The sequence below is a fragment of the Kitasatospora sp. GAS204B genome (genome assembly GCF_029892155.1).
In the GTDB taxonomy this organism is placed as follows: Bacteria; Actinomycetota; Actinomycetes; order Streptomycetales; family Streptomycetaceae; genus Kitasatospora.
The window spans coordinates 111,119-167,034 of record NZ_JARZAG010000011.1 but is presented as its reverse complement, the minus strand read 5'-3'; the positions used below and the strand labels follow the sequence as shown (position 1 = coordinate 167,034).

The following is a 55,916-nucleotide window of genomic DNA, read 5'->3' as shown; positions in this document are numbered from 1 at the left end:
TCAAACACCAGAGACAGCACGGTGATTCAGGGACCGGATGCCAACAGAGCTCCCGGGCAGCACACCGGGCACACGGTCCCGCACGGGCCGCAGGCGCGGCGGGGCCGGGCGGTGGGAGGCGCCCCGCCGACGCGGCCATTCACGGAGCGCTCCCGATGGGCGCAATCCTGTCTCGGTCGATGCGCCGCCACCGCGCGGACGACCCGGCTCGAGAGCTTCTTCTCCTGACTGGCGCTCTTACGCGTGCTTGGTGTCCGCAGCCGCGCACACGCGGTCGCGGTCGCGATCGAGTGAAGCGGGCGGCGACACGCCGCCCGATGTCCGTCGGCCCTGCCGGGATCGTCGGCTCCAGGCCCGCGCCGACGAGCCTGATCCGTCAACATCCCTGCTATCAGGAGATCTTGTGCCCTACAGAACGGTGATCGGCGTGCACCTGGTCCTGATCGAGGGGGGCGGGGTGCTGCTGGGGCTGCGCCGCAGTGCCGCCTACGCCGACAAGACGTGGCACACGCCCGCCGGCCATCTCGGGTGCACACCCTGCACGACCTGGACGCCGACGACGGTGCGGGCCGGCTCCAGCTCTTCTTCCGGCCCGCCCGGTACACCGGCGAGATCACCAACACCGAGCCGGAGAAGTGCCATCAGCTCCGGTGGTGGCCGCTCGATACCCTCCCTGAGCCGGTGGTCGGTTATACCGTGCAGGCGCTGGACGCTATCGCCGCCGGAGTGGCGCTGTCGGTGCGGGGATTCTCGGCGCGAGCAGGGAGCGTGTGGACCCCGCGCCCGTGGACGTCGAGCAGCTGGCGGATCGGGGATCGGCCGGTGGCGGGTCCTCGAGGTGCGCTCGCACGACCGCACCGGGGCGCCGTCGGTCTGGGAGATCGAGGACCTGACCGGGCAGCGGTGGTTCGCCAAGCGGCACTGGAACGACCTGCTGTACCAGCGCGAGACGAGGGCATACGACGAGTTCGTGCCCGCACTCGGGCAGCGGCGGGCACCCTGGATCGCCGACCGCGATCCGGACGCCCGGCTGATCGTCACTCGCGGTCTCAAGGGCGAGCCGCTGAGCAAGGTCCAGTTGACCGGCGGGCAGGAGCTGGAGGCGTTCCGGCAAGCCGGTGTCCTGGCGGCTCGCCTGCACGCCCTCATCGCGGCGCCGGCACCCGGACCGGCGCCCAGCACGCCGCTGCGGCCGCAGCAACGGGCGAAGGCTCTCGACATGGCGATGGACCTGGGCCACGGCGACTTCGGCCCCCGCAACTGGATCGTCCACCAGCGCGGTGAACTGCGCCTTCAGCTCATCGACTTCGAGCGCACGACCGGCGGAGGAGCCGGTGCGCCACGACCTGATGCGGATCGTCTACCAGGTCACCGCGCGCAGGCCCGCGCTGGCGGAGGCGTTCTTCGACGGCTACGGCCGCGCCGCCTCACCGAGGCGGAGGAGGCGGCCTGCCGGGTGTACGCGGCGCTCGACTGCCCGTCCGCGCTGAAGTGGGCCGCCGACCACCGTGATTCCGAGATCCACGGGTACGCCCGTCGCGCGCTCGACCTGCTGCGCGCATCCGTGCGGCCGTATCCGACATCGAGGAGCAGCGTGTGACCACCATGACCGGATCGTCACCGTCCACTACGGGCCGCGCAGTTGGAACCCGGAACCGATCTGGACGCTGCCCGGCGTTCATCACAGGCAAGTCGACTGTCGGGCAATGATGTGTCGGCTGCCCCGAACTCCGCTTCGCGGCCCGCCCGACAGGGACGCGGGGCATGGCATCGAACTCGTCTCGTGAGTCGTCGTTCAGCACCGTGTGCGTATCAGGTGACGGATGCGCAGCGATGGGTGGGCCCGGCCGGTCAGTCGATGCCTTCGATGATGCGGAAGTCGCGCTCGACGCCGTCGGGGAGGGCCACCAGCGCCTTCTGGTATGCCTCGCTCTCGTAGGCCGCGACGGCCTGTTCAAAGCTGTCGAACTCGATCAGAACGACGCGTTGCGTGATTCCGGCCTCGTGGGCGACGACTCGACCGCCACGGGACAGGAGGCGCCCGCCCCCAGCCCGGACAGCCGGACCGGCCAGCTCTTCGTAGGCGGTCAGCCTCTCAGGGTCGGAAATGGCGGGGTATGCACTGACCCAGTAGCCCTTGGCCATGGAAACCTCCTGTGTTCGGCCGGACACGTCCGACTTCGAATTGACACTCAGCTCGATCGATCCCGGCGACGGGTACTGCGGTCAGTGGAATCGTCATATGCGCAGGTTAGGGCTTGATGTGCGGTCGAGGGAAAGACCGTTACGGGCTAGGCTCAGAACGGATCGTTATCAATCGGCAGGGAGGGCACGTGGCGCCGGATACGGTGAGCCTGCGGTACTTCCTGGTGCTGGCGCAGGAGTTGAACTTCACCCGCGCGGCCACACGGATCGGTATCGCACAGCCCGCACTCAGCGCCCGGATGCGCCGACTGGAGGCGGAACTCGGCACGGCCCTGCTGGTCCGCAACACGCGTAGCGTCGTATTGACCACGGCCGGTGCGGCTTTGGCGGAGTCCGCGCCGCCCGCGCTGGCGGCGCTGGACCGGGCATGGGACACCACCCGGAGCGCGGCGGCCGGTGAACTGGGCACGCTGCGCATCGGATACAGCCTCAGCACCGGGGCCGAGACGGCACCGGCCCTGGTGGACAGGCTGATTCGCGGCAACAGCGGACTCGAGGTCGGCGCGGTCCCGATGGCGACACCGGAGATCTCCCCCGCGGTCGCCGACGGCCGCATCGATGCCGGGATCACCCGCGGTGAACAGCCAGGCCGTGGCGTGCGCCGGTTCCTGCTGCGGCGTGCGCGCATCGGGGTCCAGCTGGCGCAGCACCATCCGCTGGCCGAACACCAGGAGATCGAGATCGCCGACGCGGCCGCGTATCCGCTGCGACTCCCGGACCGTGCGGCCAACCCCGTGATCCACGATCAGCTGTCCGCACTGTTCCGAGACACCCGACCGCACCCCCGATTCCACACGCCCGCAGTCTCTTTCGACATGTCTCAGCGCGACCTGCGCGACGGGGTCACCCTCGCCCCGGCCGGAGAAGCCGCGGCCACGGCACAACCGGCCGGTCTCACCTGGCGACCACTGCGAGGCGCGCCCGGCCTGACGATCCACCTGGTCCTCCCACGCGAGCAGTCGCCGCTACACCGCCGCATCCGTGCCGTCGCCAAAACCCTGGCGCACGAGCTGCACTGGCTGCCGGACTGACGCGCAGGAGGTCAAGCGAGACGGACGCCTGCGGTGGCGAGGCCGAAGACCTTGCGCCCGGCGGACTTCGCGGTGATGACGACGGCGGTCTTGCTGAATGTCCGACACGACCTCGCTACGCCGGCGGATCAGCATCCGATGATGGCCCCGGGTCCGGTCCGAGTCGTACACCGCGGCGACGTCCTCGCCCAGCCCGAGCTCTCGGCGGACACCCCGCCTTCACCGACGCCGAACCGGACAAGCACGGGTACCGGCGGGAACGCCAGCCGTCAACGGCGTCCATGACGTCGGTCAAGGCTTGACGCCAACCACTGTTCCCTTGCTCCCCGAGGCCGGGGACCCCCACGGGTTCACGCAAACTGAAGGTGCTCAGCGGGAACCCGAGGATGTGCTGTCGTGCTTTCGTGGGGGCGGCCTTCGAGTTCAGGGGAACTTGGGGGGCGAGCTGGGGCTGAACTGCCCCTGGGCAACCTTCTTGGGAGCGGTGCTGGCATCGTGAGAGTCATGAGACCAGCAGGAACGACACCGGAGCCGGATGCCCCAACGCAGAGCGGCCTCATGGCTCTAGGCGAGGTGGCTTGCCGCTATCGGGCGGACGAGATCCGCCCGGAGGACCTGCCGATGATCGCTGCTGAGGCACTCGCGGCCGGGCTGGACACCCCGACGCTGTGTGAGCTGGCCGGTTGGCCGCGCAACGCGGATGCCCACGACATCCGCGACACGTTCGAGCGAGCACTCTCCGAGGCCGGGATCGGATTGCCCGATCCGGGGCTGGCCCGGCGCCACGCCTTGCGCCGGCTGGCGGCGAGGCTCGTCGATGGAGAAGTCGCTCCCGCCGACCTGGCGACGGACGAATGGTGGGAGACGGAGGTCGAGACCACCGAGGTGCGATCATTCGTGCGGCTGATTCCGCAGTGCGTGTGCTGCCTTGAGTACACCTTGGGACTTGACCAGCGGACGTGGGCTGAGGAGCTGCGGATCGCCGCGCTCGCCCTCACATCGTCTGCTCCGATCGGCCCCGGCTGCTGACTGCCGTGACGACACGCTCACCTTCGCCGCCGCTCCAACGTTGCGGCCTGGCCGCGCATCGCGGCGCTGATCCAGTGGCTGCTGGCCCGGGTGGTCCTGTTCGCCGTGTTTGGCCAGCGGGTGCGCCGGTGCGCCAGCCAGTCCAGCCGCTCCTTCAGGGTCAGGTCGTCAAGAGGGCGAACGCGGCCCGCGATGGTCAGCCGCCGGTTGCCGATGTCGACGTCATCGAGCATGAGGGTGCCGATCTGGGCAACTCGGGCGGCATGGACCGCGGCGAAGGCGAGGATGAGTCGTGTCGCTGGGGTCGTGGCCGCCGCGACGGCTTGGTCGACCTGTTCGGGGACGAGTGGCTGCAGCACGGCGTACTCGTACGGCCCGACCTTGATCCGGCTGGTGGGGTTGCGAAATATGAGTGCCCGTTCCGCTTGGCTCAGCCGAACAGCGAACGCAAGGCGACGAGTTGGCTGTGGCGGGGGCGCCCGTGCAGTGCCTTGAGATAAGTGAGGACGTCGTCGCGGGTCACTTCCCACAGATGGTCGTAGCGACTGGACCACTCCAGCGTCGGTACGCGACCGTGGAAGCACCCCAGCGGGAGCCCGCCGGCAGGTCGAGTCGGTCCTACATGTCCACTCCCTCCAGCTAATATGAGTGAGCCTCATGTTAGTGACCCGCCGCCAAACACGGACGCGGGACGGCCGCAGGCTGCGATCAGCACACGGACGGGCTGTCGCAGTCGAACCTCACCGCGTGCGCGGTCGGATTGAATCCGGGTGTGCTCCATGGAGTGCCGTGCCCGGGAGTCCCCTTGCCCGCGACTGCCAGCTGCTGTCGACAGTCGGTGGCGGAGACGAAGGTCGCGAAGATGTGCGCCGTCTTGTCCGTCAGGTTGGTGCCATCAGTGCTGCCCTCGTCGGGCAGTTTGATGCACTTGCCCGCAGGTGGGTTGCGCAGGTCGAGACTGTGGCCGGACTTGGTGTTGAAGAGGAAATCGCCATGGGCGATCTCCCCAGGGGCTGCGGAGGCCGGTGTCACTACCGCTGTAGCGGCGAGCAGGGCCGCGACGGGCAGAGCAAACAGGACACTTGTCCGACGGGTCACAGGGCCCCTCCCATGTCAGGTGTGCGTGATCTCGATCTGCGTGTGGCAGCTCGGCCTTGGGTCGATGTCACTGGTGTGCAGCACCTCGCGATTGCCGATGAAGGCGCTGGCCGCGAACTTGTGCACGTCCGAGCAGGCGCCCAAGTCGAAGGTGGCGGTGGCTCCTGAGGTGATGTGGCGCTGGGTGATCAGGCGGATCACCGGATCGCTGTACCGGCCGACTGCCAGGTCCACTTCGTCGAGGCCGAATCCCGAGTGGTTGACGACGTCCACCCGGTAGGTCGACCCGGCCGGTGAGGCCGAGGCGAATGGTGCGGTCGCCAAGCCTGCCGCGACGACGAGTACGGCTGCGCAGGCCGCCGTCACGGGACCCCTCATCGCCTTGCCTCCGCCTTGCTCACCTGCACGGCGGCGCTGTCCCTGATGGTGACGATGTCGTCACAGCCGACCGGGTCGGCGTCGACATCGCCGGTGGTGAAGACGCGTACGCCACCCACGAGGCCGCTGACCGCGTACTGCTTCACGTCGGAGCACGGGCCCAGGTCGAAGGAGACCACGCTGGACGCCGGGACGTTGAACTGGTGGAGGATCTGCGTGACGGGCGTGCTGTTCCGGGTGTAGGCCAGCGCGACCTCGTCGAAGGCCCGGCTGGAGAAGTTGTCCACCTCCACCTGGTAGTTCGCCGCCTGCCGCACCGTGGCGCTCGACGCCGTCGACGCTCTGGTGCCGGCCGCATGCCCGGCCACTGGTGCCGCGGTCGAGGCCAGCAGGCAGGCCGCTGCCGTGACCGCTACACGACCGAAGGATGAGAGACGCATATCGATACCCCCTTTGTCCCCCAGATGCATGTCTGCCGCATATGGGTTGGTAGCACTAGGAGAGCACGCATCACAGACAGTTAGGGCCTTTCACCGAAGCAATTCACCCGGTTGAGCGTCCCAGGACTCGCTGAAAGTCGACGAAGTAGCCCTCGAACTGCGGGAATCCGATTACCGGCTGGCAAGCTGTCCTGGTCGGGATGCCGCCAGGCATCCCTCGGCCGCGGGGAGGTCCTGTCGTGGGTGTCGATGTCGATGGAAGGCCGTTGGAGCACGACCCTGCCCCGATGGCTCGGCGCGCGCCTCCCTTCGACCCCGAACTGGGTGCCGCGCTGGCCATCATGGGCGAGGAGGCGAGGGAGCCGGTCACCGCGCAGAACCTCGCGGCCAGGCAGGAGCGGGATGCTGCGGCCCGGCCCAGGCCGACAGTTGGGGAGCTCCGGGCCGACGGCCGGTTCGACGTTGAGGAGCTGCGAGCGCCGGGGCTTCGGGACGGCAGGGAGGTCAGGCTTGTCAGCGCACGCCCCGCCGGGATCGCCGGGCCGCTGCCGCTCCTGTACTACATGCACGGCGGCGGGATGATCATGGGCAACGCATGGTCCGTACTGCCGCGGTTGCTTCGCGAATGGGCTCTCCCGGAGCAACTCGCCGTCATCTCCGTCGAGTACCGGCTGGCGCCGCAGGCGCCGTACCTCGGCCCCGTGGAGGACTGTTATGCCGGACTCGTCTGGGCGGCCGAGCACGCGGCCGAGCTGGGGCTCGACGCGGACCGCGTCGTCATCGGGGGGAAGAGCGCCGGCGGTGGACTCGCCGCAGCGCTCGCCCTGTTGACCCGCGACCGCGGCGGGCCGGTGCCGATCGGTCAGTTGCTCCTGAGCCCGATGCTCGACGACCGTGACGACACCTTCTCCAGCCACCAGATGGCCGGCCGCGACACCTGGGACCGAAGCTCCAACGCGACCGCGTGGCGGGCGCTGCTGGGCGACCGGTACGGCGCTGCCGACCTGCCGCCCTACGCGGCGCCTGCGCGCGCGACGGATCTGTCCGAGCTGCCGGCGGCCTACCTCGAGGTCGGCTCGGCCGAGACCTTCAGGGACGAGGCCGTGGCCTATGCCAACGCGATCTGGCAGGCCGGCGGCGAGGCCGAACTGCACGTCTGGCCCGGCGCCTTCCACGGGTTCGACACGCTCGCGCCGCGGGCAGCCCTCAGCCAGGATGCCCGCGACGCGCGTTCCCGCTGGCTCCGGCGGATCCTCGGACGGTGAACCCCGTTCGGTCGCCCGTTGCGGGCCCCGGCCACGGCCCCGGCCATGGCGGAGGCCGGGGCCGGGGCCGTGGCCGGCAAGGAGGTCAGGCGGGAGCGGCAGCGGTCAGCAAGGCGGCGCTTTCCGCCTTCCTGACCAGCTCGATCGCCGGGCCGAACGCCTCCATCGCCGGACGCTGCACGGTGAACGAGGTGAAGCCGTAGCGCTCGCGGTGGCGCAGGATCTGCTCCGCGATCTCCTCCACCGTGCCGATCAGGACGAACGGGGTCTCCAGTGCCTGCTCCGGCGTCAGGAACGGCTCCTCGGCGGCCATCGCCTCGGCCTCGGCCCAACGGTCGTCGGTGACCCGGACGTCCAGGACGAAGACGTTGCGCTCGATCTCCGGCAGCCGGTCACCGGCCACCGAACGGAAGAACTCCAGCCGCTCGTCGGCCTGTTCGGCGGGGATGATGCCGAGCGTCCCGACCGGGCTGCCGGGGACCTGGACCCAGCCGCTGAAGCTGACGGTGTCGGCCCGTTCGGCGGCCATCCGCAGCAGCCGGTCGCTGGTACCGCCGAGCAGCAGCGGCGGTCGGACCAGGTCGGTCTCCTGGGCGAAGAGCCGGTCCAGCTCGTCCAGGGTCGCCTCCAGCCGGTCCATCCGCTGCCGGAAGGGCTCGAAGGGGATGCCGGCGCCGTCGAACTCCGACTTCACCACCCCCGAACCGACACCGAGTTCGACCCGCCCCTCGGTCATCCGGGAGAGCGTGGCCACCTCCCGGGCGAGGATCGACGGGTTCCAGAAACCGCAGTTGAGGACGTAGGTGCCCAGTCGCAGCCGCTGCCCGGCATGGGCGGCGGCCAGCAGGGCGAGGAACGGCGAGCTGCGGTTGGGGCCGAGGTGGTCGACCGTCACCGCCGAGTCGTAGCCGTACGACTCGGCGGTGCGGACCGTCTCGGCGAGAGCGGCCGACGTGCGGTGGCTGGCCAGCGAGAAGCCGAATCTGAAGCTGCGCATATGGCTGATTGCTCCTGATGCTTCGACCGACTGCCACTAGGGCGTCGGTGATCCCCCGGAAAGGTCGCGTCAACGGGCCGGCGAACGAACCGGGGCCCCGGCAGTGCGGGTCGGGCGGAAGCTTCGGCTCCGGTCGTGGCGAGATGACGGCGACTCTTGGAATCTAGGGTGTGTGACCACGTTCGTCAACACTCGCCCAACCTGGACAACTGTTCAACTCCCGCCCGTATTACCACTATTGACACTTTGACGGCGAACACGGAACCGATGCCCGGATCCCGGCCGACTAGGGTACGACGATGCGTAGCCTCGACCTGCACCCGATCTTCCGGAACAACCGCGACATCGAACTGGCCATGCGTCAGTTCCTCTTCGCTGCCGCCCAGTCAGGTGACCCGGTCGCCGAGATCATCCCCGGGAAGGGCTCGGGACAGCTGATGCGGCGGGTGTTGGCGTTCCTGGACCAGAAGCACATCCGCAAGCTGTACCTGCGGCACGAGTTGGACCCGAAGAACCCGGGCCGGGTGCTGGTGCACTTCCAGGAGGTGTGAGGCTCCTGGAAGGACATGAGGTGTACTCATGATGAGGATTCGCGCGGCACCCGCCGATGCGGCACAGTGGTAGGCGATGGGTGGGCACGGGCGGCGGTACGTGCGGTGCGGACGGGAGCGGGACGGCGATGAACGAGCTGAGCCTCGAGGCGGCGGAACCCGAGCTGCGGCGCAAGCCGGTGCAGCAACGCAGCCAGGAGCGGCTGGAGCGAATCCTTGACGCCTGCGCGGAGTTGCTCGACGAGGTTGGCACGGGCGCGCTGACCACCAAGGAGATCGCTGCCCGCGCCCAGGTGCCGATCGGCACCCTCTATCAGTTCTTCACCGGCAAGCAGAGCCTGCTGGCCGCGCTCGCCCGGCGCAACCTGCGACGCTATCTGGACCGGCTGACCCGGCGGTTGGCGGCCGAGTCGCCGCAGGACATCGGCGGCTTCGTGGACTTGGCGGTCGAGGAGTTCGTCGCGATGAAGCGCGCGGTGCCGGGGTTCGGCGCGCTCGACTTCGGGCTCACCGGGCCCACCCCACCGGCGCTGGACGACGTGGAGCACCTGCTCGACGGCACCCTCGACAACAACAGTGCGGTGGCCCGGTTGCTGCACCAGCTCACCTCCGAGCAGCTGTCCGGCGATGGCAGCCGGCCAGGACCGCTGGCCCTGCGGGTGGCCCTGGAGTGCGCGGATGCGGTGCTCAAACTCGCCTTCCAGAGCGACCGGGACGGTGACCCCACGCTGATCGCCGAGTGCAAGGTGCTGCTCCGCCGCTACCTGGCCGGCTGAACACGAGTTCGCCACACGTACGCTGAGGCGACTGCCGGACCCCCGGAAGGGTCAATTCCCCTGCCAGGGCCCTGCCGGCTGGTCCATTCGGTATTCAGGGGAATTCACAGCTGATTATCGTCCTGCGCATGCAAGGTGACGACGACGGTCCGCAGCAGGCACCGGGCCATCAGCACACCCCTGGGCTGCCGGAACCCGGGCACCACGAGCCCGGGCACCACGATCATGCCGGGTCGCCCGACCCACCGCACCACGACCCACCGCACCACGACCCGCCCTGGCCGCCCTGGCCGCCGGAGCCACCACACCCACCGCATCCCCCGCACCCGTGCCCGCCGACGCCTCCCCCGCCGCCGCACCTGTGCCCACCACCGCCACCACCGTGTCCGCCACCACCTTCTCCACCACCTCCGCCGCCACCACCACCTCCGCCTCCGCCTCCTCCACCCCCACCACGGCCCACGCCGCCGCCTCCCCCACCTCCTCCCCCGCCCCCGCCCCCGCACAAGCCCGCCACCCCCAAAGCGGCCGCTCCCCTCATCCACCACGCACCGCCACCGCCCCCGCCACCCCCACCCCCGCCGCCCGCCCGGCACGCCCCCGTCCTGCCGGCCCCGCCGCCACCCAGCCAGCTGCACGCCGTCACCGCCGTGCCGACCCGCCCGCCCGACGACAGCCTCGCGCTGCCGGGCGACCCGCAGAGCGCCTTCGCGCTCGTCGCGATCACCGTCCCGGCCGTCCTCGCGGCTGCCGCCACTTTCATCAACCACACCATGGGGAGACGTCGTTGAGCCTGGGAATCGTCATCGCCGTCATGCTCGGCGCCGCCGTGGCCGTGGGCATCCTGGCCGCCTTCGGCCGCACCAGCCGTTCCCGCGAGGGCGCCTTCTCCGGAGGCGCGCTCAGCTTCCTGGGCTCGGCCTCGCTCTCCTCCTTCATCCTGGTCGCCGCGTTCCTGATCGCCGGCTCCTGGTCCAACCTGAACACCGCACGGGGACACACCTGGGACGAGGCCCGCTCGCTGAACGCCGCCTACACCGATGCCGATGCCAGCACCCGGCCGCTGCTGCGCTCCTACGTCACCGACGTGATCGGACCGGACTTCACGGCGATGACGCACGGCGGTTCCGATGCCGGCACCTGGGCCGGCCTGGACGCGGCCCGGCAGCACGTCGAGGCGGAGCCCGACTCACCGCAACGAACCACCGAGCTGAGCGATCTGGACGACATCTACACCAAGCGGCAGATCCGGCTGGCGGACACCTCGCTGTCGCTGCCCTCCCCGCTCTACCCCGCGCTGATCGGCACCGGGATGCTGGTGCTGCTCTTCGCGCCGATCGCGGGACTCACCTTCCAGCGGCGTGAGGCGATCGCGCTGGGCCTGGTCGGCGCGGTGGTCGGCTTCGGTGTCTACCTGGTTCTGCACATGACACACCCGTACACCGGACCGATGCACGTCACCCCGGCGGCCTATCAGCAGAGCCTGCAACGCTTCAGCCAGCTCTCCCGGCAACCCAGCTGACGGTACGTCGAACAGCACGTCACGCGGTGATCCGGCAGGGCCCGCACGGCCCAGGCGGAGCACCGCGTGCGCGCGTCCGGCGTCCTGCCCGGTCGACAACCACCGAGCCGATCCGACGAGCATGCGGTCGGATGATCGACAATGTCCGCCATGAGGTTGATCTCGGCGCTGGCCGGCGTCCTGCTGCTCCCGCTCACCATCGCCAGCATCCTGCGCACCCTGGTGGTGCCGCGCGGGCTCTACTCCTCGCTGGTCCAGCGGCTCTGGCGCACCGTGCGCGCCCTGCTGCACGCCTGCGCGGCACCCTTCGGCACCTACCGCGCGCACGACCGGGCTCAGGCCTGGCTGGCGCCACTGGTCCTGGTGGGCATGCTGTTCTGCTGGCTGCTCTCCCTGCTGGCCTCCTTCACCCTGCTGCTGTACGCCGACTCCGGTCTCTCCTGGAGCGTCTCGCTGCGCGAGGCCGGCTCCAGCCTCTTCACCCTCGGCTTCGCCAGCGGCGACCGCCTGCGGCTCTCCGCGCTGGACTTCCTGGCGGCGGTCAGCGGCCCGGTGGTGATCGCGCTGCAGATCGCCTACCTGCCCACGCTGTACGGCTCGTACAACCGCCGCGAGGTCGAGGTGACGCTGCTGCAGTCGCGGGCGGGCGAGCCGGCCTGGGGCCCGGAGCTGCTGGCCCGGCAGTCCCTGGTGGACACCGAGACGGCGCTGCCGCAGCTCTACCGGGACTGGGAGCGGCTGGCCGCCGAGCTGGGCGAGAGCCACTCCAACTACCCGGTGCTGATCTCCTTCCGCTCACCGCAGCCGTACCGCAGCTGGATCGTCGGACTGATCGCCGTGATGGACGCCGCCGCGATCCAACTCGCCGTCAGTCCCCGCAACGCGCCGCCGGAGGCCCGGCTGGTGCTGCGCGCCGGGTTCACCGCGCTGCGCGACATCGCCCGGGTGGTGCGGATCGACTACGACCCGGATCCGGAGCCGAACAGCCCGCTCCGGCTCACCTACGCCGAGTTCGACGCGGCGGTCAGCATGATCACCGCGGCCGGCTTCGCCACCGAACGGCCGACGGTACTCGCCTGGCCGCACTTCCAGGGCTGGCGGGTCAACTACGAGTCCATCGCCTATCAACTGGCACGGCGCTCGGACGCGGTGCCCGCGCTGTGGACCGGCCCGCGCGACTTCCCCGCCAGCCCGATCCCGCCACGCCGTCCGGCCGACCGCAGGCCGGGGGTGCAGGCCTGACCGTCGGCCCGCGCCACCCACCCGTTGACAGTCCGTCCGGCTGAGCCGACATTCGCCAACTGACTGTCATATAACCTGCTTGCCATTTCTCGACTAGCATTCTCAACTCGCATTTTCGAGCGAATCAAGGGCGCGCGCAAACAGCTCACGCGCCCCTTTGAGTAGTTGATCCGCCGTACCGGCGCAGAGCCGGAGAAACGCTTCCCCATGGATCAGCTCTTTTCCCGATCTCCTTCTCCCGGGTGGCGGCCATGCGATGGAATCTGAACCACGCAACGGATTCCATCGCGTCAGACGGATCTCACCCTGCTGCCGCGACCGTGACGAATGGAGAGAGCCGATGTCGATCGACACCGGGCCGGCACCGACCGAACCGCAGCAGGTCCAACAGAGCGCTCAGCTCAGCCTGAGCACGACGGCGGCGCGCAACCTCGCCACCACCACCAAATCCGAGCCCCAGATGCAGGGCATCAGCTCGCGCTGGCTGCTGCGCGCGCTGCCCTGGGTGCAGGTCTCCGGCGGCACCTACCGGGTGAACCGCCGGCTGAGTTACGCGGTCGGGCGCGGCCGGGTGAGCTTTGTGAAGACCGGCGCCGAGGTCCGGGTCGTGCCGCCGTCGCTGCGCGAGGTCCCGGTGCTGCGCGACGTGGCGGACGAGGCGCTGCTCGGCGAGCTGGCCAGGCGCTTCACCCAGCGCGAGGTGGTCGCCGGCGAGGTGCTGGTCGAGGCCGGGCAGCCGATCGACGAGATCTACCTGATCGCCCACGGCAAGATCAACAAGATCGGCCTCGGCAAGTACGGCGAGTCCGCCGTCCTCGGCCACCTGGCCGACGGCGACCACCTGGGCGACGAGGTGGTCGGCCGCTCCGACGCCCTGTGGGAGTACACCGTCAAGGCGACCACCGCCGCCACCGTGCTCACCCTGCCCTGGGGGGCCTTCCAGGAGCTGGCGGCCCGCTCCGCCGAACTGCGGGAGCTGATCGACCAGTACCTGGCCGACGCCGATCAGGCGCAGAACCAGCACGGCGAGGCCGCCATCGAGTTGGCGGCCGGCCACGAGGGCGAGCACGAGCTGCCCGGCACCTTCGTGGACTACGAGCTGGCGCCGCGCGAGTACGAGCTGAGCGTCGCGCAGACCGTGCTGCGGGTGCACAGCCGGGTCGCCGACCTCTTCAACGACCCGATGAACCAGGTCGAGCAGCAGTTGAAGCTAACCATCGAGGCGCTGCGCGAGCGCCAGGAGTTCGAGGTGGTCAACAACCCCGACTTCGGCCTGCTGGCGAACGCCGACTACGACCAGCGGATCCAGACCCACTCCGGCCCGCCCACCCCGGACGATCTGGACGAGCTGCTCAGCCTGCGCCGCGAGACCTCGCACATCTTCGCCCACCCGCGCGCCATCGCCGCGTTCGGGCGCGAGTGCAGCAAGCGGGGCATCTACTTCGGCTCGGTCGACGTCGGTGGCCACCACATCCCGGCCTGGCGCGGCGTGCCGATCTTCCCGTGCGGCAAGATTCCGGTGGTCGGCGGGCACACCTCCTCGATCATCGCGATGCGCGCCGGCGAGTCCAACCAGGGGGTGATCGGCTTGAACCAGATCGGCATCCCGGACGAGTACGAGCCCGGACTGAACGTGCGCTTCATGGGCATCAACGAGAAGGCGGTGGTCTCCTACCTGGTCAGCGCCTACTACTCCGCCGCCATCCTGGTGCCCGACGCGCTCGGCGTGCTGGAGAACGTCGAGGTCGCTCGCGCCCGTGGCTGACGCCCCGGCCGCCCCGCATCGAAGGAGACCTGACATGGCGTCAGCACCACCGCCACCTGCTTCACCGCCGCGGTTCAGCGCGGGCCCGACCGGCCTCGGGACGGCGGCGGCCCGGCTGCCGGCCCGCCCCGGGGTCGACCGCGTGGTCGAGGGCCTCGCCACGAGCACCCCGGCCGCAGGTGGTCAGGCCTTGGCGAGCCGGGTCGCGGACGCGGTGGCCACGGCGATCGAGGCGGCGGCAGGCCGGACCTGCGGCGCGCGGATCCCCACCGGGCCCACCGGCCTGGGCGCGTCCGGTCTGGGCGCGTCCGGTCTGGGCGCGCGCGGCCTCGCTGCCTCCGCACTCCCCCGGCAGCCCTGCGGGCCGGTACTCTGACGGACCGTCAGGCGGGCCGCAGATCGGCCGATGGCCCGCTCCCCGAAACCCCGGGCCTCGTTCAGCTGTCCTCGCCGTCAGCTGAACGAGGCCCGGACCAGTCCGTCGCCCCAGCCGCCGACTCCCGCGGGCCGGCGATCCGACGATCCGATCAGCTCATCACCCGGATCAGCGTGAACCCGTCGTACCCCTTGCTGCCCACCGTCTGCACCGCCGTGGCCTCCAGCCGTGGCTCGGCCGCGACCAGCTCGTGCATCGCGCGGATCCCGACCACGGACGCATCCGTGCTGCCGGCGTCGGCCACCGCCCCGCCGCGCACCACGTTGTCCACGATGATCAGCGTGCCGGGCCGGGCGAGCCGCAGCGCCCAGCCGACGTACTCCGGGTTGCTGGGCTTGTCCGCGTCGATGAAGACCAGGTCGAACGGCTCGGCGCCGTCGTCCACCAGCTCCGCCAGGCTGTCGACGGCCCGCCCGGTCCGCACCTCGGCCACCTTCTCCAGTCCGGCCTCGTGCAGGTTGGCCCGGGCGACGGCGGCATGGGCCGGCGAGAGCTCCAACGAGATCAGCCGGCCGTCGGCGGGCAGCGCCCGGCCCAGCCAGATCGCGCTGTAGCCGCCGAGCGAGCCGATCTCCAGGATCCGCCGGGCGCCCGCGGTCAGGGCCAGCAGGTGGAGCAGCTTGCCCTGGGTGGGCGAGACGGCGATCTGCGGCAACCCGGCCTTCTCACTGGTCGCCAGTGCGGCGGTCAGCGCCGCGTCCGCACCGACCAGCACCCCGTCCAGGTACCGGTCCACCGCACTCCACTGCTGCTGCTCGGTCATCAGTCTCTCCGCACTCTCGCCGCACGTACCGGCGACGATCCTACGTGCGGTCGGCGGCGCCGGCTGACAGGCCGTCAGCCGACGTCCCCGGTGGTTCGCCGGCTCACTCCGCCACGGTGACCTGCTGCCCCTGCTCCTCGTCCGCGTGGCCGACGAGGGCGCGTGCCGCCCGGCGCTTGATCACCAGGCCCATGACACCGCCGCCCACCAGCGCGAGCACCAGGGCGAGGTAGGAGAAGTTCTTCAGGTACTGCTCCACCACCTTGCCCACGTAGTAGACGGCGACCGTGGTCCCGCCCGCCCAGCAGATGCCGCCGAGCACGTTGGCGATCAGGAACTTCCAGTACGGCATCCGCATGCAGCCGGCCAGCGGCCCGGCGAAGATCCGCAACAGCGCGATGAAGCGGCCGAAGAAGACGGCCCACATGCCCCACTTGTGGAACGCCCGCTCGGCGGTGGCCAGGTGGTCCGGACCGAAGTGGCGGGGGAACTTCCGGCCGAGCCGCTCGAACAGCGGCTGGCCACCCTTGCGTCCGATCGAGTAGCCGATCGAGTCGCCGATCACCGCACCGGCCACCGCGCAGACCGCGACCAGCGCCGGGTCGACCGTGCCCTTGGCGGCCAGCAGGCCGGCCGAGACCAGCGCGATCTCACCGGGCAGCGGGATGCCGAGGCTCTCGAGGCCGATGATCAGGGCGACCAGTGCGTAGACCGCGTTCGGCGGCGCGCTCTGGATCCACTCTTGGATGTGCAAGGCCGGTTCCTCCAGAACGCGGTTCGAATCGGTCGACAGGGCAGCCTAGCCTGCCGCCCTCAACCCGAACGCTTTACCAGTGCTTTAAGTTCCGTCGCTCGCTTCAGCCCTGCCGACGCGGCCGGCCGGGGTGCGCCGGACGCCGCCGCAACAGATCCAGCGGCCCGAACGAACGCACCAGCCGGGCCCGCCGGTCCGGCAGGTCGAGGGCGAGCACGCGCAGGAACCAGGTGCGCCGGGCTCCCAGCGGAACGGTGCGCGGGTCGGCGAGCAGCGAGCGCGAGCCGATGGTCCAGGGCATCCGCGGCGGCTGGTAGCCGCCGGGGCGCTTGGCGGCCGCCTCGGCGAGCCGGTTGAACCAGTGCGGCACCGCGTCGAAGACGAAGGTCGCGCGCGGCAGCCGGGCGGCACAGGCGGCGACCAGCGCACGGACCTCGGTCGGCTGGAGGTACATCAGCAGGCCCTCGGCGGTGATCAGCAGGTCGTCGCCGGGATCGACCTCGTCCAGCCAGGCGTGATCGGTGACCGAGCCGGCCAGCAGGCGGTGGCGCGGGGCGGCCGGCAGCAGCCGCTCACGCAGGGCGACGGCCTCGGGCAGGTCGACGCCCAGCCACCGGGCACGGCCGTTGTCGGTCCGCCAGTACTGGGTCTCCAGGCCTTCACCGAGACAGACCACGGTGCCGCGCGGGCTGCGGGTCAGGAAGTCGGTGACCTCGCGGTCGAAAACGCCGGCGCGCAGCGCCTGGAGCCGGGCGACGGTCGGCTGGGCGGGGCCGAAGCGGTCGACGAACGGGAAGTCGATCCGGTCGACCAGGGCGACGGCCTGGGGATCGCGCAGCACGGTGTCCGGACGCCGGGCCTCGGCGGCGCGGTGGTAGAGGGTCCAGAGCGCCGTCTCGGGCAGGGCGCTCGGGGCGAGCTCGGGCTGGCCATCGGGTGCGGGCAACGCGGTCGGCTCCTCGGCTGGATGATGGTCCGACAGGTGGATGCTCCGACATTCTGACATCGGGTCAGCCGCCCCTGTCGCGCAGCATCACCCCCGGCTCACCCGATGCTGAACGCCCCCGCCGGTGGCGGCGGTGAAGGACGGGCCGCCGCGTCGGTCACCGGGACGGCCGGGCCGACCAGCCGGCGCAGCTCCGCTCCGTCGACCAGGCGGGCCGGGAACGGGTCACCGGCCAGCCGCCGGGCCAGCGGCTCGACCGGGAGCGGGGCGGGCGAGCCGATCAGCAGCAGATTGCCGTAACGCCGACCGCGCAGCACGGACGGTTCGGCGATCAGGCAACTGTGCGGGAAGACCTCCCGGACAGTGGCGGCCTGGGCTCGGGCGAAGTCGAGTGGTGCGCTGTCGGCGAGGTTGGCGGCGTACGTGCCGTCGGGGCGCAGCGCGGCGGCGACGTGCCGGACGAACTCGGTGCTGGTCAGGTGGGCGGGGGTGCGCGAGCCCTGGAAGACGTCGGCGATCACCAGGTCCAGCGAGCCGGGCGCGGTGCCGGCCAGCACGTCACGGGCGTCGCCGACGGTCACCGTGATCTCCGGCTCCGGCCACGGCAGTACCTCGCGGACCAGCTCGACCAGCGGGCCGTCCGCCTCCGCCACCTGCTGGCGCGAGCCGGGCCTGCTGGCGGCGAGGTAGCGCGGCAGCGTGAGCGCGCCGCCGCCGAGGTGCAGCACGGCCAGCGCGCGGCCCTCGGGGGCCAGGGTGTCGGCCAGGTGGCCGAGCCGCTGGGTGTACTCGAATTCGAGGTGGCCCGGCTCGGCGAGGTCGACATAGGACTGCGGGGTGCCGTCCAGGGTGAGCAGCCAGCCGCCCTCGTCATCGAGGTCGGGCATCAGCTTGGCCGTGCCGAAGGCGGTCTCACGCTGCACCGGCACCCGCTCGCCCGGGGTCTGGTCGGTGTGGCGATCGCCATCGTCTCTCGGCATGACGGCAGCATAGGGTGCCGGCGCCGTGCGGCGGCTACCGGCCGGTATCGTCGGGGCTGCTGAGTCGGTGGTCCTGTGGCAGCAGGTCAATGCAGAGATTGGGTGCGGCAGACGTGGAGTTCCGAGAAGACATCCTGGGTGCCCCGTACGAGGCGGCCGAACTGCCGCTGGCCGCCGACGAGGAGGGCGCGGTCAGCGCGACCCTGGTCCGGCGCCTGGTGCCCGGCTCCCAGCGGGCCGTGCTCTACCTGCACGGCTACACCGACTACTTCTTCCAGACTCATTTGGCAGAACATTTCGCAGCCCTCGGCTTCTCCTTCTACGCGCTGGACCTGCGCAAGTACGGCCGCTCGCTGCGACCCCACCAGTCGCCGAACTTCATCCGCGACCTGGCCGCCTACGACGAAGAGCTCGACCAAGCGGTCCGGATCATCCGCGAGCAGGACGGCCACAGTCAGCTACTCGTGAACGGGCATTCCACTGGAGGGCTGGTAGCCGCCCTCTGGGCTTCCCGGCGAGCCGGGCGCGGGGTGGTGGACGGGCTCTTCCTGAACAGTCCTTTCCTTTCGATGCCCACAAGTCCAGCCATGCGTACGCTCGGTGCTCCGGCCGTGGGCGCACTCGGCCGGCTGGCGGCCACCAGCAAGCTGCCCGCGCCACTCAACCCGCATTACGTCCACAGCTTGCACCGTGACCACAAGGGCAGTTGGGACTTCGACCTCACCCTCAAGCCCGCCGAAGGGTTCCCGCTCTATGCCGGCTGGCTCGCCGCCATCAACCGCGGCCACCAGGAGGTTCGGCGCGGCCTACAGATCGATGCCCCCGTCCTGCTGATGGCCTCCACCGCCTCCACCATCACGAACAAGTGGCACCCGGATCTGCTCCGCACCGACGCCGTACTCCGCGCCGACGACATCGCGGCACTCGCACCGCGCCTCGGACGCCGTGTCACCACCGTGCGGATCGAGGGCGGAATGCACGACCTCGTCTTGTCGGGTGAGGCTGCTCGCACCGAGGTCTTCGCCGAACTGGACCGCTGGATCGGCGCGTACCTTCCGGCGCTGCCAGCGTGAGTCCCGCTCATTGATCAAGGTCCGCTGGGCCTCCAGCGGACCTCGCATCCTCGCAGTGGTGCCGGTGAGCCCACCGATAAGCCCACCAGGATGTGCCTCAGCGCTCGGTGCCGTCATGGACCCGCAGCAGCACCTGCTGGACCGCGCCGGCGTCGGCTGGTCCAGCTACCAGCAGGAAGAACTTCTCGTCGTACCACGTGCACGTGGTCCGGCCATCGTGCTGGTCCTGGTAGCACGCGGTGGCGCCGGCGATCCGCAGTTGCGGGTGGGTGACCGTGGTGCCCTGCGAGGAGGGGGCGTTGGCGGCGAGCCACGAGCCTGCCCGGTCATGCTCGTTGGGGGCTGTCATCACCACCCAGATTCCGGGAGTGCCCGGGGCGTCGCCATAAACACTCTGGCGAAGGCCGGTCAGCCCGGCGGAGGGGAGCCTGGTCCTGCTCGGCCATGCCTGCGAGTCGGGGGGCGAATCCACCTGGTGCTTCTGCTCGACCGTCTTCGGCAGGAAGATGTCCGCCGGGTCATGCCCGGTGCCACGCGCGCTCCCGTTGCTCTTGTTCGCCAAGAACAGCAAACCGAGCAGCACCCCCAGCACCACCACGATCAGCACGCCGGTCAGCCCGCTTCCCGACCGCGCCCGGCCGGTTCTCCCCGTGGCCATCACAAGCCTCCAACCCCTCACTTGGACAGCTTGTCCCCGGAGGACGCAAGCCTCCCCGCCCGCGCTACCAGCAGCTTCTGCGCCCTGGACCTCCAGCCGCCCGTGACCACCATCAACTCTATCGGAGGACACCAGCTCCTCACGCAGAGCCGCAAGGCAGATGACCGCTACTTCGTGGGTCAAGGCCCAAAGGGACCATCACGAAGAGTAGTGCGTCGGAAGCTCGCCGTAGGGTGGCGTCATGGCTTGACAGCTACAAAGGAGGACGTCATGGCAGGCAAGGCCAGCATCGTTTTCGCGCACGGACTCTGGGCCGACGGGTCGTGCTTCAGCAAGCTCATCCCCACGCTCCAGGCCGAGGGCCACCGGGTCTACAGCTCGCAGCACGGCCTGGACTCACTCGAAGGCGACGTCGCGTGCGTCACCCGGGCCATCAACCACGTGCCCGGCCCGGTCGTGCTCGTCGGCCACTCCTACGGCGGGACGCTGATCACCAAGGCGGGCGTGCACGACCGAGTGGGCGCCCTGGTCTACATCGCCGCGCTCGCGCCCGACGAGGACGAGACCTCGCAGAGCCAGCAGGAGAAGTTCCCCAGCACGCCCGTCTTCAAGCACCTCGATGTCGCCGACGGCCGCCTCTGGCTGCTTGAGTCGGGCATCGGCGACTTCTGCGGCGATCTTCCCGCGACCGAGCAGCAGTTGGTCCTGGCGACGGGCGCAGTGCCGGTCGCCGACCTGTTCGCCCAGCAGGTCCCCGGCACCGCTTGGCGTACGAAGCCGAGCTGGTACATCGTCGCGAACCACGACCGCACCGTGAACCCGGAGCTGGAGCGAGCCGTCGCCGAGCGCATGGGCGCGAAGACCTACAGCGTGGACAGCAGCCACGTGCCCATGCTGTCGCACCCCGACTTCGTCCTCGACGTCATCCGCGACGCCGCGAAGGCTCTGATCTGACCCTCTGAAGACGACTCCTAGTCGCCGGACTCGACCCGCACCTCCCGCGCCGCCGCCTCCGGCGCCGCGAAGGCCAGCACGCGCTCCGCCGCCAGCTCGGCCGCCTGCCGGGCCGGGCGGCTCAGCGGGGTGAAGAGGCGCAGGTCGACGGCCGCCCGGGCGCCCGGCTCGGGTGCCGGCGACCTGGCCACCTGCCAGGAGCCGGCCACGAAGCCGTCCACCAGGAGGGTGCCGAGCACGATGCCGTTCTGGGTCATCACCCGGGGGCGGTACTCCTCGGGCAGCACCCGGGTGCGGTCGGCGTGCGAGAGCAGCAGGTTGTCGAAGGGCGCCACCAGTCGCACGGGGGCTGCGGCGTCGGCGCCGGGGCGGGGCGCGTCGGGCAGGTCGTAGAGGGTGCGGCCCGCCTCGTCGCGGAACTCGGCCAGCCGGGGGCGCAGCCGGCTGAAGACGGCGGCCAGCCGGGTCAGGCCCGACCACTTCTGCGCGTCGGCGACGGTGGCCGGGCCGAAGGCGGCGAGGTACCGGAGCACCAGGCGCTCCTGGCTCCGCTCCTGCTCGCCCGGGTCGGCCAGGTCGGCCTGCGGGCGGCCCAGCCAGTGCTCGGCGGTGGTGTGCGCGGGGGCACCGCCGGTGCGCCACAGGCCACGTGGCGGGACCTGGACCAGCGCGAGCCGGGCGCGCAGCAGTTGGGCGAGCGCGGCCGGATCGCGGTCGGGATGCTCGGCGCCGAGCAGTGCGCCCAACTCCTGGAAGGTGCGCGGCGACTCCTCGACCAGTCGCCGGCCGCGCTCGGTCAGTGCCGCGAGGTCCAGACCGGCCAGGCGCTTGCCGAAGGCGCCGCGCAGGCCCAGGTCCAGGACGGGCTGCAGCAGCGGGCGCAGGTTCAGACAGTCCTCGGCGGTGACCAGGTGGATGGTGCCGCGCTGCAGCCCGAGCCGGACCGCCGTACGTCCTTCGAGCAGCGCGCCGAGCTGCTCCGGGGCGAAGTCGGGCAGCCGGGACCAGAGGCCGTAGTACGGCGGGTCGGCGGCCTGGGCCTGTAGACCGACCAGCTGGGTGATCAGCTGACGTGGAGTCAGTTCGCTTGGTGCGAGCAGGTGCTGACGGGCCAGCAGGGCGCGGTTCAGGGCCTGGCGGCCCAGCACGGCGGTCACCGTCGGCGGCTGTCGAGCACCGAGCGCAGCAGCCCGATCCGGTTGGAGGTGATCGAGGCGACGCCCGTCTCCCGCATCCGGCGCATGGTGCGGCGCAGGTCCACCGTCCAGGTGCTGACCGTCAGGCCCGCGGCGGCCGCCCGCTCCACCAGCGCCCGGTCCACCAGCCCGAAGGGCGGGTTGAGGTAGTGCGGCCGCAGGTCCGCCAGCAGTGCGGCGACCGGCAGGCCCGGCTGCTTCCAGGTGAGCGCGAGCGGCACCTCGGGGGCCAGGGCGCGCACCGCGAGCAGCGCGGTCGCGGGCCCGCAGAAGAGCACCCGGCCCTCGGCGCCCTGCTCGGTGACGGCCCGCCAGGCGGCCTCGGCCGGCCCGGGATCGTCCAGGTCGATCATCAGCCTGGCCGCCGGGTACTCGGCCAGCAGCCCGATCGCCTCGGCCAGGGTGGGGACCCGGTGTCCGTCCGCGAAGCGCTGGGCGGCCAGCCTGTCGGCGGTGAGCGCACGCAGCGGGCGGTCCAGCTCCCACAGGCGCTTGAGGGTGGGGTCGTGCAGCAGCATCGGGACGCCGTCCCGGGTCAGTTGGACGTCGACCTCGACCGCGTCGGCCCCGGCGGCCAGCGCGGCGGCCACCGAGGGCAGGGTGTTCTCCCGGAAGCGGTAGGGGTCGCCGCGGTGCGCGACGGCCAGCGGCCGGTCCGGGAGGTCGGCCACCGGGGTCGCGGCGTCCACCGTGGCCTGGGTGGTGGGCAGGGCGGCTCGGGGCACGGCTCTCCTCAAGTGCGGCTGCTGTTTCTGGCGTGCGTCGCTTCCGGCGCTCGCGACCTTACGGGGTCGACCGCCTCGTACGGGTCAACTACCTTCGATCATCACATTGGTCGATTTGATGACCGCAGTGGCCCGGGCCCCCGGCACCAGGCCCAGCTCCTCCGCCGACTCCCGGCTGATCAGCGACACCACCCGGAACGGCCCGGCCTGGATCTCCACCTGCGCGGCCACGTCCCCCAGCACCACGTGCGTGACGATCCCCGGGAACCGGTTGCGCGCCGAGGAGGTACGGCCTTCCGCCTCCGCCACTCCGGGCTTGGCCAGCTCGCGCGCGAACGACGCCAACTGCTGGCCGGCGATGATGCGGTGGCCGTGCTCGTCCCGCTCGGCGGCCAGCCGGCCGGCGTCGACCCAGCGCCGCATGGTGTCCGCACTCACGCCGAGCATGGCCGCGGCCTCGCCGATGCGGTAGTGGTGGACCGGACGAGCGGGCTGTCCCATGGCACTCCCCGGGGGTTTCGTGGCGCATCACGGTGATGATCGCGGGCAGCCCCCATCCTGCCGCATCGGCACCGGCCGCCGGTACACCGACCGGGCCACCCGCCGCAGGCCACCCCCACGGGCCGGGCGATGCCCGCCTCGCCGGGCCGCCGGTCAGCGCTGGCGGCCCGGCGAGGCGGGGCGCCGCGGGGCGGTGCGCTGCCGACCGGGGAGCGCGTGCCGGCGCGGGGCGCGGGTGGCGGCGGCCGTGCGGTGCCCGGTGGGCCAGGCGGCGACGGGGTTGCCGGCCCAGCGGGTGCCGTCGGGCATCTCCTCGCCACGCATCACCAGCGAGGAGGCGCCGACCGCCGCGCCGACCCCGACGGCGGAGCCGGGCAGCACGATGGAGTGCGGACCCAGCGTGGCCCCGGCGCCGAGGCGGACCTGGTCCAGGCGCATCACCCGGTCATGGAAGAGGTGCGTCTGCAGCACGCAGCCGCGGTTGACGCTCGCCCCGTCCTCGACGGCGACCAGGTCGGTCTCCGGCAGCCAGTGGGTCTCGCACCAGACGCCGCGCCCGATCCGCGCGCCGAGCGAGCGCAGCCAGACGTTCAGGAACGGCGTACCGACCAGGGTCTGGCCCAGCCACGGCATCGCGAGTTCCTCGACGAAGGTGTCGTACAGCTCGTTGCGCCAGACGAAGGAGGACCAGAGCGGGTGCTCACCGGTCTTGAACCGGCCCACCAGCAGCCACTTGGCCGCCGTGGTGACCAGGCAGGCGGCGATGCCGGCGCCGATCAGCACCGGGCCGACCAGCGCGGCGCCCAGGATCAGGCCGTCGCTGTCGACCAGTTCCTGCATCGCGACCACGGCGAGGTCGCCGAGCAGCACGGCGAACAGCACCGGCACCACCCGGCACAGCTCCACCGCCGCGCGGGCCAGCACCAGCCGCAGGGGCGGGTCGTAGGTGCGGCTGGGGTCGCCGGTCTCGGCCACCCGGGGCAGCGCGAGGCCGGGGCGGCCCAGCCAGGAGGAGCCGGGCTCGGCCTGCGGCGGAGCGTCGGAGAGCACCCCGACCAGCGCGTCGTCGGGCAGGTCGCGGCTGGGGCCGACGATCCCGGAGTTGCCGACGAAAGCCCGCCGGCCGACCTGGGAGGCGCCCAGCCGCAGCCAGCCGCCGCGCACCTCGAAGGGCGCGATCAGCGTGTCGTCGGCGAGGAAGGCACCGTCGTCCACCCGCATCAGCCCGGGCAGGGTGAGCACGGTGGACGCCTCCACCCGGCGGCCGACGCTGGCCCCGAGCAGCCGCAGCCAGACCGGGGTGAACAGGCTCGCGTAGAGCGGGAAGAGCGTGCCGCGCGCGGTGGCCATCAGCCGGCTGACCACCCAGGTGCACCAGGCCGCCTTGCCGTGCGCGGGATGGAACCCGGGCTTGATCGGGCGGCTCAGCAGCCGGACCAGCAGCACCAGCAGACCCGCGTAGCAGACCATCGAGAAGAGGGCGGCCAGCGGCGAGACGGTCAACAGCTGGACCAGCACAGCGCTCAACGAGCGGTCCTGGTCGACCAGTTGGAAGACCACCAGGAGGGCGGGGGCGGCGGCGAGCACCGGTAGCAGGCTGAGCAGCGGCAGCGCCAGCGCGTAGGCGAGGTGCCAGCCGCGCGAGCGGCCGTGCGCGGGGACCGGCCAACCCTCGCCGGCCCGGGCCACGCCCGGACCGTCCAGCGGGCGGGCCGGGGAGCCGTGCCAGCGCTCGCCGGCCGGCAGCTCGCCGAACAGGCAGGAGCCGGGCGCCAGGTCCGCGCCGTCACCCAGCCGGGCGCCGGGCATCAGCATCGCCCGGGTGCCGACCCGGGCGCCGGCGCCGACCTCGACCCGGCCCAGCTCCAGCTGATCGCCGTCCAGCCACCAGCCGGCCACGTCGGCCTCGGGCTCGACCGAGCAGCCGGGGCCGAACCGGCCCAGACCGCTGACCGGCGGCATGGTGTGCAGGTCGGCACCGCGGCCGACCCGGCAGCCGAGCGCGCGGGCGTAGTGCCTGGCCCACGGGGTACCGATCAGCGCGGCCAGGTTGAACACGGCGACGGCCCGCTCGGCGGTCCACAGCCGCAGGTGCACCGAGCCGCCGCGCGGGTAGCTGCCAGGCTTCAGTCCGACGGTGAGCATCCGGGCCGCGGCCGAGCCGAGGACCAGCCGGCCCGGGGCGCTGGACAGCACCAACCAGCCGGTGATGATCAACCACCAGGGGGCGTGCGGGGCCCAGGGCACCCGGTGGGTCAGGTTGTCCAGCGCGGCCAGCGCCAGCACCCAGCGCAGGCCGCTGATGGTGTAGGCGACGGTGAGCACCAGCAACTGGACCAGGCCGGCCCGGCGCGGCGTCGGCCGCATCGGGCGGACCAGGCCGGTGGCGGCCTGCGGCGCCGCGACGTGCGCGGCGGGGTCGGCGTGCGGTGCCGGACCGCCGGTCAGCTCGTCCAGCCGGGCGGCCAGCCCGAGCAGCGTCGGGTGACCGTAGATGTCGGTGACCGAGACCCCGGGGCAGCGTTCGCGCAGCACCGAGACCAGCTTGGCGGCGGCCAGGCTGGTGCCGCCGAGCGCGAAGAAGTCGCTCTGCCCGGTGACCGGCAGACCTAGCAGCTCGCGCCAGCGCGCGGCCAGCCAGCCGGCGGTACCGTCCAGGTCCACCGCCGCGCCCCGGTCGGCCGCCGCGCCGGCCAGCGGCCAGGGCAGCGCGTTGCGGTCGACCTTGCCGGAGGTGCGGGTGGGCAGGTCCTCCAGCAGGGCGAGCACCGGGACCAGCGACTGGGGCAGCCGCTCCAGCAGCAGCGCGCGGGCGGCCTCGGTGTCGAGGCCGAGCTCCCGGCGCTCGGGGACCAGGTAGCCGACCAGCACCTCGCCACCCCCGGCCGTCTTGCGCACGGCCGCGGCAGCAGCCCGCACGCCGGGCAGCGCCTGCAACGCGGCGTCGATCTCGCCGAGTTCGACCCGGCGACCCGCCAGCTTGACCTGCTCGTCGGCGCGGCCGACGAAGACCAGGCCCGCGGGCTCGGCCCGGACCAGGTCGCCGCTGCGGTAGACCCGGGGGCTGCGCAGCCAGTCGTGCGGGCGGAACTTCTCGGCGTCCTTCGCGGGGTCCAGGTAGCGGGCGGTGCCGACGCCGCCGATCAGCAGCTCGCCGGTCTCGTTCCAGGCGACCGGCTTGCCCTGACCGTCGACGACGGCGATCTCCCAGCCGGCCAGCGGCGCCCCGATCCGCACCGGCTGACCGGGCGTCAGCAGCGCGGCACAGGCGACCACGGTGGTCTCGGTGGGGCCGTAGGTGTTCCAGAACTCGCGCTGCCCGGTGGCCAGTCGGTCGACCAGCTCGGCCGGGCAGGCCTCACCGCCGACGATCAGCAGGCGCACCCGCTCCAGGCACTCCACCGGCCAGAGCGCGAGCAGCGTGGGCACCGTGGAGACCACGGTGATCTGCCGCTCGACCAGCCAGGGGCCCAGGTCGGTGCCGGCCTTGACCAGTGAGCGCGGCGCGGGGACCAGGCAGGCGGCGTGGCGCCAGGCGAGCCACATCTCCTCGCATGAGGCGTCGAACGCGACCGAGAGGCCGGCCAGGACCCGGTCGCCGGGGCGCAGCCCGTTGCCGCGCAGGAAGAGCCCGGCTTCGGCGTCGACGAACGCGGCGGCCGACCGGTGGCTGACCGCGACGCCCTTGGGGCGGCCGGTGGTGCCGGAGGTGAAGATGATCCAGGCGTCGTCCTGCGGGCCGGGCCGGGCCGGGCGACGGCCGGGTGCCACGACGGCACTGAACGCCACGGCCAGGCCGGCGCCGACCACCGCGCAGACCCCGGCGTCGGTCCAGATCAGCTCGGCACGCTCGTCCGGGTCGTCGAAGTCGACCGGGACGTAGGCGGCGCCGACCCGCAGCACGGCGAGGATCGCGAGGTACAGGTCGGCGGTGCCGGAGGGGACCCGCACGCCGACCCGGTCGCCGCGCCCGATCCCGGCGGCGGCCAGGCGCCGGGCCAGCTCGTCCACGGCCGCCAGCAACGTTCGGTAGTCGAAAACCTGTCCGTCGGCATCCAGCGCCGGCGCCTGCGGACAGGCGTGCGCGGCGGCCTCCAGGATGTCCACCAGAGTGCGGACGGGAGCCGCGGGCGCGACCGGCCACAGCGCGCCGGCCTGCCACCCCGGCTGCTCGCCCCCGAGCTGCTCGCCCCCGAATCGGCGCAGGTGAGCGCCTCGATCTTCTACTGCTTCCATGAACCTTGCTCTCGCCGGGACATTTGCGGGTCGGGTGCAGACGGAGCGAGCCCCGACCGCCTAGGTGGGGACGCGGCGCAGCGGCGAACGGTTGGTCGATCGGCATAACACGACCCATCCGGCCCATTGATCCCGAAACCGAGGGTAGATGGTCACTCAGCGCAACTCCGACAACCAAGCCGATTGTTCATAAAACCCTCATGAAACGGACAGTGAAGATCACATGATCCGCAACGGATGTTCAGGTGCCGGACGGATCCTGAACGGCGGCCCGGGAAAGCCTGGGAGTGCGGGGCCCCGGCCAGCCGAGAACCGAGCGCCGTTCAGCCGAGGTCGAGCCCGCCGAACAGGTCGCGCCGCACCGCGTCCGAGGCCGTCAGCACCGCCCCGCTGAGCACGGCGCCGCCGCCGGCCGTGCCGGCCCGGACCTCGGTGCGCAGCGGTGACAGCCGCGCGAGCCGGGCCGCCACCCGCTCGGCCAGCGCGGCCCCGCCGGCCCGGCCGACCTCGCCGCCCAGCACCACGCAGCCCGGGTCGAGGATCACGCTGACCGCCGAGACGCCGAGCACGACCCGGTCGGCCAGCTCGTCCAGGAACGGCTCGCCGGCCGGCCCGGCCGCGACCGCGGCGAGCACCGCCGCCTCGGCGGGCGGCCCACCGCCCGTGCCGTCACCCACCGGCAGGCCGTGCGCGCGGGCCAGCGCGCAGACCGCCGGGCTGCCGGCCAGGCTGTGGAAGCCCCCGTCGCAGCTGCGCATGCCGGGCAGCGAGCCGGTGCCGGGCACCGGCAGGAACCCGATCTCGCCGGTGCCGCCGGAGGAGCCCCGGCGCAGCCGGCCGTCCAGCACCACCGCGGCACCGGTGCCGTGCCCCAGCCAGAGCAGCACGAAGGTGTCGCGATCGGTGGCGGCGCCCAACCGGTGCTCTGCGATGCCCGCCAGGTTGGCCTCGTTCTCCAGCAGCAACCGCCCGCTCAGTCCGGCGCGCAGGGTGGCGACCAGCTCGGCGTGCCAGTGGTGCAGGCGCGAGGTGGTGCTCAGCGCCCCGCTGGCCGGGTCGACCAGGCCCGGCGCGCCGACCGCCACCGTGTGCAGCTCGCGGGCGCCGGCCTCGCGCGCGGTGGCCAGCAGGGTCCGCAGCACCTGGTCGGCGAAGCCGGGGGGCGGACCGGCCGGGTCGGCGGGGTCGACCGGCAGCGCGGCGCCGGCCAGCGTCCGCCCGGTGAGGTCGGCGACAGTGAGCGTGACGCCGACCGTGCGCACGTCGATGCCGGCCAGGTGGGCGCGGTCGGCGCGCAGCCCGTAGAGGCGGGCGTTGGGCCCACGGCGCTGCTCGCCGCGCTCCCCCACGATGGCCACCAGGCCGCCGCGTTGCAGGCGTTCCAGCAGGTCGGCGACGGTGGGGCGGGAGAGTCCGGTGAGGGCGCGCAGCTCGGTGGCGGTCAGCGGTCCGTGGCCGAGCAGCAGGTCGAGGGCCAGCCGGTCGTTGATCGCACGGGCGGTGCTGGGAGTGGCCGTGCGCGCGGTGGTCATGGCCGAACATCCTTCCAGATCGGCGGTCCGGGCTCGGTCGCGCCAGGCACTCAGTCTATCTATCAGGGTCCCTTCCTGATAATTTATCGCCTCGCAGGGGCCAGACGCCCGACGATCAGTCACCCGACAGGGAGGACTTCCGCCATGCCGTCACCCGCTCACCCACCGCGCCGCGAGGGGCTCGGCCGGTCCCGGCTGAGCATCGCGCTGGTCTTCGCCGTCCACGGCGCGGTCACCGGCAGCTTCGCCACCCGGATCCCGGCCCTGCAGGAGCGGCTGCACCTGAGCCCGGGCCAGCTCGGCCTGGCCCTGGTGATGCCCGCCCTCGGCGCCTCGCTCGCGATGCCGCTGGCCGGGCGGATCACCCACCGGCTGGGCGCCCGCGCGGCGATCCGGCTGCTGCTGGCACTCTGGTGCCTCTCGCTCGCGCTGCCCGCCCTCGCTCCCGGGCTGCCCTGGCTCTGCCTGGCGCTGCTGGTCTACGGCGGCACCTCGGGGATGGCGGACGTGGCGATGAACGCCGAGGGGGTCGAGGTCGAGCGCCGGATGGGCAAGTCGATCATGTCCGGCCTGCACGGGATGTGGAGCCTGGGTGGACTGCTCGCCTCGACCTTCGGCGCGCTGGCGGCCCGTCAGCAGCTGGACCCCCGGCTGCACCTGGCGCTCGCGGCCGGGGTGCTGCTGCTGCTCGGCCAGCTGGCCTGCGCCGGACTGCTGGACGTGCGCCCGGAACCGGAGGCCGAGGCGCCGCCCCGGTTCGCGCTGCCGCCCCGCTCGGCGCTGGCGATCGGGCTGGTCGGCTTCTGCGCGGTCTTCGCCGAGGGCGCGGGCGTCGACTGGTCGAGCGTCTACCTGCGCGACCTCACCGGCGCGGCGGCCGGCACCGCGGCGGTGGCGTACTCGGCGTTCGCCGGCACCATGGCGGTGGCCCGCTTGGCGGGCGACCTGGCGGTGCGGCGGCTCGGGCCGGTGCGCGGGGTGCGGCTCGGCGGGGCGGTCGCCGCGGGCGGCGGAGTGCTGGTGGTGATCGCGACCAGCCCGGCGGTGGCGATCCCCGGCTTCGCGCTGCTCGGCATCGGGGTCGCGGTGGTGGTACCGCTGGCCTTCGCCGCCGCCGGGCACGCCGGGCCGAACCCGAGCCAGGCGATCGCGGGCGTCGCGACCGTCACCTACACCTCCGGGCTGATCGCACCGGCGATCGTCGGAACGATCGCCCAGGGCAGCTCGCTGCGGGTGTCGTTCGCGGTGGTGACGGCGCTGGCGGCGGCGCTCACGGTGACGGCGGGCGCGCTGCGCACGGCGCGGGGCGGGCGCGGCGAGGTGGCCGAGCCGCCCGCCGAGGTCGGCCTGCCGGGCTGACTACACTCCCCCGCATGAAGCTGAGCGGCGTGCTGCGCGCACCTTGGGCCCGGGCGGCGCTGCTGCTGGTGATCCTGCTGGCGGCCGCCGCCTCGGTGCTGTTCTGGGATCCGCGGCAGCTGGCGCTGTCGGTGCCCGGGGTGTGGCGGGCGCCCGCGTTCACCCTGCTCTTCGCGCTGGGCACGCTGGCCTTCCTGCCCAAACCCGCGCTGAGCGTGGCGGCCGGCGTGCTGTTCGGCGCCCGCTGGGGCGTGCCGGTCGCGGTGCTGGGCACCACGGCCGGCGCCGCGCTGGCCTTCGGCCTGGGGCGCGGCCTCGGCCGGCGGGCGCTGCGGCCACTGCTGCGCGGCCGGGCGCTGCTGGCGCTGGACCGCGGGCTGACCGAGCACGGTTTCCGCACGGTGCTGCTGATGCGGCTGGTGCCGGGCGTCCCGTTCCAGGCGGTGAACCTGAGCGCGGCCCTGTCCGGCGTCCGCTGGGGGCCGTTCCTGGCGGGCAGCGCGCTGGGCGTGCTGCCCGGCACGGCGGCCTACGTGGTCGCGGGCGCCTCGGCGGGCTCGCCGGGTTCGCCCGCGTTCCTGGTGTCGGGAGCGGTGATCGTGCTGCTCGGCGCGGTCAGCCTGGCGGGCGCCTGGCGAGCCCGAGCCCGTGGTGCGGCGGCCGCGCCGGCCGCCTGACGCGCCGCTACTGCCCGCCGGCGACCCGCAGGATCGCGCCCGAGGTGTAGGAGGCGTCCGGGGAGAGCAGCCAGGCGACCGCGCCGGCGATCTCCTCGGGGCGCCCGGCCCGGCGCAGCGGGACGCTGGGGCCGACCCGGGCGGGGCGTCCTGGCTCGCCCGACAGCTGGTGGATCTCGGTCTCGATGGTGCCGGGCGAGACGGCGTTGACCCGGATCCCGGCCGGACCGAGCTCCTTGGCCAGGCCAATGGTCAGCGCGTCGGTGGCCGCCTTGGTGGCCGCGTAGTGCACGTACTCACCCGGGCTGCCCAGGGTGGCCGCCGCCGAGGAGACGTTGACGATCGCCGGCCCCCTACTGGCGGACCCTCTCAGTCGCGGGCGGCCCGGCGGGCGCAGAGCAGGTAGCCGACCAGGTTGACGTCCACCACCCGGCGCAGGTCCTCGGTGCGCAGCTCGGCGAGCGGCCCGCGCGGGCTGGTCACACCGGCGTTGTTGACCAGGCCGGTGGCCGCCCCGAGTTGCTCGGCGGCCCGGTCGAAGAACCGTTCCACCTCCGCCTCGACGGCGGTGTCGAGCCGGATCGCGACCGCCGCACCACCCGCCGCCCGGAGCTCCTCGGCGAGCTTCTCGGCCGCCTCGGTGTCCCGGCGGTAGCCGATCGCGAGGTCGTGACCGTCGGCGCCCAGCCGCCGGCAGACGGCTGCGCCGATCCCCCGGCCGCCGCCGGTGACCAGGGTGACGGGTCGTGACATGCGGTCCTCCGTAAGCGTTCCGGCCCGGCTTTGTGCTGCCGCCGAGAGCCTAACGTCCGGAAGAATCGACTCGCGGCGCCGTCCCCTGCTGCGCCAGGATGGCGCACATGACCGACGCGACCGAGCGCACCGACCCGCCATACGCCGCCGACGAGGCCACCATGCTCGCCGCCTGGCTCGACTTCCACCGCAAGACGCTGGCGGTGAAGACGGCGGGCCTGACCGAGGAGCAGCTCAAGCGGCGCTCGGTGCCGCCTTCGACGCTGAGCCTGCTCGGGCTGGTCCGCCATCTCGCCGAGGTGGAGTCCTACTGGTACCAGGTCATCCTGCTCGGCGGCGAGGACACCGCGGTCTACGGCACCGCCGAGGACCCGGACTTCGACTTCAACGGGGCGGACCAGGCCGACCCGGCCGAGGCCTTCGCCACCTGGCGCCGGCAGATCGAACTCGCCGAGCAGGCGGTGTGCGGGCTGCCACTGGAGACCGTCGGCAAGCGGCGGCGCGGTGGCGAAGAGGTGACGCTGCGTTGGATCCAGGTCCATCTGATCGAGGAGTACGCGCGGCACAACGGGCATGCGGACCTGCTGCGTGAATGCGTCGACGGGGTCACCGGAGAGTAGCCGCGAGGGTCACCGACGGCGTCACCGAGATGTGACCAGTCGTCAACTCGACAGCCTCGAACGGCCGGTCGAGGACGAGGTCGGAATGATCCCGGGCGCACCGTGCAACCACCCGCCGACCTGCGGCGTCCCCTCTCGGTGAGGACGGCTTGTGCCACTGGCACACGCCACAACCCGAACGGCGTGCCAGGGCGGGCGCCGAAGCGGTGATCAGTGCGATACTCGGACAGCTCCGGTGAGTGGACGACGCGTCAGCAGGCCGGAGCCAGACGGGGACAGGACAGGGAGGCGCGGCATGGGAGCACTTCGCGACGAGCACCACAACGGGTGGCTGATGCCGTCCGGGAGCTACCCAGCCGCGGTGTACGAGGAAGAGCCGTGGGCGACCGCGGACACGGTTCCGATGCTGCCGAACCCGGCGAAGATCGTTTCGGTGAAGCCCACCGGATTCGAATCCGCCCGCACGGTCGGCGAGCACATCCGCGCCGGTACTCCGGTGGTCATGGACGTGACCGAGATGGACGACGGCGAGGCCAAGCGGATGGTCGACTTCGCGTCGGGCCTGGTCTTCGGCACCCGCGGCGGGATCGAGCGGATCGCCCGGCGGGTGTTCCTGCTGACGCCGCCGGAGGTCGAGGTGATGGTGATCGACCGGCCGTTGGACGACAGCGGGTTCTACAACCAGAGCTGAGCACGCGGACCTGAGCGAGCAGAGCTGAACTGAGCGAGCAGCGCCGACCCGAGCGGTCGGCGGTGAGGCGAGCCGGTGGCGGCCCCAAGCGGGCCACCACCGGCTTTTTCCTTGCCCCGAAGCGCGGCCGCGCGCACACGACTTGTCTCAGCTGAGACATGGATGTCTCAAATGAGCTACCCTGGTCTCATGGCCATCGATCGCGACGCGGTACTCAAGGCAGCCGTCACCGTCCTCTCCCGGCAGCCGACCGCGCATCTGGACGAGATCGCGCGCGTCGCCGGCATCAGCCGGGCCTCGCTGCACCGGATCTTCCCGGGGCGCGACGCGCTGATCCGCGAGGTGGGCCTGCTCGGGCTGCGCCGCTACAACAGCGCGCTGGACACCGCCGCGATCGAGACCGGTGACACGGCGGCGGCGCTGCGCCGGCTGGTCGAGGTGCTGGTCCCGGACGCGGCGCTCTGCGCCTTCCTGGCCGGGGAGAACCAGCTCTTCGACGACCCCGAGCTCTGCGCGCTCTGGGAGGAGCAGGACGCCCGGGTCCGGGCCTTCTTCCTGCGCGGGCAGCAGGAGGGAGCCTTCAGGATCGAGCTGCCGGCCGGCTGGCTCAGCGAGGCCTTCTTCGACCTGCTGGCCGGCGTCGGCTGGGCCGTGCAGGACGGCCGGCTCGCCCCGCGCGACAGCGCGTTCGCCCTCACCGAACTCTTCCTCGGCGGAGCCCTGCGAAGGAGCACCTCGTGACCGCCGTCCTGCACACCCCCAGCACCCCCAGCACCGCCTGCACCGCCCGCACCGCCCCGCACGCGCCCGCCGCCGACCCCCGCCGCTGGTCCGGCCTGGCGGTACTGGTGCTGGCCGTCACGCTGGTGGTGGTCGACGCGACCGTGCTGGTGCTGGCGATCCCCTCGATCACTGAGACGCTCGCGCCCAGCTCGACCTCGCTGCTCTGGATCGGCGACAGCTACTCCTTCGTGCTGGCCGGCCTGCTGGTCAGCATGGGAGCGCTGAGCGACCGGATCGGGCGCAAGCGGCTGCTGCTGATCGGTGCGAGCGCGTTCGGCGCGGCCTCCCTGCTGGCCGCCTACGCGCCGAGCGCCGCCTGGCTGATCGCCGCCCGCGCGCTGCTCGGCGTCGCCGGGGCGACCATCATGCCCTCCACCCTGTCGTTGATCCGCGCGCTCTTCCCGGACGCGCGGGAGCGGGCCAGGGCGATCGGCATCTGGGGCGCGGCGGCCACCGCGGGCGCCGCCGCCGGTCCGCTGGTCGGCGGGCTGCTGCTGGAGCACTTCTGGTGGGGCTCGGTCTTCCTGCTCAACCTCCCGCTGGTCGCCCTGCTGCTGGTGCTCGGCGGCTGGCTGCTGCCGGAGTCCCGGAACCCCGAGCCGGGGCGATTCGACCTGCCCAGCGTGTTCTGCTCGATGGCCGGCCTGATCGCCGCGGTCTACGCGATCAAGGAGGCGGCCGCACACGGGGTGGCGCGCTGGGACGTGCCGCTGGCCGCCGTGCTGGGCGTGCTCGGGCTCTGGCTCTTCGTCCGCCGTCAACTGCGGCTGACCGCACCGCTGCTGGACGTGCGGCTGTTCGCCGACCGCCGGTTCACCGCGGCCGTGCTGGGCGCGCTGATCGCCGTCTTCGGGCTGGCCGGCGTGGTCTTCTTCACCTCCCAGTACCTGCAACTGGTCCGCGGCTACTCGCCGCTGCGAGCCGGGCTGGCCGAGCTGCCGGCCTTCGCCGGCGCGGCCGTCGCCTCGGTGCTGACCGCCCGGATGGCCCGCCGGGCCGGTACCCGGGGCGCCCTGGCGGGCGGCATGGTCCTGCTGGGGCTGGCGCTCGGGATGCTGGGCTGGCTGCGACAGGACACCCCGTACCTGGTGCTGGCGGCGGTCTTCCTCGGCGTCGGCGCCGCCGAGGGCCTGGTCTACACGCTCGCCTCCGACCTGGTGCTGACCGCTTCGCCCGCCGAGAAGTCGGGGGCCGCCTCCGCCGTCTCGGAGACCGCCTACGAGCTGGGCACGGCACTGGGCATCGCGCTCTTCGGCTCGGTGCTCACCGCGGTCTATCCGGGTGCGGTCGGCACCCCGCCGGGGGTGGACCTGGCGACGGCGGCCAAGGCGCACCAGTCGCTCGGCGCGGCCATCGAGGCGGCGCACGCGCTGCCGGGCGCGGCCGGGCAGGCACTGGCCGAGGCGGCGCGCTCGGCCTTCGTGCAGGGCATGAGCCTGGCGGCGCTCTGCGCGGCGGTACTGGTGCTGCTGGGTGCGGGGCTGGCCTGGCGGCTGCTGCGCCGAGCGTGACCTGCGCAGCAAGGTGGCGGCGCGCCGATGCGACGGCGCAGCGGAGGCCGGGTCCGACGGAACGTGCGGCCGCTCGGCTCAGCTGCCGAGCGGCAGTTCCAGCTCCGCCCAGACCACCTTGCCGTCCTTGGTCGGCCGGCTGCCCCAGCGCTGGGCCAGCTCGTTGATCAGGTTCATTCCGCGCCCGCCCTCGTCCTCCGAGCCGGCCGGGCGCAGCCGCGGGGCCTGGCGCCCGGCGTCGGCCACCTCCAGGGTGAGCATCCGGTCGCGGAACAGCCGCAGCCGGCGCGGCTGCTGGGCGTGCACCAAGGCGTTCGTGACCAGCTCGCTGACCAGCAGTTCGGCGAAGTCGGCGAGCGGGCTCAGGCCCCAGGAGGCCAGCGTGCTGCGGGTGAAGCGGCGGGCGAGCGCGGGGATCGGGCCCTCGCCGGTGAGCGGCAGGGTGGCGATCCGGTCACTCGGCAGCGGCAGCGCCCGCGCCATGATCATCGCCACGTCGTCCTCGGTGCCGCCGCCCACCAACGTCGAGATCACCGCGTCGCAGTGCGCCTCCAGGGTGCGGCCGCGGGCGGCCAGCGTGGTGCAGAGCTGGTTGATGCCCTGGTCGATGTCCTCGCCGCGCCGCTCGACCAGGCCGTCGGTGTAGAGGGTCAGGATGCTGCCCTCCGGCAGGGTGAACTCGACGCTCTCGAACGCCACCCCGCCGATCCCCAGCGGCACGCCCGGCGGCACCTCCAGCGACCGGGCGTCGCCGTCCGGGCCCATCACCACCGGCGGGAGGTGGCCCGCGCAGGCCACCGTGCAGCTGCGGTCCACCGGGTCGTAGACCACGCAGACGCAGGTGGCGAACTGGCCCTCGCCGATCCCGGTGGCGGTCTCGTCGAGCCGGGCGAGCACCTGGGCCGGCGGCATGTCCAAGGTGGCCAGGGTGCGCGCCACGGTGCGCAGCTGACCCATCGTCGCCGCCGCCCTGATCCCGTGGCCCATCACGTCGCCGACCACCAGCGCCACCCGCCCGCAGGAGAGCGGCACCACGTCGAACCAGTCGCCGCCGACCTCGCTGACCAGGCTGCTGGGCAGGTAGCGGTAGGCGATCTCCAGACCGAGGGTGCGGTGGATCTCCTGCGGCAGCAGGCTGCGCTGCAGGGTCAGCGCGGTGTCCCGCTCGCGCCGGTAGAGGCGGGCGTTGTCGATGCTGACGGCGGTGCGGGCGACCAGCTCCTCGGCCAGCGCCACGTCCGCCTCGGTGAAGGACTCGGGGTTGCGGGTGCGGACGAACTCGGCGCCGCCCAGCACCATGCCGCGGGCCAGCAGCGGCACCAGCAGGTAGGAGTGGATCCCGGCGGCCAGGCCCGGCTCGGCCCGCTCCTTGCGCGCGGCCAGTTTGCGCAGCGTCGGCTCGTCCATCTTGGCGATCACCATCGACTTCCCGCTGCGCAGGCTCTTGGTGTAGTTGCGGTTGGAGTCGTAGGCGGTGGTCTCGCCGACCGCGTCGGCCACGCCGACCAGGCCCGACCCGGTGACCTCGCCGGCGGCCACCGCGCGCAGCAGCACCCCCTGGTCGGGGGCCAGCAGGCTTGGTTCCTCGCCCTGGAGGACCGGATCGAGCAGGTCGACGGTGGCGAAGTCGGCGAACTTGGGGACCACCGAGGCGATCAGCTCCTCGGCGGTGCGCTGCATGTCGAGGGTGGTGCCGATCCGGGCGGTGGCCTCGGCGAGCAGGGTGAGCCGCTCCTGGGCCCGGGCGGCGCGGGCCTCGGCCCGGAACCGCTCGGTGACGTCGATGATCGAGGAGCTGACGCCGAGCACCTGTCCCGCGGGGTCCGCGAGGCGGAAGTAGGAGGCGGACCAGGCCCGGTCGCGGCCCGGCTCGGTCGGGGTGCGGCCGTAGGAGCGGGCGTCGACCACCGGTTCGCCGGTGGCGAGCACCTCGCGCATCACCGCCTCGATCTCGGTGGTGTTGATGCCGGGCAGCACCTCGTCCAGCCGCCGGCCCAGGTGCTGATCCACCGACAGGCCGTTCATCCGGGCCAGCGCCTGGTTGATCCGGACGTAGCGCAGCTCGGTGTCGTAGACGGCCAGGCCGATCGGCGACTGGGTGAAGAAGCCCTCCAGTACCGCGAGGTTGGCCTCCACCTGCTTGATGGCCCGCACGTCGGAGCCGGTGGCCAGGACCAGCGGCCGCCCGCCCGGCCCTCGGATGCCGTAGGTGCGGAAGTCCAGCTCGACCTGGTGGCCGTCCTTGTGCCGCACCGGGAAGACGCCCGACCAGCGGCGTCCGGACAGCACGCGCTCGTACAGCGCCAGCGCCTCGGTGTGGTGATCGCGGCTGGTCAGCAGCGGCGCGGCCGGGTGTCCGACGATCTCCTCGGCGCGCCACCCGAGCAGCCGTTCGGCGTCCTCGCTCCAGTGCAGGACCACGCCGTCGGCGTCCAGCACCGCGGTGGCGAGCGGGACCAGGCGGTGGCCGTCCAGGCTCGAGGGGGCGATCCCGGGCCCGCCCACGCCGGCTCCCGCGCCGGAACCGCCGGGCTGGGTGCCCCCCTCGGGCGGGGGGCCGGGCTGAGGTGCGTGCACTCCTCAAGACTGCCCGTTGATCGGCGGCGCGGCGACCGCGCGCGGCAGGGGATGACCCGGTGTCACTCCGGTGCGTCGTCAGCTGACGCCTCGTCGAGCGCCGTCTGGAGCATCCGCGCCCACTGGCGGACCACCCGCGCCCGGCGGGCGGCGTCGTCGGTGAGCAGGTTCGCCAGCCCCAGGCCGCGGGCCAGGTCGAGGGTGGCCTGGACGGACTCGCGCACGCCCTGCGCGCTCTCGTCCACCCCGAGGAACTCCAGCGCCGCGCGGTGCGACTCGCGGCCGACCCGGTTCTCCAGGGCGACGATCCGCTCGCGCAGCTGCTGCTCGGTGGCGGCGGCCACCCACAGGTGCAGCGCGGCGCGGAACAGCGGCCCGGTGTAGAGGCGCACGATCAGGTCGACCACGGCCTCGGTGCGGGCCGGGCCGGCCGGGGGCAGCTCCTCGGTGTCGGCCCGGACGGCGGCCAGCCGCTCGGCGGTGACGTGTTCGACGGCGGCGGTGAAGAGGTCCTCGCGGGTCGGGAAGTGGTGCTGGGCGGCGCCTCTGGTCACCCCGGCGCGTTCGGCCACCACGGTGACGGTGCTGCCGTTCCAGCCCAGCTCGGCCAGGCACTCGACGGCGGCCTCCAGCAGGCGGCGTCTGGTGGCACGGCTGCGGTCCTGCTGCGGGGTGCGGGCGGCGGTGGTCATGGCGGTGCGCTCCGGACGGGTGTGGGGGGGGTGGGGCCGACTCGGCGGGAGCGGCCCGGTGGTGCGGGGGTGCGGGATGCGGGGGTGCGGACCCCCGGCCACCGCATCCTCGCAGATGGGGGCCGGGGGCAGAGAGGGGGCGGTAACGGATCCCCGGTCAGCGGCCGCGCAGCTCGCGGCGCAGGATCTTGCCGCTGGCCGACTTGGGCACCGCCTCCAGGAAGCCGACCGCGCGGACCTTCTTGTACGGCGCGACCCGGGCCGCGACGAAGTCGATCACCTCCGGCTCGGTCAGCTCGCTGCCCGGGGTGCGGACCACGAAGGCCTTGGGCCGCTCGGTGCCGTCCTCACCGGTGACACCGATCACCGCGGCGTCGACGATCTGCGGGTGGGTCAGCAACAGCGCCTCCAACTCGGCGGGCGCGACCTGGTAGCCCTTGTACTTGATCAACTCCTTGACCCGGTCGACGATGAAGAGGTAGCCGCGCTCGTCCACATAGCCGACGTCGCCGGTGTGCAGCCAGCCGTCGGCGTCGATCATCGTGTCGGTCTCGGCCGGCCGGCCGAGGTAGCCCTTCATCACCTGCGGGCCGCGGATCACGATCTCGCCGTGCTCGCCGACCCCGAGGTCCTCGCCGGACCCGGACCGCTCGCCGTCGGCCGGCTCGGCTCCCCCGGCGGCGCGCTCGCCGTCGGCGGCCAGCGAGCGCACCCGCAGTTCGGTGGCCGCGATCAGCTTGCCGACCGACCCGGGCGCGGGCGCCGGGTCGTCCAGCCGGACCAGGTGGGTGGCTGGCGACAGCTCGGTCATGCCGTAGCCCTGCTGGACGGTGGGCAGGCCCAGCCGGGCCGCGCAGGCCGCCGCGAGGTCCGCGTCCAGCGGGGCGGCGGCGCTGCGCACGTAGCGGATCGAGGAGAGGTCGAAGGCGTCGACCATCGGGTGCTTGGCCAGCGCCAGCACGATCGGCGGGGCCACTATCAGGCCTTCGATCCGCTGCTCCTCGATGGTGCGCAGGAACTGTTCCAGATCGAAGCGGGGCAGCACCACCACGGTGGCGCCGACCTGCAGCGGGCGATGCAGGAGGATCACCAGACCGTAGATGTGAAAGAAGGGCAGAACTGCTATCAGCCGCTCGCCCACCACGCCGGCCTCGACCGCATCGATCTGGGCCAGGTTGGTGGCGATCGAGCGGTGGGTGAGCATCACGCCCTTGGGCAGGCCGGTGGTACCGCTGGAGTAGGGCAGCACGGCGAGGTCGGTGCCCGGGTCGATGGTGACCTCGGGTTCGGGGGCGGTACTGGCGCGCAGGTCGGCCAGGGTGCGGTAGGCCGCCGGACCGCCCTGGTCGAGCAGGATGATCTCGCGGACGGCTTTGCCATCGGCGGCGGCCAGCTCAGTGGCGGCCAGCTCAACGGCGGCCAGCGAGACGGGCAGCAGCGCCGAGACGGTGATGATCCACGTCGCTCCGCTGTCGCGCAGCTGGCCGGCCAGTTCCTCGGGGGTGGCGAGCGAGGAGACGGTGGTGACCACGGCGCCCGCCTTGCCCGCCGCGTACAGGGCGATCGGGAAGGCGATGGAGTTGGGGCTGTGCAGCGCGACCACGTCTCCCTTGACCACCCCGGCCTCGGCCAGCCCGGCGGCCACCCGGCCGACCGCGGTGACCAGTTCGGCGTAGCTCACCGTCTCGCCGGTCAGGCCGTCGACCAGGGCGGGCCGGTCGCCGTAGCGGGCGGCGTCGGCCAGCACCACCTCGTGCAACGGCCGGTCGATGACGGGGACGTCGGGGTACTCGCTGCGAAACACCATGGGAACTCCTGCGGTTCGGCGACTCACGGCCGGGTGGACCGTGCCGGAGGTGCTACCCGGGCGCCGGGGCGCGCACGCGCGCCCCGGCGAACTGGGGTCTCTCTTGCGGATCTTGCCGGGCGGAGCGGGTCCGGGACCAGGCCGCGTCAGTACGAGCGCGGCAGGCCCAGGGTGTGCTGGGCGACGTAGTTGAGGATCATCTCCCGGCTGACCGGCGCCACCCGGCCGACCCGGGTGGCGGCGAGCAGCGCGGCCAGCCCGTACTCCTGGGTCAGGCCGTTGCCGCCGAGGGTCTGCACGGCCTGGTCGACGGTGCGGGTGGCCGCCTCGCCGGAGGCGTACTTGGCCATGTTGGCGGCCTCGCCCGCCCCCATGTCGTCGCCCGCGTCATAGAGATGGGCGGCCTTGCGCATCATCAGGCGGGCCAACTCGACCTCGATGGCGCACTGCGCGAGCGGGTGGGCAAGGCCCTGGTGGGCGCCGATCGGGGCGTCCCAGACGGTGCGGGTCCTGGCGTACTCGACGGCCGTGTTCAGAGCCTGGCGGGCTACCCCGAGCGAGAAGGCGGCGGTCATGATCCGCTCCGGGTTGAGCCCGGCGAAGAGCTGCTGCAGGCCGGCGTTCTCGTCGCCCACCAGGGCGTCGGCGGGCAGCCGGACGTCGTCCAGGAAGACCTGGAACTGCCGCTCGGGCGAGAGGAGTTCCATCGGGATCGGGCGGTACTCGAAGCCCGGGGTCTGGCGCGGCACGATGAACAGCGCGGGCTTCAGCTTGCCGGTGCGAGCGTCGGCGGTGCGGCCGACCACCAGCACGGCGTCGGCGCCGTCGAGGCCCGAGATGAACACCTTGCGGCCGTTCAGGATCCAGTCCGCGCCGTCGCGCTTGGCCACGGTGGACAGCTTGTGCGAGTTGGAGCCGGCGTCCGGCTCGGTGATCGCGAAGGCCATCCGGCGACTGCCGTCGGCCAGGGCGGGCAGCCAGGCGCGCTTCTGCTCCTCGGTGCCGAACCGGGCCAGGATCGTGCCGCAGATCGCCGGGGAGACCACCAGCATCAGCAACGGGCAGCCGACGGTGCCCAGTTCCTCCAGGACGATCGACAGCTCGTAGACGCCGGCGCCCCCACCGCCGTACTCCTCGGGGAGGTTGACGCCAAGGAAGCCCAGCTTGCCGGCCTCGGACCAGAGTTCGTCGGTGTGCTCGCCGGCACGAGCCTTGGCCAGGAAGTAGGGCGATCCGTAGCGGCGGCCGAGGTCACCCACCGCCTTGCGCAGCGCGATTCGCTCGGGGGTCTCGATCAAGGGGCTCTCGGGGGTGCTGGATGCGGACATGCGGGAGGTCCTCCGGTCAGCTGGCGGCTTCGGGTGCGGGTGCAGGTGCGGGCTCGCGTTCGGGGTGCGTGGGACGCTCGGGTTCGAGGACGTCCGGTTCGAGGACGGCGAGCAGGGCGCCCAGGTCCACCTGCTGCCCGGCACCGGTGCGCAGTTCGGTCACCGTGCCGTCGACCGGGGCGGTGACCTGGTGCTCCATCTTCATCGCCTCCAGCCAGAGCAGCGGCTGGCCCGCCGTCACCCGGTCGCCGACGGCGACGGCGAGGCGGATCACGGTGCCGGGCATCGGGGCGAGCAGGGCCCCGGGGGCGCGCTGCTCGACCGGCTCGAGGAAACGGGGAAGTGCGGTGAGGCCAACGGATCCTGACGGTGCGTCGACTTCGACCGTGCTGCCGTAGAAAGCGACCTGGAAGGTACGGCGCAGGCCGTCCAGTTCCAGGGTGACCTGCTGAGCGTTGGCAGCGAGCAGACGCACGCCCGGGTGGTCCTCGGCCCGCAGGCCGTTCCTCGTGTGTTGGTAGCGGACCGTCAGTTCCTCACCGTCAGCGGCCCGGTAGCGCTTGACCTGGGGCTGGGAGGAGAGGTTGCGCCAGCCGGAGGGCAGCGGGCTGGTGCGGGTGGCGGCGTCGGCGAGCGCGGCGGCCAGGGCGGCGAGCGGCAGTTCGCGCTTGTCACGGGTGGCGGGCAGCAGGTCGGCGGCGTGCTCGGCGAGGAAGGCGGTGCTCAACTCGCCGGCCAAGAACGCCGGGTGACGCAGCACCCGGACCAGCAGGTCGCGGTTGGTGGTAAGACCGTGGATCCGGGTCCGCGCCAGGGCGTCGGCCAGTCGGCGCGCGGCGGCGGCCCGGGTCGGCGCCCAGGCGATCACCTTGGCGAGCATGGCGTCGTAGTGCACCCCGACCGTGCTGCCGCTCTCGACGCCGGAGTCGATCCGCAGGCCGTCGTGTGCGGGCGGGAACTCGATCCGGTGCAAGGTGCCGCTCTGCGGCTGCCAGTCGGTCGCCGGATCCTCGGCGTAGAGCCGGGCTTCGATCGCGTGACCGCTGGGCGCCGGTGGTTCGGCGGGCAGCGCCTCGCCTTCGGCGACGGCCAGTTGTAGCGCCACCAGGTCGAGACCGGTGACGCATTCGGTGACCGGGTGCTCGACCTGCAAGCGGGTGTTCATCTCCAGGAAGAAGAACCGTCCGTCGGGTGCCAGCAGGAACTCGACGGTGCCGGCGCCGGTGTAGCCGATCGCCCGGGCCGCGGCTGTGGCCGCCTCGGCCAGCCGTGCCCTCAGTTGGGGGTCCAGGCCGGGGGCCGGGGTCTCCTCGACCACCTTCTGGTGCCGGCGCTGCACCGAGCAGTCGCGCTCGCCGAGCGCCCAGACGGTACCGTGCGGGTCCGCGAGCAGCTGCACCTCGATGTGCCGGCCGCTCGGCAGGTACGGTTCCAGGAACACCTCGCCGTCCCCGAAGGCGGCCGCGGCCTCAGCCGACGCGGCCGCCAACTCGGCTTCGACCGAGCCGAGTTCGCGGATCACCCGCATCCCGCGCCCGCCGCCGCCGGCCGCGGCCTTGACCAGCAGCGGCAGCTCGGCCTCGGTGGCGGCGGCCGGGTCGACCGGGGCCAGCACCGGGACGCCGGCCGCGGCCATCAGGCGCTTGGCGGCACTCTTGGACCCCATCGCGGCCATCGCCTCGGGCGGCGGGCCGACCCAGGTGAGGCCGGCCGCCAGCACGGCGCGCGCGAAGGCCGGGTCCTCGGAGAGGAAGCCGTAGCCAGGGTGCACGGCGTCCGCGCCGGCCGCGAGGGCGGCCCGGACCAGCAGGTCGGCCCGCAGGTAGGTGTCCGCGGGGGCCGCGCCGGGCAGCCGCACGGCCGCGTCGGCCTCGCGCACGTGCGGCGCCTCGGCGTCCGGGTCGGCGTACACCGCCACGGTGGCGATGCCGAGTTCACGGCAGCTGCGGAAGATCCGCCGGGTGATCTCGCCACGGTTGGCGACCAGCAGGGAATTGATCATGTAGGACCGTCCGGCACATGGTGGGTGGGTGAAGGAGCGGCGTCCGGGCCGCGTCTGGGCGGTGCCGACGAAGGAGTCCATGCGGAGCATTGGCGACTGAGGAGAAGCCGTCCAGGCGACAGCACGGGCGTCGCGACGCCGCCCACCATGTGCCGGACGGTCTCAAGACCCTCACATCCGGAAGACGCCGTAGCCACGGGCACCTTGGACCGGGGCGCTGTGGATCGCGGAGAGGCAGAGGCCGAGCACGGTACGGGTGTCGCGCGGGTCGATCACGCCGTCGTCGTAGAGCCGTCCGGAGAGGAAGGCCGGCAGCGACTCCGCCTCGATCTGCTGCTCGACCATGGCGCGGATCGCGGCGTCCGCCTCCTCGTCGTAGGGCTGTCCCTTGGCGGCGGCCGACTGACGCGCCACGATCGAGAGCACACCGGCGAGTTGGGCCGGGCCCATGACGGCGGACTTGGCGCTCGGCCAGGCGAACAGGAAGCGCGGCTCGAAGGCCCGCCCGCACATGCCGTAGTGGCCCGCCCCGTAGGAGGCGCCCATCAGCACCGACAGGTGCGGGACGGTGCTGTTGGACACCGCGTTGATCATCATCGCGCCGTGCTTGATGATGCCGCCCTGCTCGTACTCCTTGCCCACCATGTAGCCGGTGGTGTTGTGCAGGAAGAGCAGCGGGATGTCCCGCTGGTTGGCCAACTGGATGAACTGGGCGGCCTTCTGCGACTCGGCGCTGAACAGCACGCCCTGCGCGTTGGCCAGGATCCCGACCGGGTAGCCGTGCAGGGTGGCCCAGCCGGTGGTCAGGCTGGTGCCGTAGCGCGGCTTGAACTCGTCGAAGTCGGAGCCGTCGACGATCCGGGCGATCACCTCGCGCGGGTCGAAGGGGACCTTGAGGTCGCTCGGCACGATGCCGAGCAGTTCCTCCTCGTCGTACTTCGGTGCCGGGGCGGCGGGGTCGAGGTCCGGGCCGGCCTTGCGCCAGTGCAGGCGGTACACGATCCGGCGGGCGATCCGCAGCGCGTCCGGCTCGTCGGCGGCGAAGTGGTCGGCCAGCCCGGAGGTCCGGGCGTGCATCTCGGCGCCGCCGAGCGACTCGTCGTCAGCCTCCTCACCGGTGGCCATCTTGACCAGCGGCGGGCCGCCGAGGAACACCTTGGCGCGCTCCTTGACCAGCACCGTGTGGTCGGACATGCCCGGGACGTAGGCGCCGCCGGCGGTGGAGTTGCCGAAGACCACGGCGACGGTCGGGATGCCGGCGGCGGAGAGCCGGGTGAGGTCGCGGAAGAGCGCGCCGCCCGGGATGAAGATCTCCTTCTGGCTGGGCAGGTCGGCGCCGCCCGACTCGACCAGGCTGACCAGCGGCAGCCGGTTGCGCAGCGCGATCTCGTTGGCCCGCAGCGCCTTGCGCAGCGTCCACGGATTGCTGGCCCCGCCGCGCACGGTCGGGTCGTTGGCGGTGATCACGCACTCGGTGCCCTCGATGGTCCCGATGCCGGTGACCATGCCGGCGCCGACCGGGTACTCGCTGCCCCAGGCGGCCAGCGGGGAGAGCTCCAGGAACGGCGAGTCCTGGTCGATCAGCAGCTCGATCCGCTCGCGAGCCGGCAGCTTGCCGCGGGCGCGGTGCCGCTCCAGGTACTTCGGGCCGCCGCCGGCCAGCGCCTTGGCGTGCTCGGCGGCGAGTTCGTCGAGTTTGCCGAGCATCGCCTCGCGATGGGCGCGGTGCTCCGCCGAGCCCGGGTCCACCCGGGTGGGCAGGACGGTCACAGCAGGACCTCCGGGATGTCGAGGGTACGGGAGCGCAGCCACTCCCCCAGGGCCTTGGCCTGCGGGTCGAACCGCACCTGGGCGCCGACGCCTTCGCCGAGCAGGCCTTCGATGACGAAGTTGACGGCCCGCAGATTGGGCAGCAGGTGGCGGGTGACCGGCAGGTCGGCCGTCTCCGGCAGCAGTTCGCGGAGTCGATCGACCGTCAGGGCGTGGGCGAGCCAGCGCCAGGCCTCGTCGGTGCGGACCCAGACGCCGAGGTTGGCGTCGCCGCCCTTGTCGCCGCTGCGCGCGCCGGCCAGCAGGCCGAGCGGGACGCGGCGGGTGGGGCCGGCCGGGAGCGGGGCCGGGAGCTCCGCCTCCACCGCCGCCACGGGCGTTGCGGTGACGGCGGCCGGCGGGATCACGCGCCGGGTGCCGTCGGGCAGCACCACCTGGTGCTCGACCGACTTGGCGTCCAGGAGCACGGATTCGAAGACGCCGTACGGCGCTCCGGGTCCGGGCGGCGCGGTGAGGTGGAAGCCCGGGTAGCCGGCCAGCCCGAGCTCGACCGCCGCGGCGGAGATCGCACGGCCCACCTTGGCCTGCTCCGGGTCCCGCACGGTGAGCTGGAGCAGCGCGCTGGCCTGCTGCTCGGTGGGCGCGTCGGACTGGTCGGTACGGGCCAGCGTCCAGCGCAGTTCGGCGGGGCGCTGCTCGGGCGTGAGCGCCTGCTCCAGCTGGGTGCGGACCAGCGCGGCCTTGGCCTCGATGTCCAGCCCGGTGAGCACGAAGACCACCTCGTTGCGCCAGCCGCCGATCCGGTTCAGGCCGACCTTGAGGGTGGGCGGCGGCGCCTCGCCGCGCACCCCGCTGATCCGCACCCGGTCCGGTCCGACCTGGTCGAGCCGCACGCTGTCCAGCCGGGCGGTGACGTCCGGGCCGAGGTAGCGCGGTCCGCCGGTCTCGTAGAGGAGTTGGGCGGTGACCGTGCCGAGCGTGACGGCGCCGCCGGTGCCCGGGTGCTTGGTGATCACGCTGCTGCCGTCGGCGTGCAGTTCGGCGAGCGGGAAGCCGGGGCGGGTGACGTCGTGCTCGGTGAAGAACGCGTAGTTGCCGCCGGTGGCCTGCGCGCCGCACTCCAGCACGTGGCCCGCGACGACGGCACCCGCGAGCGCGTCCAGATCCTCGGGCCCCCAGTCGAAGTGGGCCGCCGCCGGGCCGGCCACCAGCGCGGCGTCGGTGACCCGCCCGGTGACCACCAGGTCGGCCCCGTCCCGCAGGCACTCCGCGATGCCCCAGGCGCCGAGGTAGGCGTTGGCCGCGAGCAGTCCGGTGGGTCGGGTGAACTCGCCGGCCCGCTCCAGCAGGTCGTCCCCGGTCACCTGGGCCACTCGCAGCGGGATGCCCAGGCGGTCGGCCAACTCGGCTGTTCGAACGGCGAGTTGACCCGGGTTGAGGCCACCGGCGTTGACCACGATCCGGACCCCGCGATCGACCGCCAGCCCCAGGCACTCCTCCAACTGGCGCAGGAACACCTTGGCGTAGCCGAGCTTGGGGTCCTTCAGCCGGTCACGGGCCAGGATCAGCATGGTCAACTCGGCCAGGTAGTCGCCGGTGAGCACGTCCAGCGGCCCACCCGTGAGCATCTCGCGCACGGCGGCGAAGCGGTCGCCGTAGAAGCCGGAGGCGTTGCCGATCCGCAACGGAGCGGCGACGGGTGCAGGGACGACGGCAGGGGCGGGCGCGGACGTGGCGTCGGGTACCGATCCGGGGCGCGGCATGCGGGGACCTCTTCGATCGCGCTGGCGGGGTCGGTACTGAGGATGGGTCAGCGGCCGAAAAAAAGCAATCGTGCGTGCTTGTTTTTTCGCCGCCAGGACCCTCGGCCCGCTCTCGTTGAAGGCTCTGCAGGAAGATCCACTCATTCGGTTTGCGGATCAGGTCGGCCGGGTCCTCACCGGGCCGATCACCAAGGTCGTTCCTTTTGGCGTGTTCGTGCAGCTTGCTCCCGACGTTGTGGGGTTCCTGCACCTCTCAGAGCTGACTGACGAGCCGATCGAGACCCAGTCACAGCTCGATCCACGGTGGCCATCGCCACCTGCATCCGCTGGTACCAGGGAGCCGATGGCTCATTGGCTCTCGGAGGGGGAGGTCAGCGTGCGGCGCTCCTGCAGCCAACGCTCACTCAGGTGCGCCCATACACTCTGGTATTCATCGAAGATCGGCTGGAGCCGGTCGTAGGTGAGATTGGCAGTGGGCGTTGACGCGATGAGGTACTCGAGGTCATCAGCGAGACGCCGGAACCGGTGCTGTGTCTCCTCCATCAACACCCAGCGCGATCTCCAGTTGAAGAACGATTCGACGGCCCCCAGCAGGGTGACCAGTGCCACGAAGGCGAAGGCCAAGCCGGCCCAGAGGTTCAGGCTCTGCAAGCCGAGGATGATCGTTGAGGCGGCGGACAGCGAGAGCGTCAGCACCTTCAACGCCGAGGAGGCCAGGCGAAAACGCTTCTTCCTGCTTCGCGCGTATGCGTTGCCCTGCCGGATCTTCTCCAGGAGGTGACCAGCAGTCTCCATCGGAGCCAGCCCCGCTCCCACATGCCCGCTCGATCCCATTTCGCCCCCATCACTCCCAGCGCGCGACACCCCCGCGACTCCCGACCGTAGGGTCTCACGCCGCAGGACTGTGCGGTCGACGGCGAACCCTGCCTACCGAAGCCGGGATCTACGCCTCCTGTTCCACCGCCCACTCGTGGCGGGGATCTGGGCGGCGGGCGCGTCCGTCATGCTGCTCTCGCGCGCGGCTCGGGCGCTCAGGCAGGGGCTTTGCCGTGAAGCGACGGAGCGTAGGAGATACCGACGATCAAGCCATCCTCCGTGAGGAGTCTGGCCACCGTCTGACCCCACGGCTCTGTGCGGGCCGCGTGCAACAGCTCGAAGCCCGCGCGCTGAAGCTCGCCGCCTGCCGCTGCGACGGCTTCGGCGTCCTCCACCTCGAACTCGATCGAGGCCTGGGGGGCCAACCGATCGGCGGGCCACTCCGGTGTGCCGAAGCACGCCTCTGCCGCCTGCGAGAGCGGCCACACGCCGAAGTGCTTGCTGCCGGGGATGCTTCCGCTGGAGTAGTAGCCATCGCCTTCGCCCTCCAGCGGGAGGCCGAGGGTGTCGATGAACAGCTTGCGGCTCTGCGGTGGGTCAGCCGTGACAACCGCCACGCTCGTGACGAAGAGAACGTTCACGTGGCACAGGCTACGGGCCGAGGTCGGCCTGGCATGGGATTGGCGCTCGACGCTCCCGTCCGAAACCCGACGACTAGAGACGGGTCGCAGTCCGGACGAGGTCGGCGACGGCTCTGGACCGGCTGTGCGGTGGCCAGGCGATCACGGTGGTGACGGTCGGCGCGTCCAGCACGGGCACCGCGGCGAGGTCACCGTGCAGTTGGGATCGGCACGACTCCGGTGAGACCGCGCAGGCACGGCCGAGCGCGACGAGTTGCAACAACTGCGCGTGGTCGCGGACCTGCGGGCCGGGGCCGGGCGGGTAGGTGCCGTCGGGGGCGGGCCAGCGTGGCAGGGGCAGGCCCGGCAGCCCGGTGATGTCGGCCATGTGCAGATGGGCCCGTGCGGTGAGCGGATGCCCGGCCGGCAGGACCACGACTTGGCCCTCCGTGCTGAGTTCCTCGGTGTGGAACCCGGCCGTCGAGTCGAACGGCCGGTGCAGCAGCGCCACGTCGGCCCGGCCCTCTCGCAGCAGTCGTTGCTGCTCGGCCGGGCCGCACAGGATGACCTCGATGGGGACCGCGTCGGGTTCGGCGGCGTACGCGTCGAGCAGTTTGGCCAGCAGTTCGCTGGACGCGCTGGCCTTCGTGACCAGGGCCAGGCCGGGACGGCCGGTCAGGGACAGGGCTGCGCGGCGGGTCCGGCGCTCAGCGGCGTCGACCGCGTCGAGCGCTGCCCGGCCCTCGACCAGCAGCACCGAGCCGGCCTCGGTCAGCGTGACAGTGCGGCTGGTCCGATCCAGCAGCGCTGCCCCGAGCCGGCGTTCGAGCTGCTGGATGGCCCGCGACAAGGGCGGCTGCGCGATCCCGAGCCGCTGTGCGGCGCGCCCGAAGTGCAACTCCTCGGCGACGGCGACGAAGTACCGCAGTTCCCGGGTCTCCATGGAACCACGCTACCCCGGATCAATACCCGGACGGTATCGTCGACCACCCGATCGGTCTTGGACCCCCGGCGGGGTCCGCGGGCAGCATGGTCCCCATGAGCGAACGAACGATTGCGCTGATCACCGGCGCGAACAAGGGAATTGGCTACGAGATCGCCGTGGGCCTGGGCGCCCTCGGCTGGAGCGTCGGCGTCGGCGCCCGAGACGACCAGCGCCGTGAGGCCGCGGTGGAGCGGCTGCGCGCGGCCGGCGTCGACGCCTTCGGCGTACCGCTGGACGTGACCGACGACGCGAGCGTGACCGCCGCCGCACAGCTGATCGAGGAGAAGGCCGGGCGCCTCGACGTGCTCGTCAACAACGCCGCCATCACCGGCGGCATGCCGCAGGAGCCCACCCGGGTCGATCCCGCCACCATCCGAACGGTCGTGGAGACCAACGTGATCGGCGTCATCCGCGTCACCAACGCGATGCTGCCGCTGCTGCGCCGCTCCGCCTCACCGCGGATCGTGAACATGTCCAGCAGCGTCGGCTCCCTCACCCGGCAGTCCGGAACCGCCGCCGAGCTGACGACGGGTCCGGTGGCCGTGGCGTACGCGCCGTCGAAGACCTTCCTGAACGCTGTCACGCTCCAGTACACCCGGGAGCTGAGCGGCTCGAACATCCTGATCAACGCCGCCTGTCCCGGCTACGTCGCGACCGACCTCAACGGCTTCCGCGGCGTGCGAACCCCCGAACAGGGCGCGGCGATCGCCATCAAGCTCGCGACCCTGCCCGACGACGGCCCGACCGGCAAGTTCTTCGAGGACGCCGGCGAGGTGCCCTGGTGAGGTGCACGCGGTGATCAGCCGCCGAGTGCGGCGGCTTCGCCCGCGCGTCTCGAACGGGTGAGCCGCGCGGCCGGCGCGTCTTCGTCTGCCATGACAGCCACCGTAGGCGGCATCCGGGCGCGAGATCTCCGCCTCCGGGAGGGCGACGGGAAGCCGCCCCGACCGCGATGGTGGGCCCGAGTGAGCGTCAGCCGCGCGCCTCGAGCCGCTCGATCCGCTCCACCAGCGGCTGCAGCTCGCGCCGGACGAAGGCGGCCAGCGCCTGCAGTTGCTCCGTCGAGGGCTGGGGCGACGCCGGCTGCTCGGCCTGCGGCGGCTGGTTGGCGCGCAGGTGGACGTAACCGGCCAGGGCCGCCGCGACGGCGCGCCGGGTCAGCCGCTGCTCGGCGCCGGCCTCGCGCAGCAGGCGACCGCCCACACCGTCGGACTCGGTGACCAGGCCGAGCAGCAGATGCTCGCAGCCGACGTAGTTGTGGCCGAGCCCGGCCGCCTCGTTGACCGTCGACTCCACCGCGTCCGCCGCCGGGCCGCTGAGCCGCAGCGCCGGGACCGCCGGCCCGCTGCCTTGGCTCGCACCGACGCCGGCTGCGACCGCCGTGCTCGAGCGGCCGCCCGCCTCCCCGCCCAGTTCGGCGTGGGCCAGCGCCTCGGTGAGCTGCTCGGCACTGATCTCCAGGACGCCGAGCACCTGGAGGGCGAGGTTGCCGCCTTCCGCGAGGAGCCCGGCCAGCAGGTGGCCGGTGCCGACGTTCGGCGAACCCTCCGCTGCGGCTCGCTCGGCGGCCAACCGCAGGACCGTGCGGGCGCGGGCGGTGAAGCGGGCGAGGCCGCCGGACTCGCCCAGGTCGCCGAGGTCGTGCGCGACGGCCTCGCGGATCGCGGTGACCCTGCGGACGGCCTGCTCCAGCGCCCGCTGGCAGATCGGCGAGACCGACAGTCCGGCCTCCTTGACCGCCTCGGCCAGTTCGTCGGGCAGATAGACGTTGATCTTGGGCATGACTGACGCCTCCAGCAGCGGATGCGGTTCGGATGCCTCAGTTGTACCCCTACTGGGGGCATAGGGATATAACCCCATGCCCAGGGCAAAGGTTCGGCTTGGTTCGGCTTCGAAGAACCTGGGAGGTCGATGAGCGACACTCTCAGATTCGGCGGGGACAGAACGGCGGAAAACGGGAAATAGACGCCGCCTGGGCAAGCCATCGCCGACGGACCGGGGTCGACGGGTTACGGGAAGCTCCCAGGATGGCCCAGCTTTCCTAAACGACGGTGCTGTTGAGTCGAGGATGCCGCTGGCGCCCAGCCCCCGCTGCGCCAGCGGCGCCAAGCGCTCGTCCCGCACCGAACCAGGAGGCACCGGCCCTTGTCCCGGACCACCATCCGCACCGTCGGCGCCGCCGCCCTGCTGGCCGCCGGCCTGCTGCTCACCGGCTGCTCCTCGTCCTCCAACACGACCGCCTCCTCCTCGGCGAGCTCCGCCGCACCGTCGGCCAGCGCCTCGGGCAGCCGCTCGCAGGAGATGGCCGCATACACCGCCTGCCTGCAGCAGCACGGTGTCACGCTGCCCTCCGGCCGGCCGGGCGGGCGCCCGAGCGGACGGCCGAGCGGCAGCCCGGGCGGCGGCGGAGGCTACGGCGGCGGGTACGGCGGTGGCGGATTCGGCGGTGGCGCCTCGCCCGACCCGGCCCGGCAGGCCGCGATGCAGGCCTGCGCCTCGCTGCGCCCGCAGGGCGGGCAAGGCGGCAAGGGCGGCCTCAACAGCACCGCGATGCAGGCGTTCGCCAGCTGCCTGAAGGACCACGGCGTGACCCTGCCGACCAGCGGCGCCGGCAGCGGCCTGCGCGGCCTCAACACCGCCGACCCGACCACGGCGGCCGCTTACAAGACCTGCGCGCCGCTGCTCCCGGCCCGCCCCTCCGGCGCTCCGTCCGGGGCGCCCACGGACGGCAGCTCGGCCGCGCCGTCCGCCTCGCCGTCGGCGTCCTGAGGTCGGCCGATCATCGTGACCGATCGATCCGCCTGACCGGATCCACCTGACTGACCGTCACTCGCCCGCCAGCGCCGCCACCAAGGCCGCTCGGCGGGCGAGGACGTCTGCGCGTCGGCGGCCCATCTCGCGCAGCGCGGACGAGGATTCGGAAGGCTCCTCGCTCTTCCACCACGAGTTGGAGGACACGGCTACCGGCTCTGGCATGACGAAGGCCGGCCCGGGCGGCTGCCCGGGCCGGCCTTCGTCATGCCTGGTTACCGCCGTCGCGGGTGATGACCTCCGTACCGTCGCCGGCCGGGTCAAGGAAGTGGACGCCGCGCCCGCCGTGGTGATGGTTGATCTCGCCCGGCTGCTTCAGGTGCGGGTCGGCGTAGTAGGTGACGCCCGCCGGCCGGATCCGTGCACGGGCACCTCCCTGCCTCCCCATGCCTCTCCATGCCTCGCCACGCCTCCCCATGCCTCTCCATGCCTCGCCATGCCGGCGACCGGCCGGTGACCGGCACGCGATGCCGTGCCAGGCAGGCTGGTTCGCCGTGCCCGGGCCGCTCAAGTCTCCCCCGGAACACGGTGTCCCGGCTTCGGCTCGGCACAGACGGGCGGCACACCGACCCGCACGATCAGCGACGCCCGTACCACGGTTCCTCCGATGCACATGGCATATTCCCAGGGAATCCCCTCTCTTGAGCGAACTGGGCCCGGGCGCCGGTACGACAAGCCCAGGACGGGGCAGCCTGGTGCCTGCACCCACCCCCGGCCGGCGGAGCTAGAGCCCCGTCCGGACGCCTTCCGCCGGTGTGCGAGATGCGTGACATATCCGGTAGAAAGGCACTAAGTCAGCCATAGGGCAGTGTTGTTGATGGCTTGTCAGAAAAGCTGTCCTCATCCGCAACCCAGCCCCCGTGCCGCCGAGGCCGGCCCTCGCCCGCCCTTCCCTACTCCTTCGATCGTTGAGGATGCTGATGCTTCGTGCTGGATCGTCACCTGGAGGCCGGCGCTCCGCTCCCGTTCTCGTGTGGTTCCTGCCAACGGTCGTGACGGCGGCCGTCGCTGTCGTCGCCGCATCGGTGACCTCCGCCGGCGCCCGCGCGGGAGTCGTCTGGTGCGGGCTGGTGGGCACCGCGGCGGTGGCCGTGGTGGCCGCCGAGGCCGCGCGCCGGGGGCGTGCGCTGGCGAACCTGCGCGAGCGGTACACCCGGCAGGAGAGCGAGCTGCGCCGTCGACTGGCCCGGCAGGAGGTCGAAACGGTCCACCTGGCCAAGGTCACGCTGCCCGAGGCGGTCGCCCGGCTCAAGCGCGGCGAGTTCATCGAGGACGTACTGAAGACGTACGAGTCCCACGACCCCGTCGTCGGCCTGGAGTTCCAGGCCGCCCGACAGGCCGTGCTGCGTACCGTCCTGGAGGCCGTGGACGCCGAGGAGGGCATGCACGAGTCCGCCCAGCGGGCCTTCGTGAACATCGCCCGCCGGGTGCAGGCGATCGTCCACCGGCAGGCCCAGGACCTGCGCGAGATGGAGGACCGGCACGGCAACGACCCGGCCGTCTTCGACGACCTGCTGCGGCTGGACCACGGCAACGCGCTGATCGGCCGCCTCGCGGACAGCATCGCCGTCCTCGGCGGCGCCCGCCCTGGTCGGCAGTGGAGCAGGTCGGTGCCGCTGTACAGCGTGCTGCGCGGTGGCATCTCGCGAATCCTGGACTACCGGCGGGTGGAACTGCACCCGGTGTCCGAGGTCGCCGTGGTCGGACCCGCCGTCGAGCCGCTCATCCACGCGCTCGCGGAACTGCTGGACAACGCCACCCGCTACTCCCCGCCGCAGACCAACGTGCACCTGACCGCGGTGGAGGTGCAGACCGGTATCGCGATCGAGATCGAGGACGGTGGTCTGAGCCTGAGCGAGGAGGGCCGCGCCCGCGCCGAACGGATGCTCAGGGAGGCCCAGGCCGGCATCGACCTCAACGACCTCGGCGAGTCCCCCCGGCTCGGCCTGGCCGTGGTCGGCCGGCTCGCGCAGGCGTACGGCTTCCAGGTCTCGCTGCGCCCCTCCGCCTACGGCGGCGTGCGTGCCGTGCTGATCGTGCCGCAGGAGCTCATCACCACGGCGCCCGCCATCGGCCGGGCCCACGGCATCGGCGTCACCGGCAGCCCCCTGCCGGCGACGGCCCCTGCTCCCCGGTCGGCGGGCGGAGCGCGACCGTGGGGGTCGAGGACGGTAGCCGCTTCCGCCGCGGGGTCGTCCTTCGGGTCCTCCCGGGGGGCCGTCGCGGCGGCGAGCCCGGCGGACAGCGAGCTGCCCATCGTGACGGAGCGGACCTCGAACGGCCTGCCGCAGCGCCGCCGTCACGCCGCACCCTCCCGGATGAGCGCTCCCGCGGCCGCCAAGGTCCCCGAGTCGGCCGAGGTGCCGGTACAGCCGGGTATGTGGCTGGCCGCGTTCCACGAAGGGGTGAACGGCCACGCGCCGTCCACCGGTGCGGCCGACTACACCAGTGAAGAGTCGGCAGGGAAAGGTGAGCAGTGATTAAGCAGCAGGCCAACATGGACTGGATGCTCAAGGAGCTGGCGGACGACGTCCCGCACATCCGCAACGTCGTCGTGCTCTCCGCCGACGGCCTGCGGATGGCCCAGCACGGCACCGAGACCGACACCGCCGACCGCCTCGCCGCCGCCTGCGCCGGCCTGCAGAGCCTGGCTGCCGCGGTGGGGCACGAGTTCCCGCACGGCGACGGCCGGATGCGGCTGGTCGTGATCGAAATGGGCGGCGGCTTCTTCTACTTGATGGCGGCCGGCGCCCGGGCCTTCCTCGCGGTGCTCGCCGACGAGGGAGTCGACGCCGGCCTGATGGGCCAGCGGATGCGGGACCTGGTCGCCCGGATCGGCGAACACCTCAGCACGTCTCCGCGCAACAGCGAGCAGGTCGCATGAGTGCAGCCGACCAGGGCTGGGGCGCAGACAATCCCGAACGGCTCTACGTGATCACGCGCGGCCGCAGCGGTCTGACCGAGCAGACCACGTTCGACCTGGTCACCCTGGTCGTCTCCCGCTCGGAGCCGACACCCACGATGCAGCCGGAGCACGCGGCGATCCTGCGGATCTGCGGCTCGCCGCTGTCCGTGGCCGAGGTCTCCGCCTACCTGCGGCTGCCGGTGAGCGCGGTCACCGTGCTGTTGGCGGACCTCCTGACCGAGGAACGGATCGAGGCCCGGGCCTGCGTCCCACGAGCGGTCCTGCCCGACATTGCCCTGTTGGAGGCGGTGATGCATGGACTTCAGAAGCTCTGAGGTGGTGGGGCCGCAGGGCGCGGACCTGCTCCCGGCCTCGGCCACCATGGCGGTCAAG

At 72.5% G+C, this 55,916-nt stretch carries 54 protein-coding genes and 2 pseudogenes (1 of these 56 cut by a window edge); 26 read left to right on the top strand and 30 right to left on the bottom strand.

The features are described from left to right. Positions 1–838: 838 nt before the first annotated feature. Complete coding sequence (locus P3T41_RS17445; RefSeq protein WP_280690790.1) at positions 839–1,600, top strand: hypothetical protein; 762 nt, start codon at positions 839–841, stop codon at positions 1,598–1,600. A gap of 251 nt (positions 1,601–1,851) precedes the next feature. On the opposite strand, the gene P3T41_RS17440 is transcribed toward P3T41_RS17445, so the two are convergent. Then, positions 1,852–2,145 carry a DUF1330 domain-containing protein gene (locus tag P3T41_RS17440; RefSeq protein ID WP_280690789.1) on the bottom strand — a complete coding sequence of 98 codons (294 nt, stop codon included), beginning with the start codon at positions 2,143–2,145 and terminating at the stop codon, positions 1,852–1,854. A 188-nt stretch (positions 2,146–2,333) separates the two neighbouring features. Here P3T41_RS17440 and P3T41_RS17435 point away from each other — a divergent pair, with 188 nt between their 5' ends. Together P3T41_RS17435 and P3T41_RS17430 are read left to right on the top strand one after the other, a co-directional pair. Then, complete coding sequence (locus P3T41_RS17435; RefSeq protein ID WP_280690874.1) at positions 2,334–3,236, top strand: LysR family transcriptional regulator; 903 nt, start codon at positions 2,334–2,336, stop codon at positions 3,234–3,236. Positions 3,237–3,794: 558 nt separating this feature from the next. Further along, positions 3,795–4,265, top strand: coding sequence for a hypothetical protein (locus tag P3T41_RS17430; protein ID WP_280690788.1), 471 nt, complete (start codon positions 3,795–3,797; stop codon positions 4,263–4,265). Positions 4,266–4,282: 17 nt separating this feature from the next. On the opposite strand, the gene P3T41_RS17425 is transcribed toward P3T41_RS17430, so the two are convergent. The 4 genes from P3T41_RS17425 to P3T41_RS17410 form a co-directional block, all read right to left on the bottom strand. Continuing rightward, the gene (locus P3T41_RS17425) at positions 4,283–4,624 is read right to left on the bottom strand and encodes a hypothetical protein (protein ID WP_280690787.1); all 342 of its coding nucleotides are present in this window, start codon (positions 4,622–4,624) and stop codon (positions 4,283–4,285) included. A gap of 349 nt (positions 4,625–4,973) precedes the next feature. Then, positions 4,974–5,363, bottom strand: a complete 390-nt coding sequence (locus P3T41_RS17420) for a hypothetical protein (RefSeq protein ID WP_280690786.1) — start codon at positions 5,361–5,363, stop codon at positions 4,974–4,976. Positions 5,364–5,378: 15 nt separating this feature from the next. Then, positions 5,379–5,741 (bottom strand): hypothetical protein, encoded by a 363-nt coding sequence (locus P3T41_RS17415; protein ID WP_280690785.1) that lies wholly within the window; start codon positions 5,739–5,741, stop codon positions 5,379–5,381. Beyond that, entirely contained in the window at positions 5,738–6,181 is a 444-nt protein-coding gene (locus P3T41_RS17410; RefSeq protein ID WP_280690784.1) for a hypothetical protein, read from the bottom strand. Before P3T41_RS17410 ends, P3T41_RS17415 begins: the two co-directional genes overlap by 4 nt. Positions 6,182–6,468: 287 nt before the next feature. Here P3T41_RS17410 and P3T41_RS17405 point away from each other — a divergent pair, with 287 nt between their 5' ends. Beyond that, the gene (locus P3T41_RS17405; protein ID WP_280690783.1) at positions 6,469–7,446 is read left to right on the top strand and encodes an alpha/beta hydrolase; all 978 of its coding nucleotides are present in this window, start codon (positions 6,469–6,471) and stop codon (positions 7,444–7,446) included. An 85-nt stretch (positions 7,447–7,531) separates the two neighbouring features. On the opposite strand, the gene P3T41_RS17400 is transcribed toward P3T41_RS17405, so the two are convergent. Further along, on the bottom strand, positions 7,532–8,443 hold the full coding sequence (locus tag P3T41_RS17400; RefSeq protein WP_280690782.1) for a TIGR03621 family F420-dependent LLM class oxidoreductase: 912 nt from the start codon (positions 8,441–8,443) through the stop codon (positions 7,532–7,534). A gap of 299 nt (positions 8,444–8,742) precedes the next feature. On the opposite strand from P3T41_RS17400, the gene P3T41_RS17395 reads away from it, so the two are divergent. The 7 genes from P3T41_RS17395 (at position 8,743) to P3T41_RS17365 (ending at position 14,675) form a co-directional block, all read left to right on the top strand. Continuing rightward, positions 8,743–8,994 carry a Smr/MutS family protein gene (locus P3T41_RS17395; protein WP_280690781.1) on the top strand — a complete coding sequence of 84 codons (252 nt, stop codon included), beginning with the start codon at positions 8,743–8,745 and terminating at the stop codon, positions 8,992–8,994. 128 nt (positions 8,995–9,122) lie between these two features. Beyond that, positions 9,123–9,770: a TetR family transcriptional regulator gene (locus P3T41_RS17390; RefSeq protein WP_280690780.1), complete on the top strand. Its 648-nt coding sequence runs from the start codon at positions 9,123–9,125 to the stop codon at positions 9,768–9,770. 650 nt (positions 9,771–10,420) lie between these two features. Further along, a complete protein-coding gene (locus tag P3T41_RS17385; protein WP_280690779.1) occupies positions 10,421–10,561 on the top strand; it encodes a hypothetical protein in 141 nt (46 codons plus the stop codon). After that, positions 10,558–11,292, top strand: a complete 735-nt coding sequence (locus P3T41_RS17380; RefSeq protein ID WP_280690778.1) for a hypothetical protein — start codon at positions 10,558–10,560, stop codon at positions 11,290–11,292. The genes P3T41_RS17385 and P3T41_RS17380 overlap by 4 nt, the downstream gene beginning before the upstream one ends. A 150-nt stretch (positions 11,293–11,442) precedes the next feature. Next, on the top strand, positions 11,443–12,534 hold the full coding sequence (locus tag P3T41_RS17375) for a hypothetical protein (RefSeq protein ID WP_280690777.1): 1,092 nt from the start codon (positions 11,443–11,445) through the stop codon (positions 12,532–12,534). Between the two features lie 340 nt (positions 12,535–12,874). Further along, positions 12,875–14,299 (top strand): family 2B encapsulin nanocompartment shell protein, encoded by a 1,425-nt coding sequence (locus P3T41_RS17370; RefSeq protein WP_280690776.1) that lies wholly within the window; start codon positions 12,875–12,877, stop codon positions 14,297–14,299. A gap of 34 nt (positions 14,300–14,333) precedes the next feature. After that, complete coding sequence (locus tag P3T41_RS17365; RefSeq protein WP_280690775.1) at positions 14,334–14,675, top strand: hypothetical protein; 342 nt, start codon at positions 14,334–14,336, stop codon at positions 14,673–14,675. A 151-nt stretch (positions 14,676–14,826) separates the two neighbouring features. Here P3T41_RS17365 and P3T41_RS17360 read toward each other — a convergent pair whose 3' ends face one another. From P3T41_RS17360 to P3T41_RS17345, 4 genes are all read right to left on the bottom strand, one after another. Further along, positions 14,827–15,498: an O-methyltransferase gene (locus tag P3T41_RS17360; protein WP_280690774.1), complete on the bottom strand. Its 672-nt coding sequence runs from the start codon at positions 15,496–15,498 to the stop codon at positions 14,827–14,829. A gap of 103 nt (positions 15,499–15,601) precedes the next feature. Then, the gene (locus P3T41_RS17355) at positions 15,602–16,252 is read right to left on the bottom strand and encodes a DedA family protein (RefSeq protein WP_280690773.1); all 651 of its coding nucleotides are present in this window, start codon (positions 16,250–16,252) and stop codon (positions 15,602–15,604) included. A gap of 103 nt (positions 16,253–16,355) precedes the next feature. Further along, positions 16,356–17,198: a class I SAM-dependent methyltransferase gene (locus P3T41_RS17350; RefSeq protein WP_280690772.1), complete on the bottom strand. Its 843-nt coding sequence runs from the start codon at positions 17,196–17,198 to the stop codon at positions 16,356–16,358. Positions 17,199–17,296: 98 nt separating this feature from the next. Further along, complete coding sequence (locus tag P3T41_RS17345) at positions 17,297–18,178, bottom strand: fused MFS/spermidine synthase (protein ID WP_280690771.1); 882 nt, start codon at positions 18,176–18,178, stop codon at positions 17,297–17,299. A gap of 113 nt (positions 18,179–18,291) precedes the next feature. Between P3T41_RS17345 and P3T41_RS17340 the strand changes: the two genes are divergently transcribed. Beyond that, positions 18,292–19,251: an alpha/beta hydrolase gene (locus P3T41_RS17340; RefSeq protein WP_280690770.1), complete on the top strand. Its 960-nt coding sequence runs from the start codon at positions 18,292–18,294 to the stop codon at positions 19,249–19,251. A 97-nt stretch (positions 19,252–19,348) separates the two neighbouring features. On the opposite strand, the gene P3T41_RS17335 is transcribed toward P3T41_RS17340, so the two are convergent. Next, on the bottom strand, positions 19,349–19,909 hold the full coding sequence (locus P3T41_RS17335; RefSeq protein WP_280690769.1) for a hypothetical protein: 561 nt from the start codon (positions 19,907–19,909) through the stop codon (positions 19,349–19,351). A gap of 270 nt (positions 19,910–20,179) precedes the next feature. On the opposite strand from P3T41_RS17335, the gene P3T41_RS17330 reads away from it, so the two are divergent. Beyond that, on the top strand, positions 20,180–20,863 hold the full coding sequence (locus tag P3T41_RS17330; RefSeq protein ID WP_280690768.1) for an alpha/beta hydrolase: 684 nt from the start codon (positions 20,180–20,182) through the stop codon (positions 20,861–20,863). Between the two features lie 17 nt (positions 20,864–20,880). On the opposite strand, the gene P3T41_RS17325 is transcribed toward P3T41_RS17330, so the two are convergent. From P3T41_RS17325 to P3T41_RS17305, 5 genes are all read right to left on the bottom strand, one after another. Then, complete coding sequence (locus tag P3T41_RS17325; RefSeq protein WP_280690767.1) at positions 20,881–22,020, bottom strand: winged helix DNA-binding domain-containing protein; 1,140 nt, start codon at positions 22,018–22,020, stop codon at positions 20,881–20,883. Then, positions 22,017–22,784: a glycerophosphodiester phosphodiesterase gene (locus P3T41_RS17320; protein WP_348533666.1), complete on the bottom strand. Its 768-nt coding sequence runs from the start codon at positions 22,782–22,784 to the stop codon at positions 22,017–22,019. The genes P3T41_RS17325 and P3T41_RS17320 overlap by 4 nt, the downstream gene beginning before the upstream one ends. 84 nt (positions 22,785–22,868) lie before the next feature. Then, on the bottom strand, positions 22,869–23,285 hold the full coding sequence (locus tag P3T41_RS17315; RefSeq protein WP_280690766.1) for a helix-turn-helix transcriptional regulator: 417 nt from the start codon (positions 23,283–23,285) through the stop codon (positions 22,869–22,871). 153 nt (positions 23,286–23,438) lie between these two features. Continuing rightward, on the bottom strand, positions 23,439–27,521 hold the full coding sequence (locus tag P3T41_RS17310) for a Pls/PosA family non-ribosomal peptide synthetase (protein ID WP_280690765.1): 4,083 nt from the start codon (positions 27,519–27,521) through the stop codon (positions 23,439–23,441). Positions 27,522–27,844: 323 nt separating this feature from the next. Then, positions 27,845–29,053: an ROK family transcriptional regulator gene (locus P3T41_RS17305; protein WP_280690764.1), complete on the bottom strand. Its 1,209-nt coding sequence runs from the start codon at positions 29,051–29,053 to the stop codon at positions 27,845–27,847. 144 nt (positions 29,054–29,197) lie between these two features. Here P3T41_RS17305 and P3T41_RS17300 point away from each other — a divergent pair, with 144 nt between their 5' ends. Then, positions 29,198–30,412: an MFS transporter gene (locus P3T41_RS17300; RefSeq protein WP_280690763.1), complete on the top strand. Its 1,215-nt coding sequence runs from the start codon at positions 29,198–29,200 to the stop codon at positions 30,410–30,412. 14 nt (positions 30,413–30,426) lie between these two features. Next, entirely contained in the window at positions 30,427–31,089 is a 663-nt protein-coding gene (locus tag P3T41_RS17295; protein WP_280690762.1) for a TVP38/TMEM64 family protein, read from the top strand. 7 nt (positions 31,090–31,096) lie between these two features. Here P3T41_RS17295 and P3T41_RS17290 read toward each other — a convergent pair. Further along, positions 31,097–31,842 (bottom strand): annotated as a pseudogene (locus P3T41_RS17290) (SDR family oxidoreductase). Between the two features lie 107 nt (positions 31,843–31,949). Here P3T41_RS17290 and P3T41_RS17285 point away from each other — a divergent pair. The 4 genes from P3T41_RS17285 to P3T41_RS17270 all read left to right on the top strand — a co-directional run bounded on the left by P3T41_RS17285 (position 31,950) and on the right by P3T41_RS17270 (position 35,447). Continuing rightward, the gene (locus P3T41_RS17285; RefSeq protein ID WP_280690761.1) at positions 31,950–32,462 is read left to right on the top strand and encodes a DinB family protein; all 513 of its coding nucleotides are present in this window, start codon (positions 31,950–31,952) and stop codon (positions 32,460–32,462) included. A gap of 295 nt (positions 32,463–32,757) precedes the next feature. Continuing rightward, positions 32,758–33,153 carry a cell division protein SepF gene (locus tag P3T41_RS17280; protein WP_280690760.1) on the top strand — a complete coding sequence of 132 codons (396 nt, stop codon included), beginning with the start codon at positions 32,758–32,760 and terminating at the stop codon, positions 33,151–33,153. Between the two features lie 189 nt (positions 33,154–33,342). Next, positions 33,343–33,894 (top strand): TetR/AcrR family transcriptional regulator, encoded by a 552-nt coding sequence (locus P3T41_RS17275; RefSeq protein ID WP_280690759.1) that lies wholly within the window; start codon positions 33,343–33,345, stop codon positions 33,892–33,894. A gap of 107 nt (positions 33,895–34,001) precedes the next feature. Beyond that, entirely contained in the window at positions 34,002–35,447 is a 1,446-nt protein-coding gene (locus P3T41_RS17270; RefSeq protein WP_280690872.1) for an MFS transporter, read from the top strand. Between the two features lie 78 nt (positions 35,448–35,525). Here P3T41_RS17270 and P3T41_RS17265 read toward each other — a convergent pair whose 3' ends face one another. From P3T41_RS17265 to P3T41_RS17235, 7 genes are all read right to left on the bottom strand, one after another. Beyond that, positions 35,526–38,024 carry a SpoIIE family protein phosphatase gene (locus tag P3T41_RS17265; RefSeq protein ID WP_280690758.1) on the bottom strand — a complete coding sequence of 833 codons (2,499 nt, stop codon included), beginning with the start codon at positions 38,022–38,024 and terminating at the stop codon, positions 35,526–35,528. A 62-nt stretch (positions 38,025–38,086) separates the two neighbouring features. After that, entirely contained in the window at positions 38,087–38,716 is a 630-nt protein-coding gene (locus P3T41_RS17260; RefSeq protein ID WP_280690757.1) for a TetR/AcrR family transcriptional regulator, read from the bottom strand. A gap of 157 nt (positions 38,717–38,873) precedes the next feature. Next, on the bottom strand, positions 38,874–40,520 hold the full coding sequence (locus P3T41_RS17255) for an AMP-binding protein (RefSeq protein ID WP_280690871.1): 1,647 nt from the start codon (positions 40,518–40,520) through the stop codon (positions 38,874–38,876). A 149-nt stretch (positions 40,521–40,669) separates the two neighbouring features. Further along, entirely contained in the window at positions 40,670–41,851 is a 1,182-nt protein-coding gene (locus tag P3T41_RS17250; protein WP_280690756.1) for an acyl-CoA dehydrogenase, read from the bottom strand. 16 nt (positions 41,852–41,867) lie between these two features. Further along, positions 41,868–43,853, bottom strand: a complete 1,986-nt coding sequence (locus tag P3T41_RS17245) for a biotin carboxylase N-terminal domain-containing protein (RefSeq protein ID WP_280690755.1) — start codon at positions 43,851–43,853, stop codon at positions 41,868–41,870. A 171-nt stretch (positions 43,854–44,024) separates the two neighbouring features. Continuing rightward, positions 44,025–45,623, bottom strand: coding sequence for a carboxyl transferase domain-containing protein (locus P3T41_RS17240; protein ID WP_280690754.1), 1,599 nt, complete (start codon positions 45,621–45,623; stop codon positions 44,025–44,027). Further along, positions 45,620–47,386: a DUF1446 domain-containing protein gene (locus P3T41_RS17235; protein WP_280690753.1), complete on the bottom strand. Its 1,767-nt coding sequence runs from the start codon at positions 47,384–47,386 to the stop codon at positions 45,620–45,622. The genes P3T41_RS17240 and P3T41_RS17235 overlap by 4 nt, the downstream gene beginning before the upstream one ends. A gap of 70 nt (positions 47,387–47,456) precedes the next feature. Here P3T41_RS17235 and P3T41_RS17230 point away from each other — a divergent pair, with 70 nt between their 5' ends. Continuing rightward, complete coding sequence (locus P3T41_RS17230) at positions 47,457–47,846, top strand: S1 RNA-binding domain-containing protein (protein ID WP_280690752.1); 390 nt, start codon at positions 47,457–47,459, stop codon at positions 47,844–47,846. On the opposite strand, the gene P3T41_RS17225 is transcribed toward P3T41_RS17230, so the two are convergent. The 3 genes from P3T41_RS17225 to P3T41_RS17215 form a co-directional block, all read right to left on the bottom strand. Then, the gene (locus tag P3T41_RS17225) at positions 47,735–48,181 is read right to left on the bottom strand and encodes a DUF4231 domain-containing protein (protein ID WP_280690751.1); all 447 of its coding nucleotides are present in this window, start codon (positions 48,179–48,181) and stop codon (positions 47,735–47,737) included. The genes P3T41_RS17230 and P3T41_RS17225 overlap by 112 nt on opposite strands. A gap of 236 nt (positions 48,182–48,417) precedes the next feature. Next, entirely contained in the window at positions 48,418–48,843 is a 426-nt protein-coding gene (locus P3T41_RS17220; RefSeq protein ID WP_280690750.1) for a VOC family protein, read from the bottom strand. A 73-nt stretch (positions 48,844–48,916) separates the two neighbouring features. Beyond that, on the bottom strand, positions 48,917–49,765 hold the full coding sequence (locus tag P3T41_RS17215) for a LysR family transcriptional regulator (protein ID WP_280690749.1): 849 nt from the start codon (positions 49,763–49,765) through the stop codon (positions 48,917–48,919). 95 nt (positions 49,766–49,860) lie between these two features. On the opposite strand from P3T41_RS17215, the gene P3T41_RS17210 reads away from it, so the two are divergent. Continuing rightward, entirely contained in the window at positions 49,861–50,592 is a 732-nt protein-coding gene (locus tag P3T41_RS17210) for an SDR family oxidoreductase (RefSeq protein ID WP_280690748.1), read from the top strand. 187 nt (positions 50,593–50,779) lie between these two features. On the opposite strand, the gene P3T41_RS17205 is transcribed toward P3T41_RS17210, so the two are convergent. Then, the gene (locus tag P3T41_RS17205) at positions 50,780–51,589 is read right to left on the bottom strand and encodes a Clp protease N-terminal domain-containing protein (RefSeq protein ID WP_280690747.1); all 810 of its coding nucleotides are present in this window, start codon (positions 51,587–51,589) and stop codon (positions 50,780–50,782) included. A gap of 363 nt (positions 51,590–51,952) precedes the next feature. Here P3T41_RS17205 and P3T41_RS17200 point away from each other — a divergent pair, with 363 nt between their 5' ends. Beyond that, positions 51,953–52,576 (top strand): hypothetical protein, encoded by a 624-nt coding sequence (locus P3T41_RS17200; RefSeq protein WP_280690746.1) that lies wholly within the window; start codon positions 51,953–51,955, stop codon positions 52,574–52,576. Positions 52,577–52,633: 57 nt separating this feature from the next. On the opposite strand, the gene P3T41_RS17195 is transcribed toward P3T41_RS17200, so the two are convergent. Together P3T41_RS17195 and P3T41_RS17190 are read right to left on the bottom strand one after the other, a co-directional pair. Further along, entirely contained in the window at positions 52,634–52,765 is a 132-nt protein-coding gene (locus P3T41_RS17195; RefSeq protein WP_280690745.1) for a hypothetical protein, read from the bottom strand. 58 nt (positions 52,766–52,823) lie between these two features. After that, positions 52,824–52,982 (bottom strand): annotated as a pseudogene (locus tag P3T41_RS17190) (VOC family protein); the annotation flags it as partial. Positions 52,983–53,538: 556 nt separating this feature from the next. On the opposite strand from P3T41_RS17190, the gene P3T41_RS17185 reads away from it, so the two are divergent. The 4 genes in view from P3T41_RS17185 to P3T41_RS17170 are tightly spaced (each overlapping or abutting the next) and all read left to right on the top strand, a layout consistent with a single transcriptional unit that may run on beyond the window. Beyond that, a complete protein-coding gene (locus P3T41_RS17185) occupies positions 53,539–55,098 on the top strand; it encodes an ATP-binding protein (RefSeq protein WP_280690744.1) in 1,560 nt (519 codons plus the stop codon). Beyond that, on the top strand, positions 55,095–55,502 hold the full coding sequence (locus tag P3T41_RS17180) for a roadblock/LC7 domain-containing protein (RefSeq protein WP_280690743.1): 408 nt from the start codon (positions 55,095–55,097) through the stop codon (positions 55,500–55,502). The genes P3T41_RS17185 and P3T41_RS17180 overlap by 4 nt, the downstream gene beginning before the upstream one ends. Beyond that, positions 55,499–55,858, top strand: coding sequence for a DUF742 domain-containing protein (locus tag P3T41_RS17175; RefSeq protein ID WP_280690742.1), 360 nt, complete (start codon positions 55,499–55,501; stop codon positions 55,856–55,858). Before P3T41_RS17180 ends, P3T41_RS17175 begins: the two co-directional genes overlap by 4 nt. Continuing rightward, positions 55,839–55,916, top strand: partial view of an ATP/GTP-binding protein gene (locus P3T41_RS17170; RefSeq protein ID WP_280690741.1) — the 5' portion only. Its footprint extends 558 nt past the window's final position; only the first 78 of its 636 coding nucleotides appear in the window; the start codon lies at positions 55,839–55,841; the stop codon falls past the right edge of the window. The genes P3T41_RS17175 and P3T41_RS17170 overlap by 20 nt, the downstream gene beginning before the upstream one ends.

Coding starts and splice junctions, on each gene's coding strand:
- P3T41_RS17360 (WP_280690774.1), bottom strand. CDS start 15,498: ATGACCGAGCAGCAGCAGTGGAGTGCGGTGGACCGGTACCTGGACGGG.
- P3T41_RS17365 (WP_280690775.1), top strand. CDS start 14,334: ATGGCGTCAGCACCACCGCCACCTGCTTCACCGCCGCGGTTCAGCGCG.
- P3T41_RS17305 (WP_280690764.1), bottom strand. CDS start 29,053: ATGACCACCGCGCGCACGGCCACTCCCAGCACCGCCCGTGCGATCAAC.
- P3T41_RS17185 (WP_280690744.1), top strand. CDS start 53,539: ATGCTTCGTGCTGGATCGTCACCTGGAGGCCGGCGCTCCGCTCCCGTT.
- P3T41_RS17395 (WP_280690781.1), top strand. CDS start 8,743: ATGCGTAGCCTCGACCTGCACCCGATCTTCCGGAACAACCGCGACATC.
- P3T41_RS17370 (WP_280690776.1), top strand. CDS start 12,875: ATGTCGATCGACACCGGGCCGGCACCGACCGAACCGCAGCAGGTCCAA.
- P3T41_RS17285 (WP_280690761.1), top strand. CDS start 31,950: ATGACCGACGCGACCGAGCGCACCGACCCGCCATACGCCGCCGACGAG.
- P3T41_RS17375 (WP_280690777.1), top strand. CDS start 11,443: ATGAGGTTGATCTCGGCGCTGGCCGGCGTCCTGCTGCTCCCGCTCACC.
- P3T41_RS17315 (WP_280690766.1), bottom strand. CDS start 23,285: ATGGGACAGCCCGCTCGTCCGGTCCACCACTACCGCATCGGCGAGGCC.
- P3T41_RS17250 (WP_280690756.1), bottom strand. CDS start 41,851: ATGTCCGCATCCAGCACCCCCGAGAGCCCCTTGATCGAGACCCCCGAG.
- P3T41_RS17205 (WP_280690747.1), bottom strand. CDS start 51,589: ATGCCCAAGATCAACGTCTATCTGCCCGACGAACTGGCCGAGGCGGTC.
- P3T41_RS17410 (WP_280690784.1), bottom strand. CDS start 6,181: ATGCGTCTCTCATCCTTCGGTCGTGTAGCGGTCACGGCAGCGGCCTGC.
- P3T41_RS17345 (WP_280690771.1), bottom strand. CDS start 18,178: ATGCCGAGAGACGATGGCGATCGCCACACCGACCAGACCCCGGGCGAG.
- P3T41_RS17235 (WP_280690753.1), bottom strand. CDS start 47,386: ATGCCGCGCCCCGGATCGGTACCCGACGCCACGTCCGCGCCCGCCCCT.
- P3T41_RS17390 (WP_280690780.1), top strand. CDS start 9,123: ATGAACGAGCTGAGCCTCGAGGCGGCGGAACCCGAGCTGCGGCGCAAG.
- P3T41_RS17225 (WP_280690751.1), bottom strand. CDS start 48,181: ATGGAGACTGCTGGTCACCTCCTGGAGAAGATCCGGCAGGGCAACGCA.
- P3T41_RS17400 (WP_280690782.1), bottom strand. CDS start 8,443: ATGCGCAGCTTCAGATTCGGCTTCTCGCTGGCCAGCCACCGCACGTCG.
- P3T41_RS17335 (WP_280690769.1), bottom strand. CDS start 19,909: ATGGCCACGGGGAGAACCGGCCGGGCGCGGTCGGGAAGCGGGCTGACC.
- P3T41_RS17430 (WP_280690788.1), top strand. CDS start 3,795: ATGGCTCTAGGCGAGGTGGCTTGCCGCTATCGGGCGGACGAGATCCGC.
- P3T41_RS17280 (WP_280690760.1), top strand. CDS start 32,758: ATGGGAGCACTTCGCGACGAGCACCACAACGGGTGGCTGATGCCGTCC.
- P3T41_RS17295 (WP_280690762.1), top strand. CDS start 30,427: ATGAAGCTGAGCGGCGTGCTGCGCGCACCTTGGGCCCGGGCGGCGCTG.
- P3T41_RS17215 (WP_280690749.1), bottom strand. CDS start 49,765: ATGGAGACCCGGGAACTGCGGTACTTCGTCGCCGTCGCCGAGGAGTTG.
- P3T41_RS17440 (WP_280690789.1), bottom strand. CDS start 2,145: ATGGCCAAGGGCTACTGGGTCAGTGCATACCCCGCCATTTCCGACCCT.
- P3T41_RS17275 (WP_280690759.1), top strand. CDS start 33,343: ATGGCCATCGATCGCGACGCGGTACTCAAGGCAGCCGTCACCGTCCTC.
- P3T41_RS17175 (WP_280690742.1), top strand. CDS start 55,499: ATGAGTGCAGCCGACCAGGGCTGGGGCGCAGACAATCCCGAACGGCTC.
- P3T41_RS17260 (WP_280690757.1), bottom strand. CDS start 38,716: ATGACCACCGCCGCCCGCACCCCGCAGCAGGACCGCAGCCGTGCCACC.
- P3T41_RS17415 (WP_280690785.1), bottom strand. CDS start 5,741: ATGAGGGGTCCCGTGACGGCGGCCTGCGCAGCCGTACTCGTCGTCGCG.
- P3T41_RS17405 (WP_280690783.1), top strand. CDS start 6,469: ATGGCTCGGCGCGCGCCTCCCTTCGACCCCGAACTGGGTGCCGCGCTG.
- P3T41_RS17245 (WP_280690755.1), bottom strand. CDS start 43,853: ATGATCAATTCCCTGCTGGTCGCCAACCGTGGCGAGATCACCCGGCGG.
- P3T41_RS17330 (WP_280690768.1), top strand. CDS start 20,180: ATGGCAGGCAAGGCCAGCATCGTTTTCGCGCACGGACTCTGGGCCGAC.
- P3T41_RS17210 (WP_280690748.1), top strand. CDS start 49,861: ATGAGCGAACGAACGATTGCGCTGATCACCGGCGCGAACAAGGGAATT.
- P3T41_RS17300 (WP_280690763.1), top strand. CDS start 29,198: ATGCCGTCACCCGCTCACCCACCGCGCCGCGAGGGGCTCGGCCGGTCC.
- P3T41_RS17310 (WP_280690765.1), bottom strand. CDS start 27,521: ATGGAAGCAGTAGAAGATCGAGGCGCTCACCTGCGCCGATTCGGGGGC.